Here is a 53,412-nt window from a genome sequence, read left to right on the forward strand (position 1 = left end):
ACCTGGATGTCGTGGATCATCTCCGGCACCCCCTCCATCACCTGCGAGGCGTCGAGGACGGTGGCCCCCGCCTGCATCAATTCGGCGACGGAGCGACCGTCGCGGGCACCCTCGACGACGAAGTCGGTGATGAGCGCGACCGCCTCGGGATGGTTGAGCTTGACCCCACGCGCCAGCCGGTTGCGGGCGACCTGGGCGGCCATGGCGACGAGGAGCTTGTCTTTCTCGCGGGGCGTAAGGAGCAAGGCGTGCGTCCTGAGGCAGAGGGCTGAGGTGGCAGGCGGCCGGGTTTGAAGGTCGGCGCGAGCAAGGATCATGCTCGCGCCGAGGTCAAGCGGGTCGGTCAGCTCTGCCAGACGCGCGGCATCGGCTGCCCGCGCCACGCGGCCAGGAAACGGGCGGCGCCCTCGCGCAGCGGCGCGACGGTCGGCGCCAGCATCCGCACGGCGAGATGACCGTTCCAGGCGCTCGCGCCTGCCTCGACGGAGTCAGGCAACGTGCCGAGAAGGGCGCGTGCTTCGTCGATCCGTGCTTCGGCACCGGGCGCGAAGTCGAGGATCGTCGCGAGCGCGCGGGCGCCGCCGCCGATCGCGGTGCGGGCCATGAGCGCACTCACCGGGCCGTCGAGGCGCAGATCGTCGGCATAGGCGAGGCGGCTGTCGCGGCGGATGCGCCAGCGATCCTCGAACAGGGCCTCCTGCAAGCTCTCATCTCGCGCCGCCCGGCCGAGCACCGCGATCTCGGCCACGAGCAACGCGGCGTCGCGGGCGAGATCCGCCTCGAACCGGCGCCGGAGCCGGGCACGATCGAACAGGATCGTCTCCTGCGGCAGCCAGTCGAGGCGCGCGCCGGAGCCGACGCTCGCCCGGTTGAGGATCTCCGCATCCGGCAGGTCCGAGCGGTAGATCTTCTCCGCCGCGGTCGTGGTCAGCAAGCAGGCGCCGCCGGCCTCGACCACGACCGAGACCTCGAACCGATCACCGCAGGCGACGCCGCCGCCGGTATTGACCAAGACGCCCTCCAGCATCCGCTCGGAGCCCTGGCGGGGGAAGCGAAGGCGCAAGGGACCGCTCTCGGCGAGATCCACGATCCGCGTCGGGGCGTGCGCGGCGGTGCCGGCCGGGGCGGCGCGCAGGCGCACGATTCCGTGCGAGCGCTGGCGGACCGGGGCCGGGCGATGCGGTTCGGCAGCGGGAATGGCACGGTCTCCGAAGGTGTTCGACCCGCGCTTCATCCGACAGGGCCGGCCGGTTCCGCAAGGCGACGGACGGGCTCTGCCCGGTGCCATCCCGCACCGATCTTCGGAAATGCACGGGACGATCCCGTCGCGATCACTCCGGACGACGACCCGCGCCCTTGACCGGAACGGCCGGAGCGCCCACCGCGTCATGCTTTCGCGAGCGCTCGACCGGGCCTTGCGACGTCCTGCTCAACGATCGGGACCCGATTTCGGCCCCGAGAGGCGTAACCCTATGACTTCACCCGACTCCGAGACCCCCTCCGCCTCGGCCTATCGCGAGGCGATGGCGCAACTCGCGAGCGCGGTGCATCTCGTCACCACCGACGGGCCGGGCGGCCGGGCGGGTCTCACCGCGACCTCGGTCTGCAGCGTCAGCGACGGTCCGCCGACGCTGCTGGTCTGCCTCAACCGCGGCTCCTCCGCCTATCCCGCCTTTCTTCGAAACGGCGTGCTCTGCATCAACACGCTGACGGCGGCGCACGAAGGCCTCGCGGCGGATTTTGCCGGCCGCGTCCCGCGCGACGAGCGCTTCAACGGGCGGGAGTGGGGCATCTTGCAGACCGGGGCGCCGGTCCTGCCGGATGCTCTCGTCGCCTTCGACTGCCGCATCGTCGATCGGCACGAGGTCGGCACCCACGACGTGCTGATTTGTGAGGTCGAGGCGCTTGCCGAGATCAGGGATATCGACGGCTTGCTCTACGCCGGACGCCACTACCGGGTCCTGCCGCGCCGAACCGCACCCGAAGCATCGTGATGGATGTCCGATCCGGTACGCGGCCCTGAACTCCGGTTTTCCATCGATACGAAAGCCGGGGACCGCCGGAGCCGATGGGTGCGGCGCCGACGGATGAGAATCACCGGGCAAGCAGCGGCCGATCCCCGTTGCTGAACGCGGGTGATCGGCCGGCCCGTCGCGGCCTCAGCGCGCGTAGTGGCGAGCGCGGGCGGTGTCGGGGTTGAAGCCGCTGCGGCCCGCCGCGCGCGGCCCGAGATCGCGCGGATCGTAGGGCGGAGCCTCGAAGAGGCCGAACGGTTCACTCAGCCGCCCGACGCTGCCGGTGGTCTCCGCTTGCGGGTTCGCGGGCATCCGGCTCCGATCTCCGGCAAGGGCGCCGCCTGCCGAGAAGGCGAGCACCAAGAGAGCGGCCGAAACGGTGTGTGCGGACATCGTGTGACTCCTGAACAAGGTCTTCCGTTTCAGGATTTAAGCACGAAGCCGAGGCAATCATCATAGAATTTGTGCAGCGATGCCTCACGCAGCGCCAGACTTTGCCCATTGCAAAGGCAGACCCAGAGCCATGAGATGCCGAGGCATTAAAGGAACTGCCTGGGCCGCCCACCAACTCTACGCTAAATCAATGGTTTACGCGCGGATCGCAGGATTTTGCTCACATCCGCAGCAGTTGGCATGATCCTTTCCCGAGGGGTGCGTGTTGGCACAGGGCAGGTTTCCCTCGGGATTAAGGGCAGCGCTGACAGAGCACCCAGGTGACGGTCGCTTTCACGCGTCCCAGGCGCTCACCCCTGAACTGCCCGTGCAGGTCGTGCCCGGCGGACATGCGGCGCCCATGCGCTCACAACTGAACGAGACCGGATCGATCGGAATGTCCGACATGTCGGGAATCGCGAGGCCAATCTCCGGCCCGAGGGCCAGCGCCCGGCCGGTACGGGCTGATCCGGATACCGAATTCGGCGGATGTCAGCCGAAGAGTTGGTGGGCGAGCCGCGAATGTTCCTCGCGCAGGCGCCCGGTCTCGATACCGAGCGGCTGACCGTCGATCACCCGCCAGCGGCCGGCGACCATCACTCGGTCGGCCCGGTGGGCACCGCACAGCACGAGTGCCGCGAGCGGGTCGTGGGCACCGGAGAAGCGTAGTTCATCCAGGGTGAACAGCGCCAGATCCGCCTCCCGGCCGGTCTCGATCCGGCCGATATCGTCACGGTTGAGGCAGGCAGCGGAGCCCTCGGTCGCCCAGCGCAGGGCGTCGCGATGGGTCACCGCCTCAGCGCCGTAGGTCAGGCGGTTGATCATCAGGGCGTGGCGCACGCCCTCCATCAGGTTCGAGCTGTCGTTGGAGGCCGAGCCGTCGACGCCGAGGCCCACGGGCGAGCCCGCCGCCTCCAGCTCGCAGGTCCGGCAATGGCCCGAGGCCAGCACCATGTTCGAGGTCGGGCAGTGGCACACGCCGACGCCGGCCGCGCCGAGACGGCGCACCTCCTCGTCCTCGAAGTGGATGCCGTGGGCGAGCCAGGCCCGCCGCGTCATCCAGCCGACCTCCTCGAGGTAATCGACCGGACGCTGGCCGAAGGCCTCCAGGCAGAAGGCGTTCTCGTCGCGGGTCTCGCCGAGATGGGTGTGGAGCGGGCAATCGTAGCGCTCGGCCAGCACCGCGCTCTCGCGCATCAGCCGCTTGGTGACGGCGAAGGGTGAACAGGGTGCGAGCCCGATCCGCACCATCGCACCGGGCTTGGGATCGTGAAACAGGCGCAGCACCCGTTCGCTGTCGGCGAGGATGGTGTCGTCATCCTGCACCAGCGCTCTGGGCGGCAACCCGCCGTCCTCCTGCGACAGGCTCATCGAGCCGCGGGTGACGACAGCGCGGATGCCCAGCGCCCGCGCCTCCTCGACCTGAATATCGACGGCCTTCTCCAGCCCCTGCGGGAACAGGTAGTGGTGGTCGCCCGCCGTGGTGCAGCCCGAGAGCAGCAACTCGGTATAGGCGAGCCGGGTGGCGAGGCGGAACGCCTCCGGGTTGAGCCGGCCCCAGATGCCGTAGAGCGCCTGCAGCCAGGGAAACAGCGGCTTGTTGATCGCCGCCGGATGGGCGCGGGTGAGCGTCTGGAAGAAGTGGTGATGGGTGTTGACGAGGCCGGGGATGACCACGTGCCGCCCGGCCCCGAAGGTCTCGTCGACCGGGGCGGAGGGATGTGCGCCCGCGGGCACCGTCTCGGCGATGCGGCTGCCCTCGACGACGACGCCTCCGGCGGCTCCCTCCGCCAGGATCGCGAGGGGATCACGGATCCAGAGGCGCCGCACCGTCATGCCGTCCGCTGCCATACCGACTCCTGAGATCGTCGAAAGAAAAGCTCGAACCGCGCCGCGGCCCCGGCTGTATCGAACGGCGACGATAGGGGTGGAGAGCTTTGGGATGAAGCGTTTTGCCTAAGACCTGTGGTGGAAGAGCCGATGAAGTTCGCGTTTTGATACATGGATCTATGGACGCCGCAGGCACGCACCCCTACCTTTGCTGGGAGCTTCCACGGCGGGATCGTTGCACCCGGCGCAGGAGCTGACGGCCGGCGTTGTCCATCTCCGATCCCGAGGGGATTTCCCATGTCGCGCGGCAGCCGCTTTCGAACGCTCCTAATCCTGGTCGGCACCCTGCTGGCAGCCAACCCTGCCGCTGCGCAGGACAAGCCGGGCCCTTCCCCAGCCGATGGCAAGCCGTCCGGCCAGTGGACTGATCCGCCGGCCAAGGTCGATCCTCCAGTAACGAATGTCGGGTCGAAGACGGTCTCGACGCCCGCCAAGCTCGACGAGCCGCGGAGCGAGGCCCGCGTCGAGGCCCGCTCTTCCCGACGTTCGGCCAAGCTTCGCCGCGAGCGGATCCGGACGGCCGCGGTTCGCGCGCGTCCGGCACGGCAGGAACGGGTCGCCCTAGTGCGGAGAGCGGAGCGGCCGAGCCGACGGGTCGCGATGCGGCAGATGGTTTGGCCGAGAGCGGCGAGGGCGGCGCCGATGCGAAGCCTGCGTCCGGTCTACGGCGACATCCCGCCCGATGCTCCGGCGGATGCCTATTACGAGCAGCGCCGGTTCGGAACGGTCGGCAACCGGTCCCGGGATCTCGGCGTACCGCCGGAGGGCGCCGCCGCCTATCACAGCGTCGGGATGCGCGAGGGCGGACGTCTCGTCATGCGCTGGCGCGGACCGGGCATCCCGCCCACCGTGGTCGGCCAGCCGTCTCCGTTCGATGCCTTCGGCGCGGATTAGTTCGGAAAATGATACGGGCGCCGTGCAGAGCAGGGCGCCCGAGTCCGATCGCTTCGCCTTGGGATGCGAGCGTGATGCTTCAGCAAAATGCCTCAGCGAACGCGGCCGGGACGGGCCGGCTCGAACACGATGCGGCGGTGGTAGGCGCACCAGCTCTTGCCATCGGCGACCGGGGCTCCGCAGCATACGGCCTGGTCGCTCGGCTCACCGATGATGAACTTGCAGACGAAGGTGCCGGATTGCGCGAAGGGGACACGGAGATCGGCGGAGGGCTCGGCAATCGCATCGGCCTCGCCGACTTGCGGCAGGCGGAAAAGTTGGTTCATCGTGCGGACACTCGGTGTTCGAACTCGCTGGACCCAAGCGAGGGGCGACACGGCGCCCTGGGCCTGGATGGATGTCTCGGCCGGCTCCATGGTCTCACCCCTTCCGTGCAACGGCGTTCGGCCCCGGCAGACGTCGGGACCCGCGTCGCAGGCGGGTGCAAGGCATAAGTCGGCTGATAGTCTGGCGTAAGTATACCTGATTCCCCGAGAAACAACCCCTGAGCCGGCGCGACAGGTCCGCGCTGGAAGCAGGCTTGACCGGACAGGACAGGGTACCCGGCGCGTGACAACGCACCGAAAAACCTTCCAAATCGAAAATCGACCAGCGGCGGCAACGTTCCCCCAAGGGTGTTCAGGGGCACTCGTCCGGGGCTGTCGCAACCCCGATCGCATTTCTTGCGAGGCGCGGCTGCGAAGGCTATCCCGCTTCATCCTCGGGAATTCGGCGCGACGGGCCTCGCATGCACGCTCTTGTCACGGGCTCCGCCGGCTTCATCGGCCACGCGCTGAGCCGGCACCTGCTGGCGGCGGGCCACACCGTGACCGGCTTCGATGGCCTCTCGCCCTACTACGACGTCGCGCTGAAGCGGGCCCGGCACGCGGATCTTGCCCGGGATCCAGGCTTCGAGGCGGTGGAGGCCCGGCTGGAGACGCCCGGCGCGCTCCTCGACGTGATGGCCCGCGCCAAGCCGGATCTCGTGTTCCACCTCGCGGCGCAGGCCGGCGTCCGCTACAGCCTCGTCGACCCCGGCGCCTATGTCGAGGCGAACCTCGTCGGCTTCGCCAACCTGCTTGAGGCGGTGCGCGCCCACCCCGTCCGACACCTGCTCACGGCCTCGACCAGTTCGGCCTATGGCGGCAATGCCAGCGTGCCGTTCCGCGAGACCGACCGTGCGGTCTCCCCGCTCACGCTCTACGCCGCCTCCAAGCTCGCCAACGAGGCGATGGCGCATTCCTACGCCCACCTGTTCCGCGTACCGACGACGGCGTTCCGGTTCTTCACGGTCTACGGACCGTGGGGTCGGCCGGACATGGCGCTGTTCCTGTTCACCCGGAAGATCCTGGCGGGCGAGCCGATCGAGGTGTTCGGGGAAGGCGCGGCGGAGCGCGACTTCACCTACATCGACGATCTCATCGACGCGATCGTCGCCCTGTCGGAGCGTCCGCCGCCGCTGCCGGGCGAGGGCGGTCCGGTCTCGACCGCCGACACCTTGAGCGCGGTGGCGCCCTACCGCCTTGTGAATATCGGCGGCGGCCGTCCGGTCCGGCTCGATGCCATGATCGGCGCCCTGGAAGCGGCCCTCGGGCGCAAGGCCGAACGCGTGCTGAAGCCGCTTCCGCCGGGGGACGTGATCCGCACCCATGCGAGCACCGACCTGCTGCACGCCCTCGTCGGCCGCCTGCCGGAAACGCCGTTGGCGACCGGCATCCCGGCCTTCGTGAAGTGGTACCTCGACTATTACGGAGACCAGTAGGCGCGAGACGGCCTGCATCGCCCTTTGTCTTCTAAGTCGGATCACAGCCTTTCGGGGCAATCGCATCACCCGATCATCACCCGGTCGTCACCCGAATGCGCCGGGACCGTCCACGCTGCGCGCATTGTCGGCACGGGAAAATATGCCGACCCTTGTGACAGGCGGCCTCCTCCGCGGTTCCTGAGGATCGAGGGCTGCCGCGGCAGGGAGACGGATCACCGATGCGCATCGCAATCATTGGCTCGGGCTATGTCGGCCTCGTCTCGGGCGCCTGCCTCGCCGATTTCGGCCACGAGGTCGTCTGCATCGACAAGGATCCCGACAAGATCGAAGCCCTCAACCAGGGCCGCATGCCGATCTACGAACCCGGCCTCGATGCCCTCGTCGCCGAGAACGTCCGCGCCAGACGCCTCGGATTCTCTACAGACCTCAGACCCGCCGTGGCGCAGGCCCAGGCCGTGTTCATCGCGGTGGGCACCCCGTCGCGCCGCGGCGACGGCTTTGCCGACCTCTCCTACGTCTACGCCGCAGCGCGCGAGATCGCCGAGGCGCTCACCGGCTATGCCGTGGTCGTCACCAAATCGACCGTCCCCGTCGGCACCGGCGACGAGGTCGAGCGCATCCTGCGCGAGGCCCGCCCCGACCTCGATGTCGGCGTCGCCTCCAACCCCGAATTCCTGCGCGAGGGCGCGGCCATCGGCGACTTCAAGCGGCCCGACCGCATCGTCATCGGCGCCGAGGATGCCCGCGCGGCCGCCGTCATGCAGGAGGTCTACCGCCCGCTCTACCTCAACCAGGCGCCGATCCTGCTCACCGGACGGCGCACGGCCGAGCTGACCAAGTACGCCGCCAACGCGTTCCTGGCCACCAAGATCACCTTCATCAACGAGATCGCGGATCTCTGCGAGCAGGTCGGTGCCAACGTGCAGGAGGTCGCCCGCGGCATCGGGCTCGACAACCGCATCGGCTCGAAGTTCCTGCATGCGGGGCCGGGCTATGGCGGCTCGTGCTTCCCGAAGGACACGCTGGCGCTGGTGAAGACGGCGCAGGATTACGGCACGCCGGTGCGGATCGTCGAGACGGTGGTGGCGGTCAACGACCAGAGGAAGCGGGCGATGGCGCGCAAGGTGATCGCGGCCTGCGGCGGCTCGGTGCGGGGCAAGCGGGTGGCTTTACTCGGCCTGACGTTCAAGCCGAACACCGACGACATGCGCGACGCGCCCTCGCTATCGATCATCGCCGGGCTGCAGGATGCGGGGGCGCGGATCGTGGCCTACGATCCGGAGGGGATGGAGCAGGCGCGGCCGCTGCTGCAGGGCGTGGCTTACGCCGAGGACGCCTATGGCTGCGCGGAAGGGGCGGACGCGCTGGTGATCGTCACCGAGTGGAACGCGTTCCGGGCGCTCGATCTGGCGCGGCTGAAGGGGCTGATGGCCGCCCCCGTCCTCGTCGATCTGCGCAATGTCTACGCGCCGGACGAGGCCCGCCGCCACGGCCTGCGCCATATCGGCGTCGGCGCGCTGGCGGGCGACGACTGACCGGAGGATTGCCCTCTGGCCTCAGCGCGCCGCGCGGCGGGCGAGCAGGAGATGCAGCCCCTGCGCGGCAAGGCCGCCGATCATCGCCGCGCCGCCCTTGACCAGAAAATCGATCACCCGTCCGTGGCGGCTCACGGTCAGGCCCTGCGCCGCTTCGAGGGCGCCGGCGAGGGCGACTGCCGCGATGAGGGCCAGCCCCCAGCGCCGCGGATAGGAGAGCGCGAGCAGAAAGCCGAACAGGGCGTAGGCGCCGGCCCGCTCCAGGTTCGGCGAGGCGATGACCGGACGCGCCTCGAGCGGCGAGAGCGTCACGGCGACGAGGCCGATGGCCACGATCCACGCCATCAGGCGAACAAGCGTCAGCATAGGATCAGGTGCGCGCAAGCCGTCGCTGCGGTCAAGCGAGACCTGCGCGCCTCAGGTGTCGTCCGCCGGGCTTATTCCACCGATGACGCGATCAGCGTGAACAGAAGCCCGAGCGCGAGGTTGCAGGCGAGCAGGATCAGGAACAGGGTCATCACCGCCTCACGCCACGCAGGTCAGGACGATGTAGGGCCAGCGCGGCGGACATGATGCCCGCGCCGCTCTCTGAGACGTCTGCGGGCTGCGGCCCGCCTCCTGTCCGGGCGCTGATCGGGCATCCTCGGAACGGCGCTCCGATCCGCCGCCCGTCGCCGCAAGGCCGGGAGCCGAGCCGGACACGATCAGAAGGATCGAAGCGGCCCGGGCTGCGATAGCGATCTTCGGCATCTTTCCCCTCGCGACGTCTTCGTTTCGCAAGAAGCGAGTTAGCCCTGACTGTTTGCGGCCATGTTGCGTGAAATGTTGCGTCCTCTCCGCCGACTGGCGGTTGCGGTGGCGCAACGCGGTCCGGCGGCCCCCGGCGGCAAGATCTGTTTGGGGATGTACGCTACTACTTAAGCGCAAATGATGCCGGATATCCCTAATTTGGAGGATGAAATCCTCCTGAAATCGTTGCCTGCTTTCATCGTTGGGGCACGGGCTGCCGTGACACCGGGGGTGCGCCGAGGGGGCGTTCCGGTAGCGGCGGAGGAGCCCTGAGGGGGATGGTCATGGTCAGGAATGGGGCGGTTCATCCGCGCTGGGTTTTGCGCAGGGACGAGCGGCGGGCCGGACGCTACGAGGGTGACAAGGTGGTGCGGTGGATCGCACGCCCAACCCTGATGAAAGGGCGCGCGAAGGGACCGGCGAACTCTGAAGCGGGAGACGGCGCCGCGGGTTACGCCGCGTCATCCCGCCCGAACGGCTTCACGGGTTTGCGGATCGTCTCCGACACCTGATCCGGAGACGAGGATCGCAGGGCGCGCGGCCATCGCCGAAGACGGGCGCGAACCCTGATCGCGCAGCCATCGCGCCGGTGTTTCCAACGACACCGGCGCGGAGCCACGGTTTTGACAAAGCGTGCAGACCGGAAGATGCGCCGGCCGGTGTCGTCGGTCTTCGAGCCGGATCCGTGAGGATTGAGGCCTGACACGACGCCGGAATCTCTTGGCAAGCTCTTCGGCTCGGTCCATGCTTCCCTTCGACAGCCGCCGGATAACGCGGCGGCATCGGAGGTTCGCCCCATGCTCGCCGCCAACCGCCTGGTCAAATCCGCCTGGATCGCCGTCGATATCACCAAGGACCGCGCCGAACGCGTCCTCGTGGTCGAGGCCTACATCGCCGTCAGCCCGCTTGAGAAGGACTTCGACGCCCACCGCTACGAGAAGGTCGTGGAGGATGTGCGCCGCGTTCTCGCCGAGCATCCCGAGATCGACCGGGCCTCGATCCTGAGCATGCACCGGGATGCCGGCTGCACGGCCCTGTTCCGCAGCCAGCCCGCGCACGCTGCCGTGTGATCCCTTCGGGACCGGCCGGACCGATCAATCGAGCGGCGCCTGGGACGGATCGGCGGGTCTCACCTCGCTGTGTCCGGGATTGCGCAGCCCCGGCGTGACGGTCGCGCCGCGCCGGCTGGCCTCGGCGCCCGCTGCGCAGCCCGAGCAGATCGAGCGGGCGGCGCGGTTGCTGCGCTCGGCGATCCGCCGGTCGAACTCGGCCTGACGCGCCATGGAATCCTCAGCGCTGCGGTGCGTGAGGATCGAGGTCTCCGCGGACGGAGCCGTAGCGGGGGCGGCCCGCTTCGCCGGGCCGGCCAGAGCCGGCGTGGCGAGAGCGAGCAGGGCGAGAAGGACTGAGCGCATCGGTGGTCGCCTCTCTATGCGGACGGCCATCGCCGCCTGCCGGTGCCATCGGAGGCACCGAGGCTGACAGCGGAAAAACGGCCTCAAGACGGCCGCAAGGAGGCCTGCGTCCCTCAAGGCGGTGCGAGCGCCGTAGCGATCGTACCGGACCGGCTCTCACGCCCCGCGATGGGCTGCGTCGCCGCCGATGCCGTTGTCGAGGAATAGCCGGTAGGCCGGATTGTCGGTCTCATCGACATAGGGATAGGCCAGCGCTTCGAGGACGGCGTCGAAGCGGGCGCGCTCGGCTGGGGGCACCTCGATTCCGGCCAGCACCCGGCCGTAATCGGCGCCGTGGTTGCGGTAGTGGAATAGGCTGATGTTGAACCCATCGCCCAAGGCCTCCAGGAACTTCATCAGCGCACCCGGCCGCTCCGGGAACTGGAACCGGTAGAGCCGCTCGTCGGCGAGACCCGAGGCACGTCCGCCCACCATGTAGCGGACATGGACCTTGGCCATCTCGTTGTCGCTCATGTCGGCGACGCGGTAACCGGCGGCCTCCAGGGCCGCGATCAGGTCGCGCTTCTCCGGCTTGCCACCGGGCAGGTTGATGCCGACGAAGATGCGCGCCTCGCTTCCCTTGGCGTAGCGGTAGTTGAACTCGGTGATCGCGCGGGGACCCAGGGCGCCAATGAAGGCGCGGTAGGCACCCGGCCGCTCGGGAATGGTCACGCCGAGCAGCACCTCGCGCTCCTCGCCGATCTCCGCCCGCTCGGCGATGTGGCGCAGGCGGTCGAAGTTGAGGTTGGCGCCCGACGAAATCGCCACCAGCGGCCCGGCGCCGGGATTGTCCGCCGCCCAGGCCTTGGCGCCGGCGAGACTCAGTGCGCCCGACGGCTCGGAGATCGCGCGGGTGTCGTCGAAGATGTCTTTCACCGCCGCGCACATCGCGTCGGTATCGACGGTGATCACCGCGTCGAGATGCTCGCGGCAGAGGCGGAAGGTCTCCTCGCCTGCCTGCCGCACCGCGACGCCGTCGGCAAACAGGCCGACGCTCGGTAGCATGACCCGGTCGTTCGCCCGGATCGCCTCGGCCATGGTGGCGGCGTCGTCCGGCTCCACGCCGATCACCTTGGTCTCGGGACGCAGGTACTTCACGAAGGTGGCGATGCCGGCGGCCAGGCCGCCGCCGCCGATCGGCACGAAGATCGCCTCGATCGGCCCGGTATGCTGGTGCAGGATCTCCATGCCGATCGTGCCCTGGCCGGCGATCACCTCGGGATCGTCGAAGGGGTGGAGGAAGGTCAGGCCCCACTGCGCCTCCAGGCGCCGCGCCTCGGCCAGAGCCTCGTCGAAGGCATCGCCGTGCAGCACAACCTCGGCGCCCCGCGCCCGGCAGGCATCGACCTTGATGGCGGGCGTGGTGCGCGGCATCACGATCACCGCGCGCACGCCGAGCTTGGCCGCGCCGAGGGCCACCCCCTGCGCGTGGTTACCGGCCGAGGCGCAGATCACGCCGTTTTCGAGCTGCTCCCGCGGCAGCGAAGCCATCTTGTTGTAGGCACCGCGCAGCTTGAACGAGAAGACCGGTTGCAGATCCTCGCGCTTGAGCAGAACGGGGCGGCCGAGCCGCTTGGTCAGGCGCGGCATCGGGTCGAGGGGGCTCTCGATCGCCACGTCGTAGACGCGGGCGGAGAGGATCTTTTTGATGTAGTCGGTCACGGACAGACTTTCGGCCGCGTCATCGGGCAGGGCTCGCCCGGGGACTTAGACCTTCCGCGGCCGGGATGCGAGGGGAGGGCCGGGACGGATCCCTCCGACCGAAACCGGATCAGAGCCGGATCCCGGCATGGACCTGCCCCGGATCGAAGGGAAAGGCGAAGGCGGCACCGATGCCGTCGCGGAAGATGCGCACGACCTGCGCCGCCGTGCTGCCGATGGTGATGCTCGCCCCGGCGGACAATGTATGGTCGAGCGCCAGCGCCGCGCCGGAGGCCGAGACGTTGATCAGCCGCCCCGGCAGGACGCGCCCATCCTCAAGGGTCACGAGCACGTCCTTGCGATCCGGGCTGATCCGCGGATGTGCGCGCGCCGGCTGCAGGGTGCGCTCCTGCTCACGGCTCAGCGCCAGCAGGGTGCGGGCGACCTCGGCCGCCCTCTGTCGGGATGCTTTGAGCCGGACCAAGAACAGCCTGTCGTCGGTTCTGACGACGCGGGCATCGACCTGGCCGATGTAGCGGATGCTGCAGGTGATCTGCTCGTCGAGCGCCGGCTCGGCCGCCGAGCGGAAGCTGATGCCCTCCCGGGAGACATCCTGCGTCACCGCGTAGAAGTCGGGCTGCCGCCGACTCCAGCAGAGGGCTGGGAGGATCACGGTATAGAGATCGGGGGTGAGGTGCTCGGTCATGCTGCAACGTGTCGTCGGCACGTCACCTTGGAAGCACAGCCCTGAAGGGAAAACGGACAGAATTCCTCGACTTTTGCGGACTTTTTCACGGATGATGCGGCGCGGCGGATGTTCGCGAGCTGAGGCGAACATCAGGCCTCCGCCTCCGGACGATCTCGGCGCCCGCTACGGTCGGGCTCATCCGAAACCGGCGGCTTCCGATCCGGCCCTGTGTGATGAGACAGAATCAAGTCATTGCGCGTGTGCTCGAACGAACGATAAATCATCGTTTCGAGCGCGTCCTCTACATGACGGGCAAGCGTTCAATACAAGTCGCAATTTGAGCAGGCGCGTATCCATGCCGAAAAGACATGCCGCTCATCCAAAATTGGCATGGCGGAAAATCGCGGCCTTTCCAGCCTTTGCTCACGGTGACGCCGGTTGTCAGGGACGGGGCGCCCCGCGCATGGTCGGCCAATGAGCGACATTCCCCCCGATACCGACAGAATCGCGCGCCTCGAGATCCGGTTGACCGAGCAGGAGGCCGTGATCGAGGATCTGAACGCGGCCATCACCGCGCAATGGGGCGTCATCGATCGGCTCACCCGGCAGCTCGCACGGGTGCAAGAGCAGGTCGAGGAAAGCGCCTTTCGGTCCGCCAGCGGTGCGCCGGAGCCGCCGCCACCGCACTATTGATATCGGATCGGTATCGGTTGTCGTGTCGATCGTCGGGTGGTCGTATCGCGCCGGAGGAGCGAAGGAGAGCAGGATGATGCGCAGGGCGGTGCCGTGTCTCGGCTTTTGTCTCGTCCTGGTGCCTCTTCTTGCGGGCACTCGCCCGGCGAGTGCATTCGAGCGCGCACCGCAACCCTCCGAGACGCCGATGGAGGCCTGCCCGAGCCAGGGGAGGGGCTTCATCCGGATTCCCGGCACGACGACCTGCATCCGTCTGTCCGGCCGGGTCAGAACCGGCGCTGATATCGGCACAAGCCGGACCGCCCCCTCATTGCAGGGCCGCATCGCGGTCGATACCCGCAGCGAGTCCGCCCTGGGGCCGGTGCGCAGCTTCGTGCGGATCGAGGCCGGGCACCACTGATCGACGTCGTCTCGGCGACGGCGCCAGGCCGGATCATACCAAATCCGGTCGATCCCAGCGGGATGGCGGATTTGGCCCTCGCTCAAGCGCCGCGCAGGCTTGCTGATACACTCCCCGCTCTGATCAAGCGGACACGGTATCAGTCGTCGCGGTAGACGCGCTCGCGGCGCTCGTGGCGCTCCTGCGCCTCCAGGGACAGGGTCGCGATCGGCCGCGCATCGAGGCGCTTGAGGGAGATCGGCTCGCCGGTCTCCTCGCAGAAGCCGTAGGAGCCCTCCTCAAGCCGGGCCAAAGCCGCGTCGATCTTGCTCGTCAGCTTGCGCTGGCGGTCGCGGGCGCGCAGCTCGATCGCACGATCCGTCTCGGAGGATGCGCGGTCGGCGAGATCGGGATGGTTCTCGTTCTCGCTCTGAAGCGCGCTGAGAGTATCCTGCGCCTCGCGCAAGATTTCGCTCTTCCAATTGAGCAGCTTGCGACGAAAGTACTCGCGCTGCCGCTCATTCATGAAGGGCTCGTCGTCGGAGGGCCTGTAGCCGTCCTCGATCGTGACCTTCGCCATCGTCTTGTCCTCGCGCTCCCTGCCGGTCAGCGGCGATCTGGGGCGAGGCTATAATCGAGCCGGGCAAGCTCTACAACGCGCGGATGCCGCCATGCACCGTCTCGCGCGAAAAGCTCCCGCGATGCGGCAAAGACGACACGCTCAGGTGGCCGTTGACGCGACATGAGGTTGTTCCGCGGCGTGACGCAGCACGCGTGAGATGGACGGCGGTGCCACCGGCCCGGCCTGTCGCGGAAACCGGGTCCGCTCCGGTTCAGGGCTTCTTGCGCAGACGGTCGATCGCGGCGGCGATCTCGTCGGCGAGCGGCCGGGCCAGGGCGTGCCGGTAGTGGGTCTGGTCGAAGAACAGGTCCGGCTCGTGCGAGGCGGGCCGCTCGTGCCGCGCATCGACGAGGGCGCTGCGTTCGTGAAGCCGCAACGCCTCCGTCATCGCCGCCCGGCAGGCGGCCTCAGCCTGGGCGCGCGGCGTGCCGGGGCGGGGGAGGCCGGCGGCGTAGACCGGCGGGAACACCATGACCACCGCCGTCTCGGGCGGCAGAGCCGCGAGGGCGCCGCCGAGGCGTGCGGCGGCCGGGAAATCCGGCCCTGCCTTGCCCGGATCCGGCGCGTCGGGGACCGGCGTCTCGCGGGCGGCGCGGAAGCGCTCGCCGTCGAGGGCACCGAGCCGCAAGTAGTCCGGTTCGTAGTCCCACCAGCCGTCGGCGGCCGCCCGCTTACGGCGCGGGCCGAGGAGCCAGCCGGCGCGTTCGACCACCTCTTGCGCCACGGAGAAGCGCAGGAGGCCGCGCAGATAGGCGAGCGGCTTGTGACTGTAGAGCCAGAACGGGAACGGCTTGTCGTTGGGCAAGGCCGGATCGGCGATGCACCAGTAATCGTCGACCGCCAGGACGATCGCCTTCGGCGCCGGATGGTGGTGCAGGAACCAAGCGAGCAGGGTGAGCTGCTCGCCGGGGCCGGTCGCGGGCACCGAGAGCTGAACGAAGGGAATGCCGGTCGCCGCCGTGAGCCGGGCCGGCTCGACGAGCTGGATGTGGGAATTACCGAACACCGCCCCCGCGAAGGCCGGATCGCGCCCACGCGACGCCGCGGCGGTGCGCGGGCCCTGCGGGCGCACGGCACCGGCCGAGAACAGCGTCGAGCGGCCGCTGTCGTAGGGATCGATCACGAAGGCCAGCGCGAGATAGCCTGCGAGCAGACCGATCACCGTCCCGAGGAACAGGCGTGCGAAACCCGCCCAGTTCCGCGGCCCGGTGCTGTCGGGGACGGACTCCATCTCAGAACTGGAAGTAGATGAACTCGTAGTTCGCATCGTCCCCGATCTTCAGGAGGACGACGACGAACAACAGGGCGAAGCCGGCCGCGAGCCAGCGGTTCGGCGGCAGGCGATGTACGGCAGCCCAGGCGGTTGGGCCGATCATCGCGACCGCGGCGGCGATCGCGATGGCCCGCCACTTGAAGCCGGAGCCGGTCGGAGCCAGCCCGAACAGCCCCTTGTAGATCGCCAGAGCCGCCTCGAACGAGGTCGCGCGGAACAGCACCCAGGTCAGGATCACGAACACCGCCGTCAGCACCCAGCCGAGGAGGTGCGGCATCCGCCCGCCGGCCCGGCGCCACAGCACGCCGGCCCCGAGGCCGATGCCGTGGGCCGCGCCCCAGGCGATGAAGGTCAGCCCGGCCCCGTGCCACAGGCCGCCGAGCGTCATGGTGGCGAACAGGGCGCCGACCTGCACCGCGAGGCCACGGCGGTTTCCGCCCATTGCGATGTAGAGGTAGTCGCGCAGGAAGCGCGACAGCGTCATGTGCCAGCGCCGCCAGAAGTCGCGCAGCGAAGTGGCGCGGTAGGGCACGTCGAAGTTCTGCGGCAGCACGATCCCGAACAGCAGCGCGAGGCCGAGCGCCATATCGGTGTAGCCGGAGAAGTCGAAATAGATCTGGAAGGTGAAGCCGAGCGTCGCCTGCCACGCCTCGGCCATGCTCACCGCCTTGCCCGCAGCGGCCGCCTGGAACACCGGGTTGACGTAGACCGAGAGCGGATCGCCGAGGAACACCTTCTTGGCGAGCCCCACGGTGAGCAGCATCACCCCCCGGCCGATCCGCTCGGCGGCGTCCGGGCGCGCGTAGGGGCGCTCCTCGAACTGGTGCATGATCTCGCTCCAGCGCACGAGCGGGCCGGCGAGAACCTGCGGGAAGAAGGCGATGTAGAGGGCGTAGCGGGTCAACCCGAAGGCCGGCGCGCGCCCGGCCCTCAGGTCCGTCAGGTACATGATGTGGTGGAAGGTGAAGAACGAGATCCCGAGCGGCAGGGCGAGGTCGATCCGCGGAAGATCGAGGCCGGGGATCAGGTCGGCGAGATCGGTGAGGAAGCCGAGATACTTGAAAAGGCCGAGCACCGCGAGGTTGCCGGCCAGTGCGACCGGGAACAGCCAGCCTGAACGGTCCCGCGGCAGGGCGCGGGCGATCCCCCAGTTCACGCCGATGGAGACGAGCAGCAGCGGCAGGAAACGCCAGTCCCACCACGCGTAGAAGACGAAGGAGAGACCGACGAGGAGCGGCAGCCGCGCCTGCGGCCAATAGCGCTCGGCGGCTGCGTGCAGCACGAGCGCGACCGGCAGGAAGGCGAGCAGGAAGATGAAGGAGTTGAACAGCATCGCGGCGCGGACGTTTTCCTCAGGCGATCCGGCGAGACCGGCGCGCGCCCGCTCACGCGGCCAGCCTTGTCGAGGATCGAAGCGGAGCCGTCAATCGTGACGCGGCTGCGCCTCAAGGAAGCGGACGATCATTCGGCCGCCCAACCGGTGGTTGGTAAGGCTCACAGCGGGAAGGATCGGCAAGAGAGCGGCGCTGCCGGACGGGATCACATCGAAGTGCCCAGGCTCTGGCGGTCACTCCCGTCAGCACCGCGAAGAGGAGCCTCCAGTCAGGTTCGGTTCATCGAGCAGGACATAGCTTTGGACATCGGCCGTAAGCTTCGGCCCGAACGGAGAAATCGTACGATGACGCACGCGAAGGCGTTCGCATTGGCTGCGGTGATCGCCGGCAGCCTTGGTGTGGCAGGGTCAGCCCAGGCGGCTCCCTTCAGTCCCGTTCCCCTCGCCACCGCGACGGACAACGCACTTGTCGAGCGCACCGCCGGCGGCTGCGGACCGGGTTTCCACCCGAATCCCTGGGGTATCTGCCGTCCGAATTGGGGTCCGCGCCGCTTCTACGGCCCGCCTCCCGGCTATTACCGCCCGCGGCCGTTCTACCGGCCCTACGGCTACTACCGCCCACGTCCCTATTATTGGTGATCGCTTAATCGAGTGATCGTTCTGGCCGGACCTCGACAGGGGTCCGGCCCCTTTTCGCATTCAGACGCCGCGGGCCGCCTCGAGTTTTGCGAGTTCCACCGCCGCGCGCAGCTCGATCTCGGCCACAAGCCCGTCGAGGCGGGGATCGCCGCTCTCCGCCATCCGCTCGGCGAGGCGGCCGGCGATGACCTGGAGGTCGCGCGTTGCCACCCGGCCGCCGATCAGTGCCGCCTTTAGCCGGTCGAGCCCGTCGAGCAGGTCGTGCCCGCGCTGCACCGAGCGGCGGCGGCGCTCCTTCTGCGCCTCGGCCCCGTCCTGCCCCTGCAGCGTGAGGAGCGCGTCGAGGCCGGTGAGCATGCCGGTCTGGCTTGCACCCGCGGTCGCGGCGCGGGGCGTTTCCTCGGTGCCGGCGGGCGCGAAGGCACCCGGCGCGGCGGCGCGGCGGGTCGCATTGAGCGCACCCGCGGCTGCAGCGGCAAAGCGTGTGTCGACGCGCATGGGGGCTTGAAACCTTCTCGCGCCCCTCGATTCACGACGAGCGCTGACCCGAGAAGACATCGTCCGGTAGGGTTAAGCATGGGTAAACAGCCCGGCAGAAGCTGCCGGGGCGGCAGGAAACGCTGCCCCCACTCGCGCCGCCACGGCAGGGCCGCTCTGGATAAAACATCGTTCTCTCAAAGACTTGGCATTTGGCACGGCCCTGGCAGAGATCGTCTCGGCGCGAAGACGCCAAAACCGGTCGCCGAGTCCCGATGCCCCTCCCTCGCTTCTCCCTCGCCCGCCCGCTGATCGCGATGCTGGCCTGCTTGGCGGTCCTGGTGCCGCCGGCCCCGGCCAGCGCCCTGTCGCGGGTGAAGGATCTCGCCGCGGTCGAGGGCGTGCGCACCAACCAGCTTGTGGGCTACGGCATCGTCGTCGGCCTCAACGGCACCGGCGACACGCTCAACAACATCCCCTTCACCAAGCAGTCCCTGCAGGCGATGCTGGAGCGGCTCGGCATCAACACCCGCGGCGCGACCATGCGCACGCAGAACCTCGCGGCGGTGATGGTGACGGCCAACCTTCCCCCCTTCGCGACACAGGGTACGCATATCGACGTCACGGTCTCCTCACTCGGCGACGCCAAGTCGCTCCAGGGCGGCACCTTGGTGGCGACCTCGCTGCTCGGCGCCGACGGCGAGATCTACGCTTTGGCGCAGGGCTCAGTGGCGATTGCCGGCTTCGCCGCAGAGGGCGAGGCGGCCAAGATCACCCGCGGCGTGCCGACCAACGGGCGCATCTCCAACGGCGCCCTGGTCGAGCGCGAGATGGCGTTCAAGCTCAACGAGGCGCGTTCCTTACGCCTGTCGCTGCGCAACCCCGACTTCACCACGGCCAAGCGCATCGCCTCGGCGATCAACGACTTCATGGGCGCCGACACCGCCGAGCCGACCGACCCGGCCACCATCACCCTCCAGATCCCGGCCAAGTACCGCGGCAACATGATCCGTCTCATCACCGAGGTGGAACAGCTCAAGGTCGAGCCCGACCAGACCGCGCGGGTGGTGGTGGACGAGCGCTCCGGCATCATCGTCATGGGCCGCGACGTGCGCGTCTCCACCGTCGCCATCGCGCAAGGCAACCTCACGGTGACGATCACCGAGCAGCCGATGGTGAGCCAGCCGGCGCCGCTGTCGAACGGCCAGACCGCGATCGTGCCGCGCACCGGGGTGAAGGTCGATACCGGCGACGGCAACAAGCTCGCCTTGGTCAAGGAAGGCGTGAGCCTGCGCGAGCTGGTGGACGGCCTCAACGCGCTCGGCGTCGGCCCGCGCGACCTGATCTCGATCCTCCAGGCGATCAAGACGGCCGGCGCGCTCCAGGCCGACATCGAGCTGATGTAATTTTTCTCGGACCGGGAGACCGCACCATGCTGCCCCTCGCAACCTTCGCGGCCTCCGCCGCGGTCGGCGTCGGCAAGAGCCTGATCGGCTCGCTCGCCAAAACCGACACCGAAACGATGGACCCGGCCAAGGCCACCGCCTCGGCCAAGGCCCGCAAGACCGCCGACGACTTCGAGAAGATGTTCCTTGAGGACAGCCTGGAGAAGCTGACGCAAAGCGCCGGCACGGATGGGCCGCTCGGCGAGAACGGCACCGGCGGCGGCGTCTGGCGCTCGATGCTGACCAAGGAATACGCCAACGCCATCGTGAAGACCGGCGGCGTCGGCATCAGCAACCAGGTCTATTCCGAGATGATGCGGATGCAGGAGGCGGGCGGTGGCCGCTGAACCGAACCCTGCCGTGCGCCTCACCGACCGCGCCGCCGCGCTCGGCTTCGTGCAGGGCCTGCTCGCCACCATGGACGCGCTGGAGCGCGTGCTCGCCCGCGAGAGCGAGGGCGTGCGCGCCGGGCGGATCGCCCAGGCGCTGACGGATTCCGCGCCGAAATCCGAACTCGCCTCCGCCTACATGAACGGCTTGGAGGCGGCCAAAGCCAACGCCATCGCGCTCGCCCGCTTCGCGCCCGAAGGTCTGGAGGCGCTGAAGGCGGCCCAGCACCGCTTCGCGGCGGTCGTCGAGATCAACCAGCAAGTGCTCGCCACCGCCCGCGCCGTCTCCGAGGGGCTCGTCAAGGCACTGGCCGAGGAAGTCGCCAAGACGCACACCCCCACCGTCTACGGCCGCCCGTCGCTGTCGCCCTCGCCCTACGGCCGGGGCGCGCAGGGCGGACCGCTGGTGCTGTCACGCAACCTCTGACGGCGGCGCTTTCCGGCCGCGAGACGATCGAGACGCTGTTCAGGGACGATCCCGAACTGGCCGGGAAATTCGAGAGCGTCGCCTCCCTGAAAACCATGCAAGCCGCGCCGAAGTCCCTCGAACGCGACAACGCGGAGAAGAAGGGCGCCCGACGCCGGTACGAGCAGGAAGCGGCCTACGGACGCGACACCTCCCGCATGATCGACAATCAGGCCCGGGCGGGGAGATGACGCTGAAGGTCCGCGCCCCGTCCTCGGCGGCGGAGGGTGACATCGGGGTGATGTCCGGCGTAATGCCAGCGACGACGGACCACCCGCGGGGTGGCGTGCTGAAGCGCACTGGCTCGATCCTGCACATCGGAGCGTAACCGAGGCTGCTCCGAGGGAGCAGGACGATCCGCCTCGACCGACCCGAGAACCGAGCGGAGGCAGGTTGCGAGGAATTCAGTCTTATCTTGCTCCAATAAAATCAAACGAAGTCATCATGCCGCATCGTTTCGATGCCATCCGACGACTTGACTGTTCGGAACTTTCCTCACGCGCGCCACTTGCCCTCGAACACAATCATCGGAGGAAATGGCCGTGTCGAACGACGTCCTCATTCCGTTGCTCGCGATCGTGACCATCGTCCTCGTCGCGGCCTTCGCCATCTGGCAGCGGGGCCGGGTCGCGCAGTCGAAGGGAGACCCGCGACGCTCAGCCTTCACCCAAACCCACGGCGAGGCACCGCGGCCGAACCGGCCGGGCACCGAGCACTGACGCACGCCACCGGCGCGGGAAGGGGCCCGAAGGCCCCTCCGGTCAGAACGGCAGCAGGATATCGACGAGCTGCTGGCCGTAGCGCGGCTGCTGCACGTCGGTGATCTGGCCGCGGCCGCCATAGGCGATGCGCGCCTGGGCGATCTTGCTCGAATCGATCGTGTTGTCGGACTCGATGTCCTCGGGCCGCACCACGCCCGCCACGATCAGCTCGCGCACCTCGAAATTGATGCGGATCTCCTGCTTGCCCTCCACCACGAGGTTGCCGTTGGGCAGCACCTGGGTGACGACGGCGGCGACATTGGTGGTCACCGTCTCGGCGCGCTGGACCGAGCCGGCGCCGTCGCTCGACGAGGTGGAGGTGCCGTTGATGAGCTTGTCGGGCGAGATGCCGGCGGCAGCCACGCCCGCGCTGTTCTCCAGGCCGAAGGCGTTGGGCAGGCCGAACCCTTCCGCGTTGGTGCGCGAGCGCTTGGTCTCGTTGTTGAGGTTGGCCCGATCGGTGACGTTGACCTTGACGGTGAGCAGGTCGCCGATCCGCGCCGCGCGCTGATCCTTGAAGAACGCGCGCGAGCCCGTGCGCCACAGGGAGTTCGGCGCGTAGGAGACGGGGGCGACGTCCGGCATCGCCATGCGCACCGGCCGGTAGCCGGGCTGGGCCGTCGGGTCCTCGATCGCCGAGAGCGTCGGGGTGGCCCCCACCTGCGAGAGCCGGTCCACGGTATTGCAGGCGCCGAGCGGCGCGAGCGCCAGGATCACGGCGAGGCGGGGCAGGGGGCGGGCAAGGGAGTGGAGAGAGGGGCGGCGAGCGGTCATCGGAAGGCTCCGGCGCAGGCGAAACGGGAAGGGCGAGGGAAAGGCGAATTGAGGAGCGCGCCGCCTACGGGGCGGCGCTGGCCTGGAGCACGGGCTGGGGCTGAGGCACGGGGCCAACCGAGACGCGGCCGGGGCCGATCACCACGGCCTGGAGTACCTTCTTCGAGGCGCCGTTCGTCACCGAGACGCTAGCGCCGAGCCGGCCGCTCTCGTTGGCGACGCCGCGCATCGACAGCGACACGCCGGGCGTCTCGAACACGATGGCCACGCTCTCGCCGCGGGAGACGAGATCAGGCGGCGCCACGTCGCCCGAGCGCAGGACCGCGCCGGCGCTCAAGGGACGCTGCGCCACCTGGCCGGCGACCAGGCTCGGCGCGCCCTGCACGTCGGCCGGCACGGCGTCGCGCGGGCGGCGTTCGAGGCTGAGGTCGGCGCTGGCGATCGCCTCGCCGCGATGGAGGCTGCGGGTCAGCACCGCCACCTCGCGGGTCTCGACCGCCACGCCCGCGACCCGGAGCGAAGCCTGCCGTTCGCCGAGCACGATGAGGCCGGCGACCCGGCGGGAACGTGGATCGTAGGTGACATCGACCGCCGCCGCCTGCCCGTCGAGGTCGAGCGGCGCGAGCAGAACCGGCGCGTCGCCGTCGAGCCGCACGGACAGCGCCTTGGCGTCGAGGCCGTAGCCGGTCTCGAGCGCGCGCTTCAGCGCCGCCTCGATCTCCGGCGGCCCGACCCGGCGGGCGGCGCGCTGCACGGTGACCTGTACGCGGCCGCCGGTCTCGATCCCGGTGAGCCCGAGGGCCGCGACCGATTCGATGATGCGGCGGGCCTGGATCGTGCCGATGGCCCCGAGGGCGGGCGCGCGGAACAGGGGACGGGCGGCCAGCTCGGCCGGCACGCCCTCGACGAGGTCACCGAGGCTCAGCGTGTCGCCGCGGGCGGTCACGTCCCCGCGCAGGCGCAGCGGGTTGCCGGCGGCCATCAGTGGCAGGGCGAACAGGGTCACCGCCATGAAAGCGGCCAGCGCGACGACGGTTCGGCCGATCACGCCGCGGGACAGGGGGGTGACGGCCGGAGGAGCGGAGCGGCGGATCGGCTTGAGGGCGTGCATCACGGGTCCGATCCTCAGCCGCGGAACATCTGCGAGGTGGTGGAGAGCATCTGGTCGGCGGCGGTGACGACCTTCGAGTTCATCTCGTAGGCGCGCTGCGCCGCGATCAGCGACGAGATCTCGGTGACCGCGTTGACGTTGGCCTCTTCGAGGTAGCGTTGCTGCAGGTTGCCGAAGCCTTCCGAGCCCGGCAGTCCGGTGATGGCCGGGCCCGAGGCCGCGGTCTCGACGAACAGGTTGTCGCCGATCGACTCGAGGCCGACCTTGTTGACGAAGCGGGCGAGCTGGAACTGGCCGAGCGCCTGCGGCGCGGTCTGGCCCGGCATCGTCGCCTGCACCGCGCCGGTGGCCGAGATCGTCACCGAGGTCGCGGTGTTGGGTACCGTCACGCCGGGATCGAGCAGGTAGCCGTCGCGGGTGACCATCTGGCCTTGCGCGTCGAGATCGAACGAGCCGTCGCGGCTGTAGGCGGTGCGTCCATCGGGCAGGCGGACGCGGAAGAGCCCCTCGCCGCGGATGGCGACGTCGTAGTCCTTCTCGGTCTGGGCCAGCGGCCCCTGGTTCATCGCGCGGGCGGTGGAGGTGGTCTTCACGCCCGAGCCCAGCGCAAGTCCGGCCGGAAGGATCGTGTTCTGGTCCGAGGTCGAGGAGCCAGAGCGGCGCAGGTTCTGATAGAGCAGATCCTGGAAATGCACCTGCTGGCGCTTGTAGCCGGTGGTGCGCAGGTTCGCGATGTTGTTCGAGATGACCTGAACGTTGAGTTCCTGGGCCGCCATGCCCGTGGCGGCGGCATAGAGGGCGCGCATCGGCGTCGATCCTTAGAGCCGGGAGATCAGGCGACGTCGGCGAGACGGCGGATGGCCGTGCCGCGCAGGTCGTCGAGGCGCGAGATGATGCTCGACACCATCGTGTAGGTGCGGTTCACGTCCATCAGCCGGGTCATCTCGATCACCGGCTTCACGTTGGAGCGCTCGAGAGCGCCGGGCTCCAGATGCTGGCCGGGGCCGGCGGGCCGGGCGGGCGTCTCGGACGAGAACAAGTTGGCGCCCTCTGACTTGAGCGCCTGCGCGTTGGCGAAGGTGACGAGGCGCAGCCGGCCGCGGATGCCGAGATTGGTCGAGACCGTGCCGTCGGGGGCGATGGCGAGCCCCGTCTCCTGCTGGCCGATGGTGATTGGGCCGCCATCGCCCTGCACCGCGTAGCCGTCCGAGGTGACGAGGTTTCCGGTGGCGTCGAGTTCGAACGCGCCGTTGCGGGTGTAGCGCAGGCCCTGGGGTGTCTGGACCGCGAGGAAGGCGTCGCCGCGCAGGGCCACGTGCATCGGGTTGCCGTCGGGCTCCACCGGTCCCTGCGTGAGGTCGAGCGGCGTGCCCTGATCGATCACGTAGGAGAGGCGCCGGTCGGCGCGTTGGAAGCTGTCGGCGGAGGCGACCGGCATCAGGTATTCCTGGAAGCGGGCGGAGCGCGCCTTGAAGCCGGTGGTCGAGACGTTGGCCATGTTGTTGGCGATGACGTCGAGTTCGCGGGCCAGCGCGGCCTGGGCGGAGACTCCGACGAAGAGCGCGTTCTGCATGGTGGGCCTCGGATGGCGACAGGTTCGTGCCATCCACCGCAGGGGCCGTGCCAATCGCGGCCGATTGGTTTTTACCCTAACAGACAATGACTTGCCTCGATCACACCTCCGCAGGGGCACCGGTCCGCCTTGCGCCGGCGGCAAGTCCGACCCGGCAAGTTCTGCCGCCTTAACCGAGGGTTAACCACGTCGGCCGAGAAGGAAGGCGAGGGGAGTGCGCCTCGCGCGCGGGCCTCGCCCCATCGTCCCGAACCGGTTTGCCGACGAGCAGCACATGGCCAAGAAGCCGAAGAAGGCGCCCGCGGCCGAGGGCGAGGAGGGCGCGGCGGAAGCGCCGAAGTCCAAGAAGAAACTCATCATCATCGCCGCCGCGGTGCTGCTCCTCGGGGGCGGCGGGGGCGGGTTCTTCTTCATGAAAAGCCGGGCGGCCCATGCCGACGCCCACGGCGAGCACGCGGCCGAGAAGGTCGATCCCAAGGCGCAGGCCGTGTTCCTCGACATGCGCGACATGATGGTCAACCTCAGCCCCGATCCCGGCGCGACCAAGGCCAATGTGCTCAAGCTGCGCGTCGCCCTGGAACTCAAGGACGCCAAGGTCGAGGCGACGGTGAAGCCGCTGATGCCGCGGGTGGAGGATGCCTTCCAGACCTACCTGCGCGAGATCCGGGCCAGCGATCTGGCCGGCTCCACCGGCCTCTATCGCCTGCGCGAGGAGCTGCTGCGGCGGGTCAACATCGCCCTGCATCCGGCCAAGGCCGAGGCGGTGCTGTTCAAGGACGTGATCGTCCAGTGAACGGCGCGGCCGCCTCTTCCCGAACCCCGAACGCTGAAAAGACAACCGCGAGCGCGCGACAGGCATGACCGGCCCCGAAGACGAGCTGGACGACGATTGGGCGGCCGCCTTTGCCGAGCAAGGCGAAGGCGGTGGCGGCGACGCGTCGCTGGCCGAGGAATGGGGCGCGGCGCTCGCCGAACAGGGCACGACCAAGAGCGCGGGCGACGTCGCCGCCGAGTGGGCGACGATGATCGAGGACGGGGAGACCGAGAATCTCCCCGAACTCGCCGGCAACGACCGCATCCTGAACCAGGACGAGATCGACGGCGTCCTCGGCTTCTCGCTGCGCGAACTCTCCGCCTCCGGCGCGGGAGGCGTACGCGCCATCGTCGATTCGGGTGTCGTCCAGTACGAACGCCTGCCGATGCTGGAAATCGTCTTCGACCGGATGATCCGGTTGCTGTCGACCAGCCTCCGCAACTTCTTCCAGGACAACGTCGAGGTGACCCTCGACAACATCACCTCGGTCCGGTTCGGCGACTACCTCAACGCGATCCCGCTGCCGACCCTGCTCGGCGTGTTCAAAGCGGATGCCTGGGAAGGCTCGGGCCTCGTCACCGTCGAGCAGACGCTGGCCTACTCGACCATGGACCTGCTGCTCGGGGGCAAGCGCGGCGGCTCATCGAGCCGTCTCGACGGGCGGCCCTTCACCACGATCGAGATGAGCCTCGTGCGCCGCCTCGTCGAAATCATCCTCACCGATCTCGAACTCTCGTTCCAGCCGCTCTCGCCGGTGCGGTTCGGTATCGACCGCATCGAGACCAACCCGCGCTTCGCCACCATCACCCGGCCCGGCAACGCCGCCATCCTCATCACGCTCAAGCTCGACATGGACGGCCGCGGCGGCGGGATGCAGATCCTGTTCCCCTACGCGACGATCGAGCCGATCCGCGACCTGCTCATGCAGAGCTTCATGGGCGAGCGGCTCGGGCGCGACCAGGTCTGGGAGAGCCACCTCGCCACCGAGATCTGGCAGGCGGACGTGGAGATGGAGGCGGTGCTGCACGAGGTGACGCTGCCCCTGAAGCGCGTGCTCAACCTCAAGGTCGGCGACACGCTGATGTTCGACCGCAAGCCGACCGACCTCATCACCGTGCGCTGCGGCGACTGGGCGCTGACGCAGGGGCGGATCGGCCGGATCGACGATGCCATCGCGGTGCAGGTCGCCCGCCCCCTGCGGCAGTCGCGCACGACGCTGCAGGCCTACGAAATCTCCATGCAGAACCGTAACGACGGCTGAGCGGCAGGCTGACCATGATGACCTTCTTCGTCTCGATGGCCGCCGACGTCCTCGTCGCTGTCCTCCTCGTGGCCACCATCGTCTCCTCCGTGAGGCTGTCGCGGCGAATCAACCGGCTCAAGGCGGACGAGGCGGCCCTGCGCTCCACCATCGGCGACCTCGTGGTGGCGAGCGCCACCGCCGAGCGGGCGATCGCGGGCCTGCGCGCCACGCTGGACGAGTGCGACCGCACGCTCACCGAGCGCCTCGCCGGCGCCGAACGCACCAGCACCGATCTTGCCGCGCACGTGCAGGCGGGTGAGAGCGTCATCGCCCGCATCGCGGCCATCGTCGGCCAGGCACGCCATGCGGCCACCGCGCCAGCCGCCGCGCCTTCGACCACTGCTCCCCAGGCCGGCCCGCGTGCCGTGCTGGTGGAACCCGCCCCGGCCGGCGGCAACGGCGAGCGTGTCGGCGCGGCGCTCGCCGCCGCTCAGGCCCTGTCCGAGCGCGCCCTCGACCGCCTGCGGGCCAGAGCCGCATGAGCCTGCCCGCGCGCCGACTCGCACGCCTCGCGAGCCTTCCGGCGCGTCCCTTCCGGCTGCGCCTGATCGACGCCGTGACCCTGGCGGCGATTGGGCTTCTCGTGCTCAAGCTGACCGCCCTGCTGGCCGACGACCCGGCGCCCCCCGGCACGCCGCTGCCGGACTTCGCCCGCGTGCTGGCCAAGGCACGGACCAATTACGAGCCGACCGACCCGACTACCACCGGCTCCGTCTCGACGCCGCCGAAGAAGGCCGAGCCCGCTCCGCCGCCGGTCTACCAGCCACAGGTGCCGGAACCGGTCTCGGACAGCGAGCGGGCGATCCTTGAAAAGCTCGCCGCCCGCCGCGAGACCCTGAAGCATCGCGGGGACGAACTCGACCTGCGCGAGCAGATGCTGAAGGACGCCGAGCGCAAGCTCGAATCCGGCGTGGCCGACCTCAAGGGCGCCGAGGACAAGGTCGGGTCCGAGGGCAGCAGGCGGGCCGAGGCCGAGAAGGCGGGGATGAAGGGCATCGTCCTGATGTACGAGACGATGAAGCCGAAGGATGCGGCTCGGGTCTTCGACCGCCTGAACCTCGAGACGCTGGTGCCGATCGTGATGGCGATGAACCCACGCAAGATGGCCGAGGTGCTGGCCCTGATGGGCTCGGAGCCCGCCGAGAAGCTGACCGTGGCGCTCGCCAACCGCGCCCGCGGCGTCGACGCCCCGCAGGTGGCCGCCGCTGCCCCCGGTCTGCCGCCGGGCGAACTGCCGGCAATCGATCCGGGGCCTGCGGCCCGAACGGGGCGGTGAGCCCTACCCGGCCGGCTTCGCCAGGGCCCGCTCGATCGCGTCCTCCAGGGCCGCCGGCTTCGTCGAGGGCGAGAAGCGGCCGATCACCCGTCCGTCGCGGCCGATCAGGAACTTCGTGAAGTTCCACTTGATCGCCTGCGTGCCGAACAGCCCCGGCTTCTCCCGCTTCAGACCGATGTAGAGCGGATCGGCGCCGGGGCCGTTCACCTCGAGTTTGGCGAGCACCGGGAAGGTGACGTCATAGGTCAGCGAGCAGAACTGCTCGATGGCGGCGGCATCGCCCGGCTCCTGGGCGCCGAACTGGTTGCAGGGCAGGCCGAGCACCACGAGGCCACGGTCGCGATGGCGGCGCCAGAGCTCTTCGAGGCCCTGATATTGCGGAGTGAAACCACATTTCGAGGCGGTGTTGACCACCAGAAGCACCTTGCCGCGATACTGCGACAGGGGATGGGGTTCGCCACGGGCATCGCGCGGGGCGTGATCGAGAATGCTGCTCATATGCGCTCCGGGCACCTTCTTTTGCTCAATAATCCCGGCAGGAACCGGGATATTGTTCTGAATTTCGTGGAACGGTTCCAGGCTTGACCGCAAATTTCTTCGTCTCGCTTCTGTGCGGCGTCGGTGCGATTGCATCCGTCCGCAAGCGGGGCTAGGCGCCCCCTTACGACACCCTTAGGAGCCCGACCATGCCGCCTCTGTCCCGCGGAACCGCGTCTGCCACCGCGCTTCTGCTCGCCGGAATGATGGTTCTGGCTTGGCCAAGCCTCGCCCCGGCGCAGGAGGATGCCGCAACCGACGCTGCGCCCGCCGAGCCGGCCGCCAAGCCGAAGCCGCGCCCGCGCAAGCCGGCTCCGAAGAAGGAAGAGGCCAAGGAATCCGCTCCCCCTGCGCCGTCCGGCACGGTGCTGGAACCTGCCGCGGCCGCCAGTTCCTCCCAGTGGCCCGCTGGCGCCAGCTCCGTCAGCGAGAGCTACGGCGACTGGACGATGAACTGCAACCGGGCCGAGGCGCGCACCGACTGCGTCATCATCCAGTCGCAGGGCGACCGGCGCACGGGCAAGCGGCTGTTCAGCGTCGAGATGCGCCCGCCCCGGGACGGGAAGAGCGAGGGACTGATCCTGATGCCGTTCGGCCTCCAGATCGAGCCCGGCGTCTCGTTCAAGCTCGACGACCGGCAGCTCGGCAAGGGGGCGCCGTTCTCCTACTGCGTCACCGACGGCTGCCTCGTACCGATCAGCCTGCCGACGCTCGCCACCGACGCGATGAAGACGGCGACCAACCTCACGATCTCGGCGACCAAGCCGGACGCGAAGGAACCCACGATCATCACCGTGCCGCTCTCAGGCTTCGCGGCCGCCTTTGCCCGGGCGAGCGCCTTCGGAAGCTGACGCACCGGCCCTCGCGATCAGGCGAAGAGATGGTAAGGCGGCACCCATGCGGCCTTCAGCCAAAGCCCTCCTCCTCGCCACCCTGACCCTCACCGGCGCGAGCCCGGTGCGGGCCGAGGCTCCGACCGATCCGGCGGCCAGCGCGGCGGCAAACCCGGCAACAGCGCCGGATTTTGCGCAATGCCTCAGCGGATTGAAGACGCTCGCCGAGGCGCGCGGCGTGCCCCGGCCTGTGGCCGAGGCGGCGCTCACGGGGATCACCCCCGATCCCACAGTGGTGCCGGCGACCCAGTCCCAGGCCGAGTTCGTCAAGCCGATCTGGCAGTATGTCGAAGCGAGCGTGACGCCGGAGCGGATCGCAACGGGCCAAGCCAAGCTCGCCGAGTGGTCCGAGGTGCTGGGACGGATCGAGGCGGCCTACGGCGTCGATCGGCACATCCTGGTCGCCTTCTGGGGCGTCGAGTCGAATTACGGGGCCGCCCTCGAAGGGAATGGCATCCGCCCGGTGATCCCGGCGCTGGCGACGCTCGCCTGCGGCGACCCGGCCCGGCCCGGCCTGTGGCGCGACGAACTCGTCGCGGCCCTGAAGATCCTTGCCGATGGCGATGCCGACGCGGAGCGGATGCGCGGCTCCTGGGCCGGCGCCATGGGCCACACCCAGTTCATGCCGACCGCCTTCCTGCGCCACGCCGTCGATTTCGACGGCGACGGCCGGCGCGACATCTGGCACGCGGTGCCGGACGCGCTGGCCTCGACCGCCAACTTCCTCAAGCAATCCGGCTGGCGGGCCGGCGAGGGCTGGGGCGTCGAAGTGCTGCTGCCGGACGATTTCGATTACCGGTTCGCCGACGAGTCCACCGAGCGCCCCTTTTCCGAGTGGCAGAGCCTCGGTCTGAAGCCCGCCGCCGGCGCCTTCCCCGAGGGCGCGGAGCGCCGCGCCGCCCTGCTGCTGCCGACCGGCGCCAAGGGCCCGGCCTTCCTGCTGGAGCCGAACTTCCGGGTGATCCTGCGCTACAACACGGCGCTGGCCTACGCGCTCACCGTGGCACATCTCTCCGACCGGCTGCGCGGCGCGCCCGGCTTCACCCGCGACTGGCCGCGGGGCGACCGCATGCTCACGACCGAGGAGCGCACTGACCTGCAGACGCGGCTTTCCGCCCTCGGCTATCCGGTCGGCGGCGCCGACGGCAAGATCGGCCCGAAGACCCGCGCCGCGATCCGCGCCTTCCAGGCGGACAAGGGCCTCGTGCCCGACGGCTACGCCGACGCCGCCCTGCTCGACCGGCTGCGGGCGGCGGGCACGCCGGCCCCCTGAACCGATGCGCGTCCTGCTGGTCCACTGCCATCCCCGCGCCGACAGCTTCAACGCGCGGCTGCGCGACGCCGCCGGCGCCGCGCTCGAAGCGGCGGGTCACACGGTCGAGCGACTTGATCTCTACGAGGAGAACTTCGACCCGCGCCTCAGTGCGCGGGAACGGGGCGCCTATTACGACGAAGCGGCCGAGCGGTCCGACATCGCCGGCCATATCGCCGCCCTGCGCCGGGCCGAGGCACTGGTCTTCGTCTATCCCACATGGTGGTTCGGGCCGCCGGCCATGCTGAAGGGCTGGTTCGACAGGGTCTGGCTGCCCGGCGTCGCCTTCGCGCTGGGCGGGGCGAAGGTCTTGCAACCGCGCCTCACCCAGATCCGCCGGATCGCGGTGGTGACGACCTACGGCTCGCCGCGATGGCTGCTCTGGCTCGTCGGCTGGCCGGACTGGCGCCTGTTCCGCTTCGGCATCCGCCCGCTCTGCGCCCGGCGCTGCCGGCTCGACTGGATCGCGCTGACCGGCATGGACAAAGCCACGGACGAGGCGCGGGCGCGCTTCGTCGAGCGAGTCCGTCGGAAGCTGACGGCGTTCTGAACGGCGTCAGCCCGCCGGAAACCGCTCGAAGCTCGGCAGGCGGTGCGCGTCCTCCATCCAGGCGATGCGCTCGGCCACCTGGATATGCGCCTGCGGCGGCAGGGCGTCGGGCGTGTCGAGGGTTCCGGTCTGCACGTCGATCATGCCCGGCAGCATCTGCTCGTTGACGTAGAACAGGCTCGTGCCGCAGCGCCCGCAGAAATGCCGTCGGCCGTGCTCGGAGGAGGCGTAGACGGCCGGCTCGCCGGAGATCGTCACGCGCTCGGCCGGCACCATCGCCCAGCCCACCATCGGCGCACCGGAATGCCGTCGGCAATCGGAGCAGTGGCAGAGCGCGTTATGGACGACCTCCGCGGTCATCTCATAGCGGATGGCCCCGCAATGGCAGCGTCCCTTGAGCATGGCGCTTTCCCCCTGAAATCCTGAAGCGTCACCGCAGCGGCACACAGGATAGAGCCGGGGGACGGCCCCTCAAAGCGAGAAACCGCGGCAGCCACGTGACGGCTGCCGCGGTTCCCATACCGGACGGAGGACGCAGGACGGTGCGCCCTCCTGCCCGGATCACTCGGCCGGCTGGAGAGCCGGGGCGGGGGCCGCCTCGACGATCGGCTGGCCGGCCAGCGCGGCGTGGAGCTTGGCCTCGTCGACTTCACCTTCCCAGCGGGCGACGACGATGCAGGCGACCGCGTTGCCGATGAAGTTGGTGAGCGCGCGGCACTCCGACATGAAGCGGTCGATGCCGAGGATCAGCGCCATGCCGACGACCGGCACGGAGGGGACGACGGCCAGCGTCGCGGCCAGCGTGATGAAGCCCGAACCGGTCACGCCCGCCGCGCCCTTCGAGGAGAGCATGGCCACGAGCAGCAGCAGGATCTGCTCGCCGAAGGTGATCGGGGTGTCGGTGGCCTGGGCGATGAACAGCGCCGCCATCGTCATGTAGATGTTGGTGCCGTCGAGGTTGAACGAGTATCCGGTGGGGACGACGAGGCCGACCACGGGGCGCGAGCAACCGGCCTTCTCCATCTTCTCGATCAGCGAGGGCAGGGCCGATTCCGAGGAGGAGGTGCCGAGCACCAGCATCAGCTCTTCCTTGATGTAGCGGATGAGCTTGATGATCGAGAAGCCGTTGTAGCGGGCGACGGCACCGAGCACGCCGAGCACGAAGATCGCCGAGGTCAGGTAGAAGGCGCCGACGAGGTAGGCGAGGTTGGCCAGCGAAGAGATGCCGTACTTGCCGATGGTGAAGGCCATCGCGCCGAAGGCGCCGATGGGGGCGACCTTCATGATGATGTTGACGACGCCGAAGACGGCTTCGGACATGATCTTGATGATGTCGAGGACCGGCTTGCCGCGGTCCCCGAGGAAGGCGAGGCCGAAGCCGAACAGGACCGAGAAGAACAGCACCTGAAGGATCTCACCGCCCGCGAAGGCGCCGACGGCGGTCGTCGGGATGATGTTCATCAGGAAGTCGCCGATGTTCTGCTCCTTCGCCTTGCCGGCGTAGGTCGCGACCGCCTTGGGATCGAGCGAGTTCGGGTCGATGTGCAGGCCGTGGCCGGGCTGGAGCACGTTGGCGACGACGAGGCCGACGATCAGCGCCAGCGTCGAGAACGTCAGGAAGTAGGCGAGTGCCTTGCCGCCGACGCGACCGACCTTCTCGAGGTTCGTCATGCCGGCGATGCCGGAGACCACGGTGAGGAAGATCACCGGCGCGATGATCATCTTGACGAGCTTGATGAAGGCGTCGCCGAGCGGCTTCATGTCCGCGCCGAGCTTCGGGTAGAAATGCCCGAGGGTGATGCCGATGGCGACGGCGACCAGCACCTGGAAATAGAGCGTGCGGTAGATGGGTTTGGGGGCGGACGGCGCGTGCGGCGCGGTCAGAGGGGACGGCACGGAGGCCATGGGCGTTTCTCCCTGTCGGAGCGGTGGACGGTTCGTCGGATCAGATCGCCGGGGCTCCCTCGGGAAATTTCCGGCGCCGTCCGCTCTTGCTTTTGGCCTCTCGGCACACAGCTCTGCGGTTAGCTCATGGCTGCGTTTCGAAGGGGGAATGGCAACCGGCATGCCAGTTCGAAAGTGCCGATAAATTTTTGTTAAACTCTTGAAATGAATGATATTTACAGATCAGCAGACAATTGCGCCCTCCGGCGCGTTGCGGTGATCCGCACACGAGGCTTCCGAGCGTTCCGAAATCTCGCACAGGCTTCCACGGTGTGATCGTCCCCGCCTCGCCCTCCTCGAAGGATTATCGCCGCGCACTCGTCGTGGTGGCTGGGCTGGCCGTCCTCATACTGACCGGCTGGCTCGGCGGACGGGTGGCGGAGCGGTGGGCACTGACCGATCTGCGTCGCTCGGCCTCTTCTTCGCTCGGGCTTCAGGTTGCGGCGTTCCGAGCCGAGATGCAGACGCAGAGTTCGCTGCCGCTCGCACTCGCCGCGGACCCCGAGATCGCCGGTGTCGTGGCACCGACACCGGAGCCCGGCCTCGTCGAGAGTGTGAACGCGCGCCTTGCGCAGATCGCCGAGGCGACCGGCGCGGCGGTGATCTACGTGATGCGTTCTGACGGCGTGACGGTCGCCGCGAGCAATGCGGGCGCGGAAAAGAGCTTCCTCGGCCGCAATTACGGGTTCCGGCCCTATTTCAGGAAGTCGATGCAGGACGGCGCCGGCTCGCAATTCGCCCTCGGCACGGTCAGCGGCCGACCGGGCTACTATCTGGCCCGCCGGCTGCCCAAGGACGACGGGGTCGTCGTCGTCAAGATCGAGTTCGATGCGGTCGAGGCCGCGTGGCGCACGAGCCGCGAGAGCGTGTTCGTCTCCGACCCGCGCGGCATCGTATTGGTGGCGAGCGACCCGACCTGGCGCTTCCGAGCCTTCCGTACCGTCGATGAGGCGGAGCGCCAGCGCATCCGCGAGGCGCTCGAATTCGGCGAGGCGCCGCTCCTGCCCCTGCCGGTCTACGCCACATCGGATGCCCCGGACGTCGTGCGGGTCGGCGGCGGAGCCAGACCGGCTTGGCCGGCGCTCATGCTCGACGCATCGATCCCCGGAACGGATTGGCGGCTCCACACCCTGACGCCCATCGCCACAGCGGTGCAGCGCGAGCGGGCCCAGGGCCGGGTCATCGCCCTGTTGGCGGCCGGCCTTGCCTGGGCCGGGCTCGCCACGCTCTGGGGGCGGCGACGCCGAATGCGGACACGGTTGGCCGAGGCCGCGACCCGGCGCGAGGAACTCGAAGTGCGGGTGGCCGAGCGCACCCACGCACTCAGCCAAGCCAACCGGCAGCTCCTCGCAGAGATCGAGGAGCGCCGCCGGGCCGAGGCCGAGCGCGAGCGTCTGGGCCGCGAACTGGCGCAGGCCGGGCGGCTGGCGGCCCTGGGGCAGTTCGCCGCCAGCATGGCCCACGAGATCAACCAGCCGCTCGCCGCGATCCGCTCCTATGCCGACAACACCGCGATCCTCGTGCGCCGCGGACGGATCGAGGACGCGGCGGAGAACGTCTCGGCCATCGGCCGCCTGACGGAGCGCATCGGAACCCTGACGCGCCAGCTCAAGGGCTTCGCCCGCCGCGCCTCGGGCCGGCGCGAGCCGGTGCGCCTCTGCGATATCCTGCGCGGAAGCCTCGAAGTGGTCTCCCTGCGCGCGGCGCAGTCCGGCATCGCCCTCGACGTCCCGTCGCCTGCACCCGATCTCGCCGTGCTCGGCGACGGTCCGCGCCTGGAGCAGGTCGTCGTCAACCTCCTTCAGAACGCGCTCGACGCGGTGACCGGACGGGCCGAGCCATGGGTCGCCGTGCGCATCGAGGAGACGGGCGAGCGGATCGCCGTCGAGGTCGCCGACAACGGGCCGGGCATCCCGGAGGCGGACCGGGCGCAGGTGTTCGATCCGTTCTTCACCACGAAATCCGAAGGGCTCGGGCTCGGTTTGGCGATCTGCCGCGGCATCGTCGAGGAATGCGGCGGGACGCTCGGCCTGCGCTCGGGCACCGACGGCACGACGTTCCGAATGGAGCTGACACGCGCCGCCGTCCCGCCGGATGCGGCGCAGGACGAAAGCCCGGCCGCGAGCCTGGAGGCCATATGAGCAGCGAGCCGAACGACACGTCCGAGCGGGTCGTCTTTATCGACGACGAGGAGGACGTGCGGCGTGCCAACCGGCAGAGTCTGGAACTCGACGGCTTCCGGGTCGAGACCTTCGAGGCGGCCGAGCCCGCGCTGGCGGCGATCCGGGCCGAGCCGCCGGGCGCGGTCGTCACCGACGTGCGCCTGCCGGGCATCGACGGGCGCGCCCTGTTCGAGCGGATCCGTGCCATGGACGCGGATCTGCCGGTGATCCTCATCACCGGCCACGGCGACATCTCGATGGCGGTGGCGGCGATGCGCGCGGGCGCCTACGATTTCCTGGCCAAGCCCTATCCGGCCGAGGCGCTGATGGGCTCGGTGCGCCGCGCCCTCGATCGTCGCCGCCTCGTTCTGGAGAATCGCAGGCTCAACGCCCGGCTCGACGCAGCGATCGAGGAGGACCCCGCCTTCCTCGGCATCTCGCCGGAGATCGTCGCCCTGCGCCGCCTCGTACGCGATGTGGCGGGGGCCGACGTCGACGTGCTCGTGCTCGGCGAGACCGGCTCCGGCAAGGAGGTGGTGGCCAACGCCCTGCACCGCTGGAGCCGCCGCGCATCGAAGAACTTCGTCGCGATGAATTGCGGCGCGCTGCCCGACAGCGTGGTGGAGAGCGAGCTGTTCGGCCACGAGGCCGGCGCCTTCACGGGGGCGCTCAAGCGCCGGGTCGGGCGCATCGAGCACGCGCAGGGCGGCACGCTGTTCCTCGACGAGATCGAGAGCATGCCGCTGGCCCTGCAGGTGAAGCTGCTGCGGGTGCTGCAGGAGCGGGTGGTGGAGCCGCTGGGCACCAACGAGCGGCGCCCGGTCGACATGCGGGTGGTCTCGGCCACCAAGGTCGATCTCGGCCAGGAGGCCGCCGCCGGCACCTTCCGCGACGATCTCTACCACCGGCTCAACGTCGTCACCGTCGTGATCCCGCCCCTGCGCGAGCGGCGCGAGGACATCCTGCTGCTGTTCCAGCACTTCCTGGCCCGCGCCGCCGCCCGGTTCGGACGCGAGGCGCCCCCCGTGACGGCGGCGATGCGCGACCACCTCCAGCGCCATACCTGGCCCGGCAACGTGCGCGAACTCGACCACTTCGCCGAGCGCTGCGCGCTGGGCCTGCCCGGACAGGCCGTCCCGGAGGCCTCTCCGACCACGGCGCTGAGCCTGTCGGAGCAGGTCGAGCGGTTCGAGCGCGGCCTGATCCGTGAGGAGCTGATCATGGCCGGCGGCGACGTGCGGCTGGCCGCGGAATCCCTCGGCGTCCCACGGAAAACCCTCTACGACAAGATCGCCCGCTACGGCCTCACGCCGACCGATTTCCGCTGATCGGCGGGGGCCGTCAGGCGACCGCCGCCTGCGGCGTCGGGCAGACGCGATCGCGGCCGGTCCGCTTGGCCTCGTAGAGCGCGCGGTCCGCCCGTTCGATCACGTCGCGGGCGGCCTCGCCTGGCCGGACCTGCGCGACGCCGGCCGAGATCGTCACCTGGGCCACGACGTCGCCGGATCCGCGCTTGACCAGCCGCTGGGCGCGCAGGCGGCCGCAGATCTCCTGCGCGAGCGCGACCGCGGCCCCGATGCCGGCCTCGCCCAGCACGATCGCGAACTCTTCGCCGCCGTAGCGCGCGGCGAGGTCGCGGTCGGTCGTCTTCTCGCTGAGGAGACGACCAACCAGCCGCAGCACCTGATCACCGAAGCGGTGGCCATGCCGGTCGTTGAGACCTTTGAAATGGTCGATATCGAGCAGGAGCAGGGAGAACGTACTGCCGGCATCCGACCGGGTTCGGGCGATCGAATCGCGCAGGAAGCGGTCGAAGGCCTTGCGATTGGCCAGCCCTGTCAGGGCATCGGTGGCCGCCTCGCGCCGCGTCTCGACGAGGTCCCGATGCAGCTTGGCAATGTGCCCGGCGGAGGTCGAGAGCTGCTCTTCGAGCAGCCGGTTGCGGCTCTGGGCCACCTCGGTCTCGCCGATCAGGGCGACGAGCGCCGTCATGAGTTCGTCGGCCGTCGGGCGGGCCGTGAGACGGCCGGACCAATGGGCCAGCACGTCGCCATATCCGGCCATCGCCTTCGAGCTGCCCGCGACCCGCTCCGCCAGCGCACCCGCCACCTCGGCCAGTTGGCCGACCCCGTCGAGCATGCGCGCCTCCGTCGAGGTTCCGGCAATGCAGGCGTCGTAGAGCGAGTTCGCCTGCTCCTCCGTCAGTGCGCCGCCGGGTGCGAGACAGGGGGCGAGACGTTCCGCGAGCGGCGGGTTGGCGCCGCTGAAGAAGGCGTGCAGCAGTTCGTAGTTCCGGGGGGAGGGCGTCAACCCGTGCCGGGCGAGGGCCTCCCAGGCGCTGCGAGCGGAGGCCCATGCCGGGTCGCGGCTGTCATCCGCCCGCTTCTGCACCTGTCCCGGCATCACCACTCAAGCCCGGCCAACGACGTATCGACCAGGCTGATACCCGTTTACTGTTAAATTTCAGTCTTGCGGCGCGTCGACCAACTTCTTTTTGCCAAGGACTTGCCCGGACGCCACACTCGATTGAGTACCGAAAACGGATCAGGCGACTGCCCGCCTCGTGACGAGGGCCCTGGCCTGCGGAGCCGGCACCGGCCTGCCGAGCAGAAAGCCCTGCGCCTCGGTGCAGCCCTTGCGCCGGACCCGCGCAAGCTGCTCCTCCGTCTCCACACCCTCGGCGGTGACGGTCATGCCGAGGCGCTCGCCCAGGCCGACCACGGCCCGGACCACCGCAGCCGCCTCAGGCTCGTCGATGTCGCGGATGAAGGAGCGATCGATCTTGATCTTGTCGAAGGGAAACCGGCACAGGTAGCTCAAGGATTAGTAGCCGGTGCCGAAATCGTCCAGCGCGATCCGCACGCCCATGCCGCGCAGGCGACGCAGGCAGCCGATGACGGCGTCCGAGTTCTGCATCAGCACGCTCTCGGTGATCTCCAGTTCCAGCCGTCCCGCCGGCAGGCCGGACGCGGCGAGCGCCCGCACCACGCTCTGCTCCAGTCCGGACTTGCGGAACTGCACCGCGGACACGTTGACGGCGACCCGCCACTCGCCGGGCCAACCGGCCGCCTCACGGCAGGCCTCGTGCAGCGCCCAGGCGCCGAGCTGCGTGATGAGGCCGGTCTCCTCGGCGAGCGGAATGAATTCACCCGGGGAGACCGGACCATGCACCGGATGCTCCCAGCGTAGCAGCGCCTCGAAGCCCTTCGGGGCACCGTCCGAGAGGCCGAAGATCGGCTGGTAATGCAGCGCGAATCCGCCGGAGCGGATCGACTCGCGCATATCGTTCTCCAGCATGTTGCGGGTCGCGACGGCGAGATCCATGCCGCTCTCGTAGAACCGAACCGTGTTGCGCCCGGAATCCTTTGCCCGATAGAGGGCGATGTCGGCATTCTTGAACAAGGTGTCGACGCCGTCGCCGTGCCTCGGCCAGATCGCGACACCGATGCTGACCCCGACGGTGGTGGCGTGGCCGTCGAGATCGATCGATCGGCCGACGGCCTCGATCAGCCGCCGGGCAATCGCAGCGATGCGCCGGGGCTCGCCCCGCCCCGGCATGATGATGGCGAATTCGTCACCGCCGAGCCGGGCGACCACGTCGCCCTCGTGCAAGACCTCGCGCAGGCGCCGGGCGACGATGCAGAGCAGGGCGTCGCCGGCGGGATGGCCGAAGGTGTCGTTGACCGCCTTGAAGCGGTCGAGGTCGCAGCACAGCACCGCCACCTGACCCGCGTTGCGCCGGGCCAGCGCGATCTCGCGGCTCAGCGTCTCTTGGAACAGCCGGCGGTTGGGCAGGCCGGTGAGCGCGTCGTGACGGGCCATGTGCTCGACCAGCGCCTGGGCGCGCTTGCGCTCGGTGGCGTCAGCGACGGTGCCCTCGATCCAGATCGGATGCCCCGCGGCGTCGCACACCACCCAGGCCGTCTCCGCGACCCAGATGCGCTCGCCGCCCGCGTGACGCCGAGCCTCGGAGACGAAGTCCTCGACGTGGCCTTCCTCGGTGAGACATTTCATGAAGGCCGCGTGCCGGCCCGGATCGACATACCAATCGTGGCTGAAATCCCCGAGCGGCCGCGTCGCGTCGCCGTAGCCGTGCAGTCGGGCGAGCGCCCGGTTGGCCTGCACGATGCCGCCGTCGAGCCTGGCGCGGTAGACGCCGATCACCGCGTTCTGGAACAGCGATTGGTAATCGGCCTCGGCCGAGCGCAGCGCCGCCTCGCTCTGCCGGCGCGCGGTGAGGTCGGTGTAGGTGCAGACCAGGCCGCCGGAGGCCATGGGCGCGAGCCGCGTCTCCAAGATCGTGCCGTTGGGGTGGGTTCCCTCGTAGCTCTGGACCTCGAGCGGGAAGTCGCCCTGCTCCATCGCCGTCCGAGTCTCGGGGAACGCGCCGCCCTGCGCCAGGTGGTGCCACACCGCCGTGAAGGAAGCTCCCTCGTGCAGGACGTCCCGCGACAGTTCGAGAAGGTCGCGGGCGCGCTGGTTGAGGACCTGGACCCGCTTGTCGGGACCGATCATCACGAGGCCCTGATCCATCGCCTCGAGGGTGGCACGCATCGCCTCGCCGGTCTCGCGCAGGCGCTGCTCGGAGAGAGCCAACTCGGTCACGTCGAGGCAGACGCCGAAGATCGAGACGAGCCGGCCCGCATCGTCGTGCTCTCCGACGCCGTGCACGGCCACCACCCGCACCGTGCCATCGGGACGCACGAGGCGGGAGCGATGCTCGTAGCCCCCGCCCAGCGTTTGGCTGCGCCCCGCAAGCGCCTCTTCGATCGCAGTCCGCACCCGCTCGAGATCGTCAGGATGATAGAAGCCGACATGCGTTTCGAGCGGCAGCATCGCGAGAGCGGCGTTGCGCCCGAAGATGCGGGCGATCCCGTCCGACCACGCGATGGTGCGGCTCGCGGCATCGATCCGCCAATGGCCGAAGGCGGCGATGTGCTCGGCCATGGCGTGGGAAGCCTCGATCGCGCGCAGCCGCGCCTCCCACTCGACCAGACGCAGCTCCGCATCCCGACGCTCGGCGGCCTCGGCCTCGGCGGCACGCCGGGCCTCGTCGAGCCAGAGATGGGCCTCGGCCACGAGCGCCAATTCGCGCAGCGCCTGCAACCGTTCGGGGCTGAGATCGTCCCGCGGCTCCCGGTCCATCAGGCAGAGCGTGCCGATGACACGGCCCGAGGTCGAGCCGATCGCGACCCCCGCGTAGAAGCGGGCATGAGTAGCACCGACGACGAGCGGGCTTTGATCGAAACGGTCATCGCGGGTCAGGTCCGGAACGACGAGCGACTGACCTCGCTGCCGCCGGATCGTGTGATTGCAGAAGGCGGCCTCGCGGTCGATGCCGTCGTCCTCGATGCCGTAGCGGGCCCGGAACCGGAAGCGATCCTCGTCCACCAGAGTGACCAACGCCATCGGGACCGCAAAGATTTCGGCGGCGGAGCGGCACAGGAGATCGAGTTCACCTGCCAATCCGGCCCCGGACGATGCGTGCCGTTCGGGTGCCACGGCTCCGCAGTCGGTGGGCGGCACCGGACGGCCTGCTGTCATCGCTCGACTTCCCCGCAAGCGCCTGACCGAACTGCGACGCCGTTGCGGTCAGTGAAATCCGATGAAGGATCTCAGCCTGAGGTTAAGGGCGCTTCACGAACTACACGACATCTACGGTTACGCACACCGAATACGACGCAAAGCGAACCCTTTCTCGAACAACATCAAAGCGGTCTGTGGTTTCGACACGGATTTGGGAAGGGATTTTTCCGCGATCCGATCTGGACGGACGAGATCAGCACACTCTTGCGCGAATTGCCTCGACGCCCATTCGCAAGTCGAGAGAAAACGCTCGGACCGATGCGAACGATCTTCGCTCACGTCGGCGCATCGGTCCGGTCGGAGCCTCGGCTCACTCGATGCCGAGCTTATCCTTGAGGAGGGCGTTGACCGCGGCTGGATTGGCCTTGCCGCCCGTCGCCTTCATGGTCTGGCCGACGAACCAGCCGAGCAGGGTTGGCTTGGCCTTGGCCTGCTCCACCTTGTCGGGGTTGGCGGCGATGATCGCGTCCACCGCCGCCTCGATGGCGCCGGTATCGGTTACCTGCTTCATGCCGCGGGCCTCGACGATCTCACGCGGATCGCCGCCCTCCGCCCAGACGATCTCGAACAGGTCCTTGGCGATCTTGCCCGAGATCACGCCCTCGCCGATCAGATCGACAATGCCGCCGAGCTGCTCGGCCGAGACCGGCGTGTCCTCAATGGTGCGGCCCTCCTTGTTGAGGCGGCCGAACAGCTCGTTGATGACCCAGTTTGCGGCAGCCTTGCCGTCGCGCCCGCGCGCCACCGCCTCGAAGTAGTCGGCAGAAGGACGCTCGGCCACGAGCACGCCGGCATCGTAGGCGCTGAGGCCGTAATCCTTGATGAAGCGCGCCTTCTTGGCGTCCGGGAGTTCCGGCAGGCCGGCGGCCAACGCGTCGACATAGGCCTGGTCGAATTCGAGCGGGAGCAGGTCGGGATCGGGGAAGTAGCGGTAGTCGTGCGCCTCCTCCTTTGAGCGCATCGAGCGAGTCTCGCCCTTGCCCGGATCGTAGAGACGCGTTTCCTGATCGATCTTGCCGCCATCCTCCAGGATTGCGATCTGCCGGCGCGCCTCGGTCTCGATCGCCTGACCGATGAAGCGGATCGAGTTGACGTTCTTGATCTCGCAGCGCGTGCCGAGCGGCTCGCCGGGGCGGCGCACCGAGACGTTCACGTCGGCGCGAAGGTTGCCCTTCTCCATGTCGCCGTCGCAGGTGCCAAGGTAGCGCAGGATCGTGCGCAGCTTGGTCACATAGGCCTTGGCCTCCTCCGACGAGCGGAGATCGGGGCGCGAGACGATCTCCATCAGCGCCACGCCGGAGCGGTTGAGATCGACGAAGCTCTTGGTCGGGTCCTGATCGTGCAGGGATTTGCCGGCATCCTGCTCCAGGTGCAGCCGCTCGATGCCGACGGTGATCGACTCGCCCTCGGGCAGATCGACCAGTACCTCGCCCTCGCCGACGATCGGGTCCTTGTACTGCGAGATCTGGTAGCCCTGCGGCAGGTCCGGGTAGAAGTAGTTCTTCCGGTCGAACACCGAGCGGTGATGGATCTTCGCCCTCAAACCGAGGCCGGTGCGCACGGCCTGGGCGACGCATTCCTCGTTGATGACGGGCAGCATGCCGGGCATGGCCGCATCGACCAGCGAGACGTGGTCGTTGGGCTCGCCGCCGAAGGCGGTCGAGGCGCCGGAGAACAGCTTGGAGCGGCTCGTGACCTGGGCGTGGATCTCCATACCGATCACGACCTCCCAGTCGTGCAGGCCGCCCTTGATGAGCTTCTTCGGATCGACGCGCTCGGTCATTCTCTTCGACTTCGGTGCCGGCGCCGTCGGATCGGCGCCTGTGTCAGGTGTGTAGGGAGCTCGTACCGGACGGGTCAAGCGGGCGCAGCGGCCGACGGTCGCCAGGCCGCGAGCGTCACGGCCGGGCCGTTCACGAAGTCCGGGGCGTCGGTGATCACCTTCGTCTCGGTCAGCCCGTGATGGGCGAGCACCCGGATCAGGTCAGGCAGTTCGATCCAGCGGGTCTTGCCCTGGTTGCCGCCCCAGAAGGTGGCGAGCCCCCGGTCGCGATAGGTCAGCTCGTGCAGGGTGAGGCGCTGTCCCTCGTGCTCGACGGCGCGCGGCACGTGCCGCTTCAGGCGGGGCTGCGACGCGTAGTAATGCGTCCAGAGGAACAGCCGGTCGGAGCGGGCGGCGGCGAGCCGGATCAGTTCGAGCGGATCGAACATGTGGTAGAGGATGCCGCAGGCGAAGATCAGGTCGTAGCGCGGCCCCGGTGCGGCCAGATGCTGGCTGACATCGCCGAGCAGGAAGGTCGAGCGGGAAAGCCCGGCGATGTTCTTGACGACGAGCGACTTGAGGAAGGCTTCCGAGTTCGATTCCACCGCTGTGACGCTGTTGGCGCCAAGCGCTTCGAGCTGGCAGGTATGGGCGCCTTCGAGCGGCCCGAGTTCGAGGATGTCGTAGCCGTCGAAGCGCCCATCGCGGCCCAAGACCTCCGCCGCCTGCCGCGGACGCGGATCGGCGTGGAAGCCGGGCAGGCCGCCGCCGACCGGTAGGTCGGGAACGAGTTCGCTGAGATCGCTCGCCCAGCGCCCCTCGAACAGGTCGTAGGCGTTGCGGTGGCTCGGCGTCGAGGTGAGGAAGACCCGCTTCATGAGAAGCCCTATAGCCGGGCGACGATCTCAAATCACCGGCACACCGCGGCCCTTGGCCTGATCGTTCGGCTCGACGTGGATCACCACCACCGCGCCCTCGATCTCCGCCTCGATGACTTCCTCCAGGCGGTCGCAGATGGCGTGGGACTGGAACACCGTCATCTCGCCCGGCACGACGAGGTGGAAGTCGATGAAGGTGGCGCTGCCGGCGTGGCGGGTGCGCACGTCGTGCGCCTCCAGCGCCCCCTCGCTATGCGCCGAGATCAGGCCGCGGATGCGGGTGACCATCTCGGGCGAGGCCGCCTGATCCATCAGACCGTTGATCGAATCGCGCACCATGGTCCATCCCGACCACAGGATGTTGAGGGCGACCAAACCCGCCACGATCGGATCGAGCGCCAGAGTTCCGGTGGCGAGGACGAGCCCGAGGCCGATGAGCACGCCGCCCGACGTCACCACGTCGGCGAGGATATGGCGTGCGTCGGCGATGAGGGCGGGCGAGCGCAGCCGCCGGCCGCGCCGGAACAGCAGCATCGCCCAGACCGCGTTGATCACGGTGGCGACGGCGTTGACGGCGAGACCCAGCGCCGGCGCGTCGAGCGGCTTCGGGTCGAGAATGCCGAAATAGGCCTCGCGCAGGATCAGCAGGGCGGCGACGATGACGAGCGCCCCCTCGATCACCGCGGAGAAGTACTCGGCCTTGTGGTGGCCGTAGGGGTGATCCTCGTCGGCCGGCTGCGCGGCGACGCGCACGGCCAGGAAGGCGCAAGCCGCGGCCACAACGTTGATGATGCTCTCCAGCGCATCGGAATAGAGCGCGAGGCTGCCGGTGAGCCAGTAGGCTGAAAATTTCAGCGCGGTGACAAGCACGCCGACGGCGGCGCTCGCCAGGGCGGCCTTCTCGGTTCCGGTCATGCGACTTCGGGGGCGGGGAGGGGACAGCCCCGCCCTTACGATCCGCGCCCCCCGGAAGGCCACGGCAAAGGTTTTAGCTCGGGCTATCGTCATCCGAGGCCGCCACCTGCACGGTGGCGGGGAGGCGACCGCGGGCGACCTCCTTCGCGCGGGCGCGCTCGGCCTTCTCAAGAGCCCGCTGTGCCTTGCGGGCATAGAGGCGGGCGATCCAGCCGAAGCTCGCCCGCGCCGACAATTCGTCGAACCGGGCCGCCTCCCGTTCCCAGTAGCGCATGAGCTGCGCATCGAGCGTCTCGTGCGGCGGCTTCCTGCCGGTCTCGGTCATGGCGAAGGCATCCTCGGGGGCCGGTGGCGCGCGTCAGGCGTTCGGTGCGGGCGGCGCATCGGTCTCTTCCACCACCAGAGCCTCCGCGTCGCCCCGGAAGCTGCCGAGCCCGACATCGCCGGTGGGGTGGCCCGGCGTGCCGAAGGGCTCGCTCGGATAGGCCTCCTCGAAGCGGCGGCGGGCGTCGTCTGCACTCTCCGCCTTGAGGCTGATCCGCGGCGTCTGGGGCAGGGGCCAGCGCGGGTCGGCGGGATCGCGCGGGCGGACGGCGTACCATCTCATCGTGGGCATTGTCCTGCGTTGAACAGAGGTTCCAACGCGCAGCCAGGCCTCCCGGCTGCACGCCGCTCAAGCCGTTCCGATTTCCTTCAGGTAGTGCTCGGCAGCCGTCCAATCGGCCGCGCCGGCGGCGAGGCCGACATAGCCGTCGGGGCGTACGAGATGCAGGCGCCCCGGCTCCGGATTGTCTCGCGGGGTGGGCTGGATCAGACCGGGGAAACGGGCGGCGAGCGCCGTCCCGCGCTCTGCATCCGCGGCGTAGAGAACGAAGCGCGGGTCGGCGCCTGCACCGGGCGGGGACCCGGCCGCATCCTCCTGCCGCCAGCGCCGGCCGGCACCCGGCCCGACCGAGAGTGGGGAGGCGGGATAGCCGATCTCGATCTCGCTCATCGTCGCCGCCATCCGCCGCCGCACCGCCGGAAAGCCGAGAAGAAACCGCAGCGCGGCGTTGCGGACAGCCTGCGCAACGGGGTTGGCGAGCGTCGCCATGGCGGTCAGCCGCCCTGCATTGCGCAGAACCATCTCGCCAACGGCGTTGCGCTCCGGGCTGTAGCTGTCGAGGAGGGTGGGGGCGGCCGCCCCGTGCCGCACCAGAGCGAGCTTCCAGGCGAGGTTCACCGCGTCCTGCATGCCGGTGTTCATGCCCTGTCCGCCGGCCGGGCTGTGGATATGCGCGGCATCCCCCACCAGGAACACGCGGCCGCGGCCATATTCCGAGACCTTGCGCTCGTTGATGCGGAAACGGCTGAGCCAGACCGGATCGGAGACGCGGATGCCGGGCCCGGCGCGACTCTCGACCAGGGCTTGCACCTCGGAAAGCGTCGGGTCGGGCTTCGGCCGCCCGTCCGCCCTCCCGACCGTGGCGACGACGCGAGCCCGTCCGCCGGGGATCGGGAAGATCACGAACGGCCCGTCCCGGTGAAGATAGACCGCGATCCTGTCGCCCGGCGGGGCCTCCGCTCCGTCGAGGCGGATGTCGGCCAACAGCCAGTCGTCGCCCTGCGCGGAGCCGCGGAAGGGCAGGCCGAGCCCGTGGCGCACGGCGCTGTGGGCGCCGTCGCAGCCGATCAGGTAGGGCGTCTCCACCGTCTCCTGCCGTCCGTCCGCATGCGAGAGCCGCGCCTCCACCCCGTTCGGCGTCGGAGAGAAGGCGAGAAGCTCGACCTCCCGCTCGACCGCGATCCCGAAGGTCCGCAGATGCTCGGCGAGCAAGCGCTCGGTGTCGCTCTGCGGGATCATCAGCCCGAAGGCGTAGGGACTGGCGATGTCGGTGAAGTCGGGACCACCGAGCACTTGGCCGCCGCCGCGCAGGGTCGCGCCGCGGGCGCGCAGGCCCGCCGCGAGGAAGGCCTCGGTGCAGCCCATCCGGTCCATGAGTTCGAGGGTGCGCGACCAGACGACGAGGGCCTTGGAGGTCTGTGTCGCTTGGGGCGCGCGATCGATCAGCCGGACGCTGATACGATAGCGCGCCAGCTCGCAGGCGAGCGTCAGGCCCACCGGCCCGGCACCGACGATCAGGACCTCGTTCATCCGCCCTGCCATCCACCCTGTCTCCAGGGTGATGCTGCTCCCGGCCGCTGCCGGGATCAATCCGGCATTTGCGTCGCGCGCCCATCCGTGCTGATGCGCTGCGATGCGCGTGGACCTGTTCGATTTCGAGTTGCCGGAGGCTGCGATCGCCCTGCGGCCGGCGAGCCCGCGCGACGCGAGCCGCCTGCTCGTGGTGCGCCCCGGCGCTCCCCTGGCGGATCGCGGCGTGCGCGACCTGCCGGCTCTGCTCGAGCCCGGCGATGCCCTCGTCTTCAACGACACGCGGGTGATCCCGGCCCGCCTCTCCGGCATCCGCCACCGGGCGGGCGGTTCGGGGCAACGCTGCGAGGCGATGCTGCATCTGCGCGAGGCGCCCGACCGCTGGCGCGCCTTCGCCCGGCCCGCCAAGCGCCTCGCCCCCGGGGACCGCATCCGCTTCGGCGGCGAGGGAGCCAGTGAAGTCTGCGCCCTCTCCGGGCTCGATGCCACGGTCGAGGAGCGGGACGAGGGTGGCGAGATCCTGCTGCGCTTCGACCTCTCCGGGCCGGCGCTCGACGAGGCCATCGCCGGGCTCGGCGCCCTGCCGCTGCCCCCCTACATCGCTGGTAAGCGGCCGACCGACGCGCAGGACACGACCGACTACCAGACCGTCTACGCCCGCGAGCCCGGCGCGGTCGCCGCCCCCACCGCCGGGCTGCACTTTTCCGATGCGCTGCTCGCCAGCGTCGACGCGGCGGGGATCGAGCGGGTCCACGTGACCCTGCATGTCGGGGCCGGCACGTTCCTGCCCGTGAAGGCGGACGACACCGAGGCCCACCGGATGCATGCCGAGATCGGCCTTCTCGACGCGGCCACCGCCGCGCGGCTCAACGCGGTGCGGGCACGGGGCAACCGGATCGTCGCGGTGGGCACCACCGCTCTGCGGCTCTTGGAGAGCGCGGCCGGACCGGACGGCACGATCCACCCGTTCTCGGGGGCCACCGACATCTTCATCACGCCGGGCTACCGCTTCCGCGCGGTCGATGCCCTGGTGACGAACTTCCACCTGCCGCGCTCGACCCTGTTCATGCTGGTCTCGGCCTTCTCCGGCCTCGACACCATGCGCGCGGCCTACGCCCATGCGATCGCCTCCGGCTACCGCTTCTACTCATACGGCGACGCCAGCCTGCTGTTCCCGGAGCGCCTCCCATGAGCAGCCGGCGCCCGCCGCTGCGGGTCGATGTCGCCCGTACCGTCGACCGCTTCCTCGGCCTGATGGCGCGCGAGGGCGGGCCGCGACTGCGCGGGCTCTACCTCGTCGGCTCGGTCGCGCTCGGGGATTTCCGCTCCGGTCGCAGCAACATCGATTTCGTCGCGCTCCTCGAAGAAGCGCCAGGTGACGCGGAGACGGACGCGCTGGCACGGGTCCACGCCGCCCTGGCGCAAACCGACGGACCACCCTTCGACGGGTTCTATCTGCCGATCGAGGCCCTGCGGCGGGCGCCGGAACCGGGCGTCGTGGTGCCCTTCAGCGCTGACGGCGAACTGCGGACCGGCGAGCCCTGCGGCGAGATCAATCCGCTGGTGTGGCGCTGTCTCGCCCGCGCCAGCCGGCCGATCCTCGGCGCCACCCCCGCTGCCCTCGGCATCGCCGACGAGGATGCGCCGCTGCACGCGCATTGCCGCGCCGTACTCGACGGGTCGTGGCGCCCCTGGATCGCACGATCCGAAGCCGCCCTCGCGGAAACCGTTCCGGACGCGGAATGCGACGCGGCCGCCCTCGAACACGGCGTTCTCGGCGTGAGCCGCCTCGTCTGCACCCTTGCCACCGGGCGCGTCGTCTCGAAGCGCGAGGGCGGCCGCTTCGTGCTCGACCGGCTGCCGGAGGCGCATCGAGGGGCGGTGTGGGACGCGCTCGACGCCCGCGACGACAGGCTGGAGCACGTCTCCCCGGCGCAGATGCGCGCCGGCCTCGGCACGATGCGTTTCCTGATCGACGGCGCCCTGGGCTATCAGGCCGGCGCATAAGGCCCCACAGTCCCGGACCGATGACAGACCCGCTCGACTTCTCCTTCACCGTCGCCGCCACCGACGGGCAGGCCCGCACGGGCCACATTTCCATGCCGCGTGGAACCATCCGCACGCCGGCCTTCATGCCGGTGGGCACGGCCGCGACCGTTAAGGCGATGTACGCGGACCAGGTGCGCGACCTCGGCGCCGACGTGGTGCTCGGCAACACCTATCACCTGATGCTGCGCCCCGGCGCCGAGCGGATGGCACGGTTGGGGGGCCTCCACCGCTTCATGCGCTGGGACGGCCCGATCCTCACCGATTCCGGCGGCTTCCAGGTGATGTCGCTCTCGGCGCTTCGAAAGATCGACGAGGAGGGCGTGACCTTCCGCTCCCACATCGACGGCACCGCCCACCGGATGAGCCCGGAGCGCTCGATCGAGATCCAGGGCCTGCTCGGCTCCGACATCCAGATGCAGCTCGATGAATGCGTGCGCCTGCCGGCCGAGCGGGCGGAGATCGAGAAGGCGATGCACCTGTCGCTGCGCTGGGCCGAGCGCTGCCGCGTCGCCTTCGGCGAGCAGCCGGGCAAGGCGCTGTTCGGCATCGTTCAGGGCGGCGACATACCAGAGCTGCGGGTCGAGAGCGCGCGGGCTCTGACCGACCTCGATCTCAAGGGCTACGCCATCGGCGGCCTCGCCGTCGGCGAGCCGCAGGCGGTGATGCTCGCGATGATCGAGACCGTGGAGCCGCACCTGCCGTCTGCCAAGCCGCGCTATCTCATGGGGGTGGGCACCCCCGACGACCTGATGCAATCGGTGATGCGCGGCATCGACATGTTCGATTGCGTGATGCCGACCCGGGCCGGCCGCCACGGCCTCGCCTATACGCGGCACGGCCGGATCAACCTGCGCAACGCCCGCCACGCCGAGGACACCCGGCCGCTGGACGAGGCCTCGGACTGCCCGGCGGCTCGGGACTATTCCCGCGCCTATCTCCACCACCTCGTCCGCTCGGACGAGATTTTGGGGATGATGCTGCTGACCTGGAACAACCTCGCCTACTATCAGGCGCTGATGGCCGGCATGCGCGCGGCGATTGCGGCCGGGCGGCTCGCCGACTTCGTGGCCGAGACCAAGGACGGCTGGGCGAGGGCCGAGGCCGCCGCGAAGGGCTGACGGCCTTGAGACGAGCCCGTCACCGGCCTCAGCGGAGGTCGGCGCGCTTCTGGGCCTTGTTGTAGCTGGTGATCGCCGCCTGGCAGTTCGGCGAGAGCTTGGCCTTGTTCTGCTTGAAGCAGGCGCGCACCTCGGCGCTGTCAGGCGCGAACTCGCCGCAATAGCTCAGGTAATCCCCGGTGCAGTACTGCCGCAGGGCCTCGCGATCGGCCGGTGCCGCCGGGCCGGCAAGCGCGGCGCTGGTGGTGATCATCAGGGCGATGGCTGTGCGTACGATCATGGAACTCTCTACCGACTCCGACATCACGGCTCCCGCCCGCCCTCGAAAGGCAGGGCGCGAGAATGACCCGGCATGGCCGGGCCGCCGGGTGTAGACCCTGCCGATCGGGCGAGAGTGCGGCCGGCATGTGGCAGGCCCTTTGGCAGGCCAAGCCCCTCATCTGCCACAGAGAACCTCCCGTTCGCGGTCGCGGTTCACCGGCTTTCGGGCAAACGTCGCGTCTCGGTCCGCGCCTCCGGCGCATGCGCCAGAACCCGGTAGGCGCCTTCGGGATCATCGCGCCCGCTCGCCTGCGCCGCCTTCAGACCCGCCACGATCCGCGCCGCGACCGGCAGGCGGTAATGCAGCGGATCCCAGTAGTTCGTGTCCTGCGTCGTGATCGGGGAGGGGATGCGGAAATCGACCACGGTCGCCCCGCGGCCCGCGCCGATCCGCGTCACCTGCGCCTTGCACGCGGCCTCGCGCGCCGCTTCGGGCGAACCCGGCGCACCTTGCTGCGAGACATGGACCGGTGGAAACACCACGAGTTTCCTGGTTTCGGCCGGCGCCTGCGCCAGGAGCGCGTCGAGCCAGCCGAGCGCCGGCATCGGCGCCGCGGCGGGCGTCGGCCGATAACCCGGCTCGGCCTCGGCGGCGGCGTGGATCGCCTGGGCCACGCGGAGATGCGCCTGCGCCCGCGCCGCGTCGTAGAGCCCCTCCGGCGGGGTGAAGACCGCGTAGCCGTTCGCTGCCAGCCGCGCGCGGGCGAGCCCGAGCCGGTACAGCGCGCCCTCGGCGGCGGTGCCGAGGCTCTGCCAGTTCACCTGTCGCACCGCGTCCCACAGGGTGACGGGCTGGTAGAGCCAGGCGGGAAAAGCGCGAAACGTCAGGCGACGCTCGTCCGCATTCGGCTCGCACCAGGTCGGATCGATGCCGAACACGAGCGTCGTCGGCCGCTCGTGGCGGAGATAAAGCCGGGCCAGCTCGCTCTGCTCGTAGGGCGTCGCCGCGTTCATCGACAAATTGGCGAAGCGTCCGCCGAAGGCGCGACCGAGATCGGCCGGGTCGAGCAGGCGCAGGGTCGAGGTGCCGAACACCGCCGCGTCGTAGGCGCCGCTGCGCGCGACCTGCGGATACATGAAGCGCTGGTTGCCATCCATCAGCGGCCCCTGCGCCCGGCCGGGGCCGGCCCGCAATCCGTAAGGATCGAGGGCGGCGATTAGGCCGATGCAGGCCAGGCCCGCCAGGGCCATCACGCTCAGGAACAGCAGGACGAAGCGCCGCCATTCCGGCGGCGAGCCCGCCGGGTTCGCACTCGTCATCGGCTCACGTATCGACTCAACGGTTGGCGGCGCACCGAGCCGTGTTGACCCTCCCGCCCCGACCCCCTATTGCGAGCCCCACGCCCCGAGCGCAACCGGCCCGCCCTGCGGCGCCCTGCGAGCCGGGTGCGAGCGCGTAGCTCAGTTGGTAGAGCAACGGACTTTTAATCTGTAGGTCCTGGGTTCGAGTCCCAGCGCGCTCACCATCCATCCCATTGCTCCTGCTGAGTTATTTCGCTGGGGCCGTTCTCCAAATCAGGCGGCGGTTTCCAATCTAGCACGCCCGGTTTCCAAACTCACGCGGTGATGGGCTTGTCGAGAGCCTTTCCGAACAGCCGTTTACGGGTCTCGGACCAGCCGGTTTCCATCTTCGCGGTGCCACTGCGCGAGAGGATGCGCTTGTTCACGTCCTTGGCGTAGTGACGGACCATCTGCTCCGACATTTCCACGATGGCCGAGACCTCGGCCTCAGTGCAGCCAACCTCAAGCAGCGTGTTGACGGCGTTCTTCCGCAGGCCGTGGAAGACGAGGCCCGCATCGCGGATGCGGGCCATCGCCGCTTTCTTCGCTGGCGAGGCCGTCGTCGGCTGCCCCTTGGCGTTCACGGAGGTCATCTCGCGCTGCCAAGCCGTGCGGTAGCCCGCCAGCGTCCAGGGCTGACCGTCCTCGCGCAGATGAAGGGCTGCGCTATCGCCGGGAGCGAGGCGTGTGATGATGTCGGCGTACTCGGAATGCACCGGGCGCCAAACCTTCTTGCCGGTTTTCCGCGCGATCAGGCTGATTTCGCCACCGGCTGGGCGAAGCATCGGGATCACGTCGATTGATCTCTGGCCCGTGTAGAAGGCCGATAGCACGGGCAGATGCAGGCTCGGGCGAGCGTGCTCAAGGAACATCTCGAACGCCCAATCCGGCCAGGGTTCGTGCGGATTGGCCTCGTGCTCGACCTTCTCCGTGGACTTGGCGACGTTGTGCTCGCTGTACCCGCGCGGGATGCCGAACTTGATCAGGCGCGACAGCACGGCTCGGAAATAGCGGGCCACGGTAGGCGCGTGCTGAAACGAGTCGATCGCTCGTTGCACATCGGGCGAGCGGATCTCAACGACCGGCGCCTCGCCCCAGCGTTCCTCGATCTTCCGCAGATGCGTGTCATAGTCGCGCTTTGTGAGGTCGCTCAGATCCTTGTAGGCGGAATGCCCCCGGTACTCAGCGATCAGTGCGGCGAACGTTTTGCGCTCGGATGCGTCCCCGAGCCGGTCTTTCTCGGCGGCGGCTCGCAAGGCAGCGACGAATGTCTCGTCCCCTCGCGCGCCGGGCGGCGGCAGCGGGTAGCGAATACCGGTCGAGCCCAGCCATTCCCATCGCCAGCCGTCCACCGTGACCGTCGCCTCCACGTCGCGCAGCAGATCGCACAGGCTCCAGAACTCGCTAGAGGTCGGGGTGTCGGCCAAGGCGATGCGCGGCCACGCCCGATCCGTGTTCCGGTAGCGCTCGTAATAGAAAAACACGCGCCCGTTCGGCTTG

The 53,412-nt window shown here is 69.3% G+C and carries 55 protein-coding genes, 1 tRNA gene and 1 pseudogene (1 of these 57 running past the window's edge); 26 read left to right on the top strand and 31 right to left on the bottom strand.

Features of this window, described 5'->3' with window-relative positions:
- Both MFF24_RS04165 and MFF24_RS04170 read right to left on the bottom strand, forming a co-directional pair.
- Positions 1 to 245 carry the 5' end (the start) of an urease subunit gamma gene (locus MFF24_RS04165; protein ID WP_238222584.1) on the bottom strand. The gene continues 376 nt to the left of window position 1, outside the view, so the window shows 245 of its 621 coding nt (coding positions 1-245); its start codon is at positions 243 to 245; its stop codon lies off the left edge, out of view.
- 98 nt (positions 246 to 343) lie between these two features.
- Positions 344 to 1,234 (bottom strand): urease accessory protein UreD, encoded by an 891-nt coding sequence (locus tag MFF24_RS04170; RefSeq protein WP_238222585.1) that lies wholly within the window; start codon positions 1,232 to 1,234, stop codon positions 344 to 346.
- Positions 1,235 to 1,472: 238 nt separating this feature from the next.
- Here MFF24_RS04170 and MFF24_RS04175 point away from each other — a divergent pair, with 238 nt between their 5' ends.
- A complete protein-coding gene (locus tag MFF24_RS04175; RefSeq protein ID WP_238222586.1) occupies positions 1,473 to 1,994 on the top strand; it encodes a flavin reductase in 522 nt (173 codons plus the stop codon).
- Positions 1,995 to 2,159: 165 nt separating this feature from the next.
- Here MFF24_RS04175 and MFF24_RS04180 read toward each other — a convergent pair whose 3' ends face one another.
- Together MFF24_RS04180 and MFF24_RS04185 are read right to left on the bottom strand one after the other, a co-directional pair.
- On the bottom strand, positions 2,160 to 2,408 hold the full coding sequence (locus MFF24_RS04180) for a hypothetical protein (protein ID WP_238222587.1): 249 nt from the start codon (positions 2,406 to 2,408) through the stop codon (positions 2,160 to 2,162).
- 531 nt (positions 2,409 to 2,939) lie between these two features.
- Positions 2,940 to 4,298 carry an 8-oxoguanine deaminase gene (locus MFF24_RS04185; protein WP_238222588.1) on the bottom strand — a complete coding sequence of 453 codons (1,359 nt, stop codon included), beginning with the start codon at positions 4,296 to 4,298 and terminating at the stop codon, positions 2,940 to 2,942.
- Between the two features lie 276 nt (positions 4,299 to 4,574).
- On the opposite strand from MFF24_RS04185, the gene MFF24_RS04190 reads away from it, so the two are divergent.
- A complete protein-coding gene (locus tag MFF24_RS04190; RefSeq protein ID WP_238222589.1) occupies positions 4,575 to 5,231 on the top strand; it encodes a hypothetical protein in 657 nt (218 codons plus the stop codon).
- 92 nt (positions 5,232 to 5,323) lie between these two features.
- On the opposite strand, the gene MFF24_RS29025 is transcribed toward MFF24_RS04190, so the two are convergent.
- Positions 5,324 to 5,557: a hypothetical protein gene (locus MFF24_RS29025; RefSeq protein WP_012455083.1), complete on the bottom strand. Its 234-nt coding sequence runs from the start codon at positions 5,555 to 5,557 to the stop codon at positions 5,324 to 5,326.
- Between the two features lie 461 nt (positions 5,558 to 6,018).
- On the opposite strand from MFF24_RS29025, the gene MFF24_RS04200 reads away from it, so the two are divergent.
- Entirely contained in the window at positions 6,019 to 7,032 is a 1,014-nt protein-coding gene (locus MFF24_RS04200) for an NAD-dependent epimerase/dehydratase family protein (protein ID WP_133090458.1), read from the top strand.
- Positions 7,033 to 7,253: 221 nt separating this feature from the next.
- Positions 7,254 to 8,570 carry a UDP-glucose dehydrogenase family protein gene (locus tag MFF24_RS04205; protein ID WP_238222590.1) on the top strand — a complete coding sequence of 439 codons (1,317 nt, stop codon included), beginning with the start codon at positions 7,254 to 7,256 and terminating at the stop codon, positions 8,568 to 8,570.
- A gap of 21 nt (positions 8,571 to 8,591) precedes the next feature.
- Here the strand turns inward: MFF24_RS04205 and MFF24_RS04210 are convergent, their stop codons facing one another.
- Complete coding sequence (locus MFF24_RS04210) at positions 8,592 to 8,936, bottom strand: hypothetical protein (RefSeq protein ID WP_133090456.1); 345 nt, start codon at positions 8,934 to 8,936, stop codon at positions 8,592 to 8,594.
- A 1,220-nt stretch (positions 8,937 to 10,156) separates the two neighbouring features.
- On the opposite strand from MFF24_RS04210, the gene MFF24_RS04215 reads away from it, so the two are divergent.
- Positions 10,157 to 10,429 carry a hypothetical protein gene (locus MFF24_RS04215; protein WP_108940868.1) on the top strand — a complete coding sequence of 91 codons (273 nt, stop codon included), beginning with the start codon at positions 10,157 to 10,159 and terminating at the stop codon, positions 10,427 to 10,429.
- A 24-nt stretch (positions 10,430 to 10,453) separates the two neighbouring features.
- On the opposite strand, the gene MFF24_RS04220 is transcribed toward MFF24_RS04215, so the two are convergent.
- The 3 genes from MFF24_RS04220 to MFF24_RS04230 form a co-directional block, all read right to left on the bottom strand.
- A complete protein-coding gene (locus MFF24_RS04220) occupies positions 10,454 to 10,774 on the bottom strand; it encodes a hypothetical protein (protein WP_238222592.1) in 321 nt (106 codons plus the stop codon).
- Positions 10,775 to 10,930: 156 nt separating this feature from the next.
- On the bottom strand, positions 10,931 to 12,475 hold the full coding sequence (gene ilvA, locus MFF24_RS04225; protein WP_238222594.1) for a threonine ammonia-lyase, biosynthetic: 1,545 nt from the start codon (positions 12,473 to 12,475) through the stop codon (positions 10,931 to 10,933).
- Positions 12,476 to 12,584: 109 nt separating this feature from the next.
- Positions 12,585 to 13,160: a PilZ domain-containing protein gene (locus tag MFF24_RS04230; RefSeq protein WP_238222596.1), complete on the bottom strand. Its 576-nt coding sequence runs from the start codon at positions 13,158 to 13,160 to the stop codon at positions 12,585 to 12,587.
- Between the two features lie 456 nt (positions 13,161 to 13,616).
- On the opposite strand from MFF24_RS04230, the gene MFF24_RS04235 reads away from it, so the two are divergent.
- Positions 13,617 to 13,835, top strand: a complete 219-nt coding sequence (locus MFF24_RS04235) for a SlyX family protein (protein ID WP_108940872.1) — start codon at positions 13,617 to 13,619, stop codon at positions 13,833 to 13,835.
- A 187-nt stretch (positions 13,836 to 14,022) separates the two neighbouring features.
- Entirely contained in the window at positions 14,023 to 14,235 is a 213-nt protein-coding gene (locus MFF24_RS04240; protein WP_238222598.1) for a porin, read from the top strand.
- Positions 14,236 to 14,374: 139 nt separating this feature from the next.
- Here MFF24_RS04240 and dksA read toward each other — a convergent pair whose 3' ends face one another.
- The 3 genes from dksA to MFF24_RS04255 form a co-directional block, all read right to left on the bottom strand.
- The gene (dksA, locus tag MFF24_RS04245) at positions 14,375 to 14,794 is read right to left on the bottom strand and encodes an RNA polymerase-binding protein DksA (RefSeq protein WP_108940873.1); all 420 of its coding nucleotides are present in this window, start codon (positions 14,792 to 14,794) and stop codon (positions 14,375 to 14,377) included.
- Positions 14,795 to 15,047: 253 nt separating this feature from the next.
- Complete coding sequence (locus MFF24_RS04250) at positions 15,048 to 16,067, bottom strand: hypothetical protein (RefSeq protein ID WP_238222608.1); 1,020 nt, start codon at positions 16,065 to 16,067, stop codon at positions 15,048 to 15,050.
- 1 nt (position 16,068) lies between these two features.
- Entirely contained in the window at positions 16,069 to 17,442 is a 1,374-nt protein-coding gene (locus MFF24_RS04255) for an MBOAT family O-acyltransferase (RefSeq protein ID WP_238222609.1), read from the bottom strand.
- A gap of 345 nt (positions 17,443 to 17,787) precedes the next feature.
- Here MFF24_RS04255 and MFF24_RS04260 point away from each other — a divergent pair, with 345 nt between their 5' ends.
- Positions 17,788 to 18,081 (top strand): GCG_CRPN prefix-to-repeats domain-containing protein, encoded by a 294-nt coding sequence (locus MFF24_RS04260; RefSeq protein ID WP_108940876.1) that lies wholly within the window; start codon positions 17,788 to 17,790, stop codon positions 18,079 to 18,081.
- Positions 18,082 to 18,141: 60 nt separating this feature from the next.
- Here MFF24_RS04260 and MFF24_RS04265 read toward each other — a convergent pair whose 3' ends face one another.
- Positions 18,142 to 18,579, bottom strand: coding sequence for a flagellar assembly protein FliX (locus MFF24_RS04265; RefSeq protein WP_238222611.1), 438 nt, complete (start codon positions 18,577 to 18,579; stop codon positions 18,142 to 18,144).
- A gap of 254 nt (positions 18,580 to 18,833) precedes the next feature.
- On the opposite strand from MFF24_RS04265, the gene MFF24_RS04270 reads away from it, so the two are divergent.
- The 5 genes from MFF24_RS04270 (at position 18,834) to MFF24_RS04285 (ending at position 21,577) form a co-directional block, all read left to right on the top strand.
- Positions 18,834 to 19,964 (top strand): flagellar basal body P-ring protein FlgI, encoded by a 1,131-nt coding sequence (locus tag MFF24_RS04270; protein ID WP_373322645.1) that lies wholly within the window; start codon positions 18,834 to 18,836, stop codon positions 19,962 to 19,964.
- A 26-nt stretch (positions 19,965 to 19,990) separates the two neighbouring features.
- Positions 19,991 to 20,350 (top strand): rod-binding protein, encoded by a 360-nt coding sequence (locus MFF24_RS04275; RefSeq protein ID WP_108940879.1) that lies wholly within the window; start codon positions 19,991 to 19,993, stop codon positions 20,348 to 20,350.
- Positions 20,340 to 20,819: a hypothetical protein gene (locus MFF24_RS04280; RefSeq protein ID WP_238222612.1), complete on the top strand. Its 480-nt coding sequence runs from the start codon at positions 20,340 to 20,342 to the stop codon at positions 20,817 to 20,819. The genes MFF24_RS04275 and MFF24_RS04280 overlap by 11 nt, the downstream gene beginning before the upstream one ends.
- Positions 20,820 to 20,914: 95 nt before the next feature.
- Positions 20,915 to 21,049: a hypothetical protein gene (locus MFF24_RS28785; protein WP_283214472.1), complete on the top strand. Its 135-nt coding sequence runs from the start codon at positions 20,915 to 20,917 to the stop codon at positions 21,047 to 21,049.
- 345 nt (positions 21,050 to 21,394) lie between these two features.
- Positions 21,395 to 21,577, top strand: coding sequence for a hypothetical protein (locus MFF24_RS04285; protein WP_108940881.1), 183 nt, complete (start codon positions 21,395 to 21,397; stop codon positions 21,575 to 21,577).
- A gap of 42 nt (positions 21,578 to 21,619) precedes the next feature.
- On the opposite strand, the gene flgH is transcribed toward MFF24_RS04285, so the two are convergent.
- From flgH to flgF, 4 genes are all read right to left on the bottom strand, one after another.
- The gene (gene flgH / locus MFF24_RS04290) at positions 21,620 to 22,393 is read right to left on the bottom strand and encodes a flagellar basal body L-ring protein FlgH (RefSeq protein ID WP_133090449.1); all 774 of its coding nucleotides are present in this window, start codon (positions 22,391 to 22,393) and stop codon (positions 21,620 to 21,622) included.
- Between the two features lie 64 nt (positions 22,394 to 22,457).
- Complete coding sequence (gene flgA, locus MFF24_RS04295; RefSeq protein WP_238222913.1) at positions 22,458 to 23,504, bottom strand: flagellar basal body P-ring formation chaperone FlgA; 1,047 nt, start codon at positions 23,502 to 23,504, stop codon at positions 22,458 to 22,460.
- Between the two features lie 14 nt (positions 23,505 to 23,518).
- Positions 23,519 to 24,310, bottom strand: coding sequence for a flagellar basal-body rod protein FlgG (flgG, locus tag MFF24_RS04300; protein WP_108940884.1), 792 nt, complete (start codon positions 24,308 to 24,310; stop codon positions 23,519 to 23,521).
- A 26-nt stretch (positions 24,311 to 24,336) separates the two neighbouring features.
- Entirely contained in the window at positions 24,337 to 25,077 is a 741-nt protein-coding gene (flgF, locus tag MFF24_RS04305; protein ID WP_133090448.1) for a flagellar basal-body rod protein FlgF, read from the bottom strand.
- Between the two features lie 274 nt (positions 25,078 to 25,351).
- On the opposite strand from flgF, the gene fliL reads away from it, so the two are divergent.
- The 4 genes from fliL (at position 25,352) to MFF24_RS04325 (ending at position 28,470) form a co-directional block, all read left to right on the top strand.
- On the top strand, positions 25,352 to 25,870 hold the full coding sequence (gene fliL / locus MFF24_RS04310; protein WP_108942980.1) for a flagellar basal body-associated protein FliL: 519 nt from the start codon (positions 25,352 to 25,354) through the stop codon (positions 25,868 to 25,870).
- Positions 25,871 to 25,934: 64 nt separating this feature from the next.
- Positions 25,935 to 27,152: a flagellar motor switch protein FliM gene (fliM, locus tag MFF24_RS04315; protein WP_108940886.1), complete on the top strand. Its 1,218-nt coding sequence runs from the start codon at positions 25,935 to 25,937 to the stop codon at positions 27,150 to 27,152.
- Between the two features lie 14 nt (positions 27,153 to 27,166).
- A complete protein-coding gene (locus MFF24_RS04320) occupies positions 27,167 to 27,676 on the top strand; it encodes a DUF6468 domain-containing protein (RefSeq protein WP_238222613.1) in 510 nt (169 codons plus the stop codon).
- Complete coding sequence (locus MFF24_RS04325; protein WP_108940888.1) at positions 27,673 to 28,470, top strand: MotE family protein; 798 nt, start codon at positions 27,673 to 27,675, stop codon at positions 28,468 to 28,470. Before MFF24_RS04320 ends, MFF24_RS04325 begins: the two co-directional genes overlap by 4 nt.
- A 3-nt stretch (positions 28,471 to 28,473) precedes the next feature.
- Here the strand turns inward: MFF24_RS04325 and MFF24_RS04330 are convergent, their stop codons facing one another.
- A complete protein-coding gene (locus tag MFF24_RS04330; protein WP_238222614.1) occupies positions 28,474 to 28,968 on the bottom strand; it encodes a glutathione peroxidase in 495 nt (164 codons plus the stop codon).
- Positions 28,969 to 29,156: 188 nt separating this feature from the next.
- Here MFF24_RS04330 and MFF24_RS04335 point away from each other — a divergent pair, with 188 nt between their 5' ends.
- The 3 genes from MFF24_RS04335 to MFF24_RS04345 are packed head-to-tail and all read left to right on the top strand — an operon-like array spanning position 29,157 to position 31,762.
- Positions 29,157 to 29,858 carry an invasion associated locus B family protein gene (locus MFF24_RS04335; RefSeq protein WP_238222621.1) on the top strand — a complete coding sequence of 234 codons (702 nt, stop codon included), beginning with the start codon at positions 29,157 to 29,159 and terminating at the stop codon, positions 29,856 to 29,858.
- A gap of 46 nt (positions 29,859 to 29,904) precedes the next feature.
- On the top strand, positions 29,905 to 31,173 hold the full coding sequence (locus MFF24_RS04340; protein ID WP_238222623.1) for a lytic murein transglycosylase: 1,269 nt from the start codon (positions 29,905 to 29,907) through the stop codon (positions 31,171 to 31,173).
- Between the two features lie 4 nt (positions 31,174 to 31,177).
- A complete protein-coding gene (locus MFF24_RS04345; protein ID WP_238222627.1) occupies positions 31,178 to 31,762 on the top strand; it encodes an NAD(P)H-dependent oxidoreductase in 585 nt (194 codons plus the stop codon).
- A gap of 6 nt (positions 31,763 to 31,768) precedes the next feature.
- Here the strand turns inward: MFF24_RS04345 and MFF24_RS04350 are convergent, their stop codons facing one another.
- The gene (locus tag MFF24_RS04350; RefSeq protein ID WP_133090442.1) at positions 31,769 to 32,164 is read right to left on the bottom strand and encodes a GFA family protein; all 396 of its coding nucleotides are present in this window, start codon (positions 32,162 to 32,164) and stop codon (positions 31,769 to 31,771) included.
- A 159-nt stretch (positions 32,165 to 32,323) separates the two neighbouring features.
- Positions 32,324 to 33,667, bottom strand: coding sequence for a dicarboxylate/amino acid:cation symporter (locus MFF24_RS04355; protein ID WP_108940894.1), 1,344 nt, complete (start codon positions 33,665 to 33,667; stop codon positions 32,324 to 32,326).
- A gap of 311 nt (positions 33,668 to 33,978) precedes the next feature.
- Here MFF24_RS04355 and MFF24_RS04360 point away from each other — a divergent pair, with 311 nt between their 5' ends.
- Together MFF24_RS04360 and MFF24_RS04365 are read left to right on the top strand one after the other, a co-directional pair.
- Positions 33,979 to 35,847, top strand: a complete 1,869-nt coding sequence (locus tag MFF24_RS04360; protein ID WP_238222629.1) for a sensor histidine kinase — start codon at positions 33,979 to 33,981, stop codon at positions 35,845 to 35,847.
- Complete coding sequence (locus MFF24_RS04365; RefSeq protein ID WP_238222632.1) at positions 35,844 to 37,196, top strand: sigma-54-dependent transcriptional regulator; 1,353 nt, start codon at positions 35,844 to 35,846, stop codon at positions 37,194 to 37,196. The genes MFF24_RS04360 and MFF24_RS04365 overlap by 4 nt, the downstream gene beginning before the upstream one ends.
- Positions 37,197 to 37,209: 13 nt before the next feature.
- Here the strand turns inward: MFF24_RS04365 and MFF24_RS04370 are convergent, their stop codons facing one another.
- From MFF24_RS04370 to MFF24_RS04405, 8 genes and pseudogenes are all read right to left on the bottom strand, one after another.
- Positions 37,210 to 38,271: a GGDEF domain-containing protein gene (locus tag MFF24_RS04370; RefSeq protein ID WP_231342997.1), complete on the bottom strand. Its 1,062-nt coding sequence runs from the start codon at positions 38,269 to 38,271 to the stop codon at positions 37,210 to 37,212.
- A 141-nt stretch (positions 38,272 to 38,412) separates the two neighbouring features.
- Positions 38,413 to 41,412 (bottom strand): annotated as a pseudogene (locus MFF24_RS04375) (bifunctional diguanylate cyclase/phosphodiesterase).
- Positions 41,413 to 41,764: 352 nt separating this feature from the next.
- Positions 41,765 to 43,237, bottom strand: coding sequence for an Asp-tRNA(Asn)/Glu-tRNA(Gln) amidotransferase subunit GatB (gene gatB, locus MFF24_RS04380; protein WP_238222634.1), 1,473 nt, complete (start codon positions 43,235 to 43,237; stop codon positions 41,765 to 41,767).
- A gap of 74 nt (positions 43,238 to 43,311) precedes the next feature.
- Positions 43,312 to 44,094, bottom strand: coding sequence for a class I SAM-dependent methyltransferase (locus tag MFF24_RS04385; protein WP_238222637.1), 783 nt, complete (start codon positions 44,092 to 44,094; stop codon positions 43,312 to 43,314).
- Positions 44,095 to 44,121: 27 nt separating this feature from the next.
- Positions 44,122 to 45,009: a cation diffusion facilitator family transporter gene (locus MFF24_RS04390; protein WP_238222639.1), complete on the bottom strand. Its 888-nt coding sequence runs from the start codon at positions 45,007 to 45,009 to the stop codon at positions 44,122 to 44,124.
- 73 nt (positions 45,010 to 45,082) lie between these two features.
- The gene (locus MFF24_RS04395; protein ID WP_108940902.1) at positions 45,083 to 45,334 is read right to left on the bottom strand and encodes a hypothetical protein; all 252 of its coding nucleotides are present in this window, start codon (positions 45,332 to 45,334) and stop codon (positions 45,083 to 45,085) included.
- Positions 45,335 to 45,367: 33 nt separating this feature from the next.
- Entirely contained in the window at positions 45,368 to 45,616 is a 249-nt protein-coding gene (locus MFF24_RS04400) for a hypothetical protein (RefSeq protein WP_238222641.1), read from the bottom strand.
- Positions 45,617 to 45,682: 66 nt separating this feature from the next.
- Positions 45,683 to 47,143, bottom strand: coding sequence for an FAD-dependent monooxygenase (locus tag MFF24_RS04405; protein WP_238222645.1), 1,461 nt, complete (start codon positions 47,141 to 47,143; stop codon positions 45,683 to 45,685).
- Between the two features lie 103 nt (positions 47,144 to 47,246).
- Here MFF24_RS04405 and queA point away from each other — a divergent pair, with 103 nt between their 5' ends.
- Genes queA through tgt form a run of 3 tightly spaced genes read left to right on the top strand, consistent with a single transcriptional unit; the run spans position 47,247 to position 50,310 of the window.
- The gene (queA, locus tag MFF24_RS04410) at positions 47,247 to 48,335 is read left to right on the top strand and encodes a tRNA preQ1(34) S-adenosylmethionine ribosyltransferase-isomerase QueA (protein WP_238222652.1); all 1,089 of its coding nucleotides are present in this window, start codon (positions 47,247 to 47,249) and stop codon (positions 48,333 to 48,335) included.
- Positions 48,332 to 49,150 (top strand): aminoglycoside adenylyltransferase domain-containing protein, encoded by an 819-nt coding sequence (locus tag MFF24_RS04415; RefSeq protein WP_238222654.1) that lies wholly within the window; start codon positions 48,332 to 48,334, stop codon positions 49,148 to 49,150. The genes queA and MFF24_RS04415 overlap by 4 nt, the downstream gene beginning before the upstream one ends.
- A 20-nt stretch (positions 49,151 to 49,170) precedes the next feature.
- On the top strand, positions 49,171 to 50,310 hold the full coding sequence (gene tgt, locus MFF24_RS04420; protein ID WP_238222656.1) for a tRNA guanosine(34) transglycosylase Tgt: 1,140 nt from the start codon (positions 49,171 to 49,173) through the stop codon (positions 50,308 to 50,310).
- Positions 50,311 to 50,338: 28 nt separating this feature from the next.
- On the opposite strand, the gene MFF24_RS04425 is transcribed toward tgt, so the two are convergent.
- The gene (locus MFF24_RS04425) at positions 50,339 to 50,590 is read right to left on the bottom strand and encodes a hypothetical protein (protein ID WP_108940907.1); all 252 of its coding nucleotides are present in this window, start codon (positions 50,588 to 50,590) and stop codon (positions 50,339 to 50,341) included.
- Between the two features lie 194 nt (positions 50,591 to 50,784).
- Complete coding sequence (locus MFF24_RS04430) at positions 50,785 to 51,891, bottom strand: hypothetical protein (RefSeq protein WP_238222658.1); 1,107 nt, start codon at positions 51,889 to 51,891, stop codon at positions 50,785 to 50,787.
- Positions 51,892 to 52,021: 130 nt separating this feature from the next.
- Here MFF24_RS04430 and MFF24_RS04435 point away from each other — a divergent pair.
- A tRNA-Lys gene (locus tag MFF24_RS04435) sits at positions 52,022 to 52,097 on the top strand.
- Between the two features lie 90 nt (positions 52,098 to 52,187).
- Here MFF24_RS04435 and MFF24_RS04440 read toward each other — a convergent pair.
- On the bottom strand, positions 52,188 to 53,339 hold the full coding sequence (locus MFF24_RS04440) for a site-specific integrase (RefSeq protein ID WP_238222661.1): 1,152 nt from the start codon (positions 53,337 to 53,339) through the stop codon (positions 52,188 to 52,190).
- Positions 53,340 to 53,412 lie beyond the last annotated feature (73 nt).

It is taken from the genome of Methylorubrum aminovorans, from assembly GCF_022179725.1.
Lineage (GTDB): Bacteria > Pseudomonadota > Alphaproteobacteria > Rhizobiales > Beijerinckiaceae > Methylobacterium > Methylobacterium aminovorans.

What these genes read in the sequence shown, in the direction of transcription:
- MFF24_RS04205 (WP_238222590.1), top strand. Translation starts at nt 7,254, where the DNA reads ATGCGCATCGCAATCATTGGCTCGGGCTATGTCGGCCTCGTCTCGGGC.
- flgA (WP_238222913.1), bottom strand. Translation starts at nt 23,504, where the DNA reads ATGCACGCCCTCAAGCCGATCCGCCGCTCCGCTCCTCCGGCCGTCACC.
- MFF24_RS04285 (WP_108940881.1), top strand. Translation starts at nt 21,395, where the DNA reads ATGGCCGTGTCGAACGACGTCCTCATTCCGTTGCTCGCGATCGTGACC.
- MFF24_RS04365 (WP_238222632.1), top strand. Translation starts at nt 35,844, where the DNA reads ATGAGCAGCGAGCCGAACGACACGTCCGAGCGGGTCGTCTTTATCGAC.
- MFF24_RS04250 (WP_238222608.1), bottom strand. Translation starts at nt 16,067, where the DNA reads ATGGAGTCCGTCCCCGACAGCACCGGGCCGCGGAACTGGGCGGGTTTC.
- MFF24_RS04370 (WP_231342997.1), bottom strand. Translation starts at nt 38,271, where the DNA reads ATGCCGGGACAGGTGCAGAAGCGGGCGGATGACAGCCGCGACCCGGCA.
- MFF24_RS04325 (WP_108940888.1), top strand. Translation starts at nt 27,673, where the DNA reads ATGAGCCTGCCCGCGCGCCGACTCGCACGCCTCGCGAGCCTTCCGGCG.
- MFF24_RS04215 (WP_108940868.1), top strand. Translation starts at nt 10,157, where the DNA reads ATGCTCGCCGCCAACCGCCTGGTCAAATCCGCCTGGATCGCCGTCGAT.
- MFF24_RS04175 (WP_238222586.1), top strand. Translation starts at nt 1,473, where the DNA reads ATGACTTCACCCGACTCCGAGACCCCCTCCGCCTCGGCCTATCGCGAG.
- MFF24_RS04235 (WP_108940872.1), top strand. Translation starts at nt 13,617, where the DNA reads ATGAGCGACATTCCCCCCGATACCGACAGAATCGCGCGCCTCGAGATC.
- MFF24_RS04330 (WP_238222614.1), bottom strand. Translation starts at nt 28,968, where the DNA reads ATGAGCAGCATTCTCGATCACGCCCCGCGCGATGCCCGTGGCGAACCC.
- MFF24_RS04275 (WP_108940879.1), top strand. Translation starts at nt 19,991, where the DNA reads ATGCTGCCCCTCGCAACCTTCGCGGCCTCCGCCGCGGTCGGCGTCGGC.
- MFF24_RS04340 (WP_238222623.1), top strand. Translation starts at nt 29,905, where the DNA reads ATGCGGCCTTCAGCCAAAGCCCTCCTCCTCGCCACCCTGACCCTCACC.
- MFF24_RS04210 (WP_133090456.1), bottom strand. Translation starts at nt 8,936, where the DNA reads ATGCTGACGCTTGTTCGCCTGATGGCGTGGATCGTGGCCATCGGCCTC.
- MFF24_RS04390 (WP_238222639.1), bottom strand. Translation starts at nt 45,009, where the DNA reads ATGACCGGAACCGAGAAGGCCGCCCTGGCGAGCGCCGCCGTCGGCGTG.
- MFF24_RS04220 (WP_238222592.1), bottom strand. Translation starts at nt 10,774, where the DNA reads ATGCGCTCAGTCCTTCTCGCCCTGCTCGCTCTCGCCACGCCGGCTCTG.
- dksA (WP_108940873.1), bottom strand. Translation starts at nt 14,794, where the DNA reads ATGGCGAAGGTCACGATCGAGGACGGCTACAGGCCCTCCGACGACGAG.
- MFF24_RS04350 (WP_133090442.1), bottom strand. Translation starts at nt 32,164, where the DNA reads ATGCTCAAGGGACGCTGCCATTGCGGGGCCATCCGCTATGAGATGACC.
- tgt (WP_238222656.1), top strand. Translation starts at nt 49,171, where the DNA reads ATGACAGACCCGCTCGACTTCTCCTTCACCGTCGCCGCCACCGACGGG.
- fliL (WP_108942980.1), top strand. Translation starts at nt 25,352, where the DNA reads ATGGCCAAGAAGCCGAAGAAGGCGCCCGCGGCCGAGGGCGAGGAGGGC.
- MFF24_RS29025 (WP_012455083.1), bottom strand. Translation starts at nt 5,557, where the DNA reads ATGAACCAACTTTTCCGCCTGCCGCAAGTCGGCGAGGCCGATGCGATT.
- MFF24_RS04415 (WP_238222654.1), top strand. Translation starts at nt 48,332, where the DNA reads ATGAGCAGCCGGCGCCCGCCGCTGCGGGTCGATGTCGCCCGTACCGTC.
- flgG (WP_108940884.1), bottom strand. Translation starts at nt 24,310, where the DNA reads ATGCGCGCCCTCTATGCCGCCGCCACGGGCATGGCGGCCCAGGAACTC.
- MFF24_RS04170 (WP_238222585.1), bottom strand. Translation starts at nt 1,234, where the DNA reads ATGAAGCGCGGGTCGAACACCTTCGGAGACCGTGCCATTCCCGCTGCC.
- flgH (WP_133090449.1), bottom strand. Translation starts at nt 22,393, where the DNA reads ATGACCGCTCGCCGCCCCTCTCTCCACTCCCTTGCCCGCCCCCTGCCC.
- MFF24_RS04185 (WP_238222588.1), bottom strand. Translation starts at nt 4,298, where the DNA reads ATGGCAGCGGACGGCATGACGGTGCGGCGCCTCTGGATCCGTGATCCC.
- MFF24_RS04355 (WP_108940894.1), bottom strand. Translation starts at nt 33,667, where the DNA reads ATGGCCTCCGTGCCGTCCCCTCTGACCGCGCCGCACGCGCCGTCCGCC.
- MFF24_RS04265 (WP_238222611.1), bottom strand. Translation starts at nt 18,579, where the DNA reads ATGCGCGTCGACACACGCTTTGCCGCTGCAGCCGCGGGTGCGCTCAAT.
- MFF24_RS04335 (WP_238222621.1), top strand. Translation starts at nt 29,157, where the DNA reads ATGCCGCCTCTGTCCCGCGGAACCGCGTCTGCCACCGCGCTTCTGCTC.
- MFF24_RS28785 (WP_283214472.1), top strand. Translation starts at nt 20,915, where the DNA reads ATGCAAGCCGCGCCGAAGTCCCTCGAACGCGACAACGCGGAGAAGAAG.
- MFF24_RS04430 (WP_238222658.1), bottom strand. Translation starts at nt 51,891, where the DNA reads ATGACGAGTGCGAACCCGGCGGGCTCGCCGCCGGAATGGCGGCGCTTC.
- MFF24_RS04400 (WP_238222641.1), bottom strand. Translation starts at nt 45,616, where the DNA reads ATGAGATGGTACGCCGTCCGCCCGCGCGATCCCGCCGACCCGCGCTGG.
- MFF24_RS04270 (WP_373322645.1), top strand. Translation starts at nt 18,834, where the DNA reads ATGCCCCTCCCTCGCTTCTCCCTCGCCCGCCCGCTGATCGCGATGCTG.
- flgF (WP_133090448.1), bottom strand. Translation starts at nt 25,077, where the DNA reads ATGCAGAACGCGCTCTTCGTCGGAGTCTCCGCCCAGGCCGCGCTGGCC.
- MFF24_RS04180 (WP_238222587.1), bottom strand. Translation starts at nt 2,408, where the DNA reads ATGTCCGCACACACCGTTTCGGCCGCTCTCTTGGTGCTCGCCTTCTCG.
- queA (WP_238222652.1), top strand. Translation starts at nt 47,247, where the DNA reads ATGCGCGTGGACCTGTTCGATTTCGAGTTGCCGGAGGCTGCGATCGCC.
- MFF24_RS04425 (WP_108940907.1), bottom strand. Translation starts at nt 50,590, where the DNA reads ATGATCGTACGCACAGCCATCGCCCTGATGATCACCACCAGCGCCGCG.
- MFF24_RS04260 (WP_108940876.1), top strand. Translation starts at nt 17,788, where the DNA reads ATGACGCACGCGAAGGCGTTCGCATTGGCTGCGGTGATCGCCGGCAGC.
- MFF24_RS04345 (WP_238222627.1), top strand. Translation starts at nt 31,178, where the DNA reads ATGCGCGTCCTGCTGGTCCACTGCCATCCCCGCGCCGACAGCTTCAAC.
- MFF24_RS04200 (WP_133090458.1), top strand. Translation starts at nt 6,019, where the DNA reads ATGCACGCTCTTGTCACGGGCTCCGCCGGCTTCATCGGCCACGCGCTG.
- MFF24_RS04230 (WP_238222596.1), bottom strand. Translation starts at nt 13,160, where the DNA reads ATGACCGAGCACCTCACCCCCGATCTCTATACCGTGATCCTCCCAGCC.
- MFF24_RS04240 (WP_238222598.1), top strand. Translation starts at nt 14,023, where the DNA reads ATGGAGGCCTGCCCGAGCCAGGGGAGGGGCTTCATCCGGATTCCCGGC.
- MFF24_RS04190 (WP_238222589.1), top strand. Translation starts at nt 4,575, where the DNA reads ATGTCGCGCGGCAGCCGCTTTCGAACGCTCCTAATCCTGGTCGGCACC.
- fliM (WP_108940886.1), top strand. Translation starts at nt 25,935, where the DNA reads ATGACCGGCCCCGAAGACGAGCTGGACGACGATTGGGCGGCCGCCTTT.
- MFF24_RS04320 (WP_238222613.1), top strand. Translation starts at nt 27,167, where the DNA reads ATGATGACCTTCTTCGTCTCGATGGCCGCCGACGTCCTCGTCGCTGTC.
- MFF24_RS04405 (WP_238222645.1), bottom strand. Translation starts at nt 47,143, where the DNA reads ATGAACGAGGTCCTGATCGTCGGTGCCGGGCCGGTGGGCCTGACGCTC.
- gatB (WP_238222634.1), bottom strand. Translation starts at nt 43,237, where the DNA reads ATGACCGAGCGCGTCGATCCGAAGAAGCTCATCAAGGGCGGCCTGCAC.
- MFF24_RS04385 (WP_238222637.1), bottom strand. Translation starts at nt 44,094, where the DNA reads ATGAAGCGGGTCTTCCTCACCTCGACGCCGAGCCACCGCAACGCCTAC.
- MFF24_RS04395 (WP_108940902.1), bottom strand. Translation starts at nt 45,334, where the DNA reads ATGACCGAGACCGGCAGGAAGCCGCCGCACGAGACGCTCGATGCGCAG.
- MFF24_RS04255 (WP_238222609.1), bottom strand. Translation starts at nt 17,442, where the DNA reads ATGCTGTTCAACTCCTTCATCTTCCTGCTCGCCTTCCTGCCGGTCGCG.